Below are 57,671 nucleotides of genomic sequence, written 5' to 3' on the forward strand. Positions count from 1 at the left end.
TGCGCCACGCCCGCATAATTCGGGGCATTACACGATTGAGTCTTGCGATATGGATCAGTTTGAAGCTCATGTTAGAGGCATTGTTGGATGGCCACTAAAAGAGCCTAAGCTGCTTTCTGCAGCCGTAATGGTTAATGTTTTAGGCCAGCATGTTGCGCCTACTCGCGCTCTTATTGCGGAGCATCCAGAATGGCATGTTCACGATTACGGCAAGGCACAGGTTCGTAAGAATCGCAAAATGGGCCATATTACTGTTCTTTGCAATAATCCTGTTGAGGAAGCCAATGTGTTAGACTCTACAGGTTGTTGGGATGACGAGCTTGATTAAAAGTTTTTTGTGGTGAAAGGTTAAATAATGGTTGGTGAGCCAATACGCAGAAACACTAAGCAAAAGGAAACAGTTCTTGAGCATTTAAGAGCTTCGCGTAATTTTGTTTCTGCTCAAAATTTGCATCGCGCGCTTGTGGAAGATGGCGAAATCATTGGGCTTGCAACCGTTTATCGCCAGCTTAATACGCTTGCACAAAGCGGAGATGTTGATACTGTGCGTTTTAATGGTCAGCAGCTTTTTAGGATTTGTGACGAAAACACGCATCATCATCATCTTGTGTGCGAAAAGTGTGGCAAAACTGTAGACATAGAGCCTCCAGACGATGAAGGTTGGATTCATAAGATTGCTGAATCTCACGGATACACAGTTATAGACCACACTTTGGAAGTGTTTGGGCTGTGCAAAGATTGCAATAGTGAGAAACTAGAGCATTAAGTTAGAGCTCATAAAACATAGCGCATAAAACAAAAGAACGAGGAACAAATCCAACATTGGGATGTTCCTCGTTCTTGTAAGTCTACGCTTAAAGGTTCAACCTACTCAGTAACAGCCTTCTTAAGCAAAGAACCAGCAGAGATTCTAACACCGTAAGATGCAGGAATCTTAATGGTTTCGCCAGTACGTGGGTTGCGGCCAGTGCGCTCTGCGCGCTTTACGCGCTCTGCAGAGAACAGACCAGTGAGCTTCAATCCTTCGCCAGACTGCAAAGCCTCAACGAACACATCCTGGAATGCGTTGACAGCGGCCTCGGCCTGTGCCTTGGTAAGGTTGGACTTCTGAGCGATCTTCGAAACGAGATCAGACTTGTTGTATGCCATACAAGCATCCTTTGTGTTAGGGGCCTTCTCTTCCAAAGACCACTTTCACTCATAGATATTAGTACATTTTCCCTACAAATGCGCGGTTTTTCAGCGTTTTATTAAGATTTTTTTACGATTTTTTACTTTTTTTAGTAAATAAAGTACATAAAAACCGCAAAAATGCCTTATATAGGCGTATTTATGCGGTTTTTAACTAAATATATTCTTTTTTGATTTGTTAAATTTACACTAATTTGTTATTAGATTAATCCCTTATTGCTAAGACTTTTCATTGCAAAAGCGCCGATTGGTATTCGTAACCAATAGAACATAAGACGGTAAAGAAGAGTTGCAGATAATGCGATTGTTGGAGGAACACCAACTGAAGTGAATGCAAAAGTCAAAGATGCTTCAACAGCTCCCAATCCGCCAGGCGTTGGAACAGCAGATCCAGCAGTGTTTGCTACTAAGAACAGAAGAACTGTTTCCCAAGGGTTTGCGTAGTATCCAAATGCCAAAAGAGCAATCCAATATCCTAGTCCTGTTGCAAAAACAAGAATCAGACCGCCCAAAGTGCCGTTAAAAAGCTGTTTTGGTTTAGTTACAAGTTCTTTTATCTGTTTGCCATAATCGGAAAGAATAGGAAGATATTTTTTGCGTATAAATTTGCGAATAGGAGTAATCGCCATAAACGCGCATAGGATTATAGTAACAATTCCTATTACGGTAATAAGCATATGCGTAGGAATCATTCCAGATAGAAGGTTTTTACCAGTAAAAATTCCAACGCTAAATATAACAAGAGCGGTTACTAGCGATTGCAAAAGCCATACTGCGCTTGTAATCGCTGTTGCTTGAGATGTTGAACTACCATTTTTCTTTATAAGTTGCATGTTTACAAAAGCAGGCCCTACTCCAGCTGGCATAGACACGGCAGTAAAGCCCGAAGCTGCTTGAGATGTAAATAAAACACCAGCATTTGGCTTTGAATCATCCATAAAAGACCCGAGTGTAATAGAAGACCCAACCCAAGCAAGCATGCTGCACACAAAGCAAGCAAAGACCATTATGCTATTTGCTTTTTTAAGCGCAAAAATAAATTCTTGCGGATGCCATTGCGTAACAATAGCCGAAATTGCTGCAATAATAAGGATTAAGCTAACAAAGAATCTAATATTAAAGCGCGCTAAGCGTACAGTGTCGTAGTCTTCTTCGTTGTTAAGCGTGCAAACTTTTTTGCTAATCTCATTTTTAAGATCTTCAAAAAGCTTTTTGTTGCAAGAAGAAAGTGACCTTGTAGACGCTGGAACGGCCGCTTTTTGAATAAATGGAAGTATTTGCGCAACCTTATATTCGCCCCAAACGTTTATTGCTGACTCAACAGCAGTTTTTGCATCAATGCAAGACGCGATTATTGTTAAAAGTTGAACTTTATCTAAAGCAATATTAGTTGAATCACTAGCAACATCGCCATTTTGCCAACCTGCAATTAGGGGAGTCCCATCTTCTAGTCGCGCAAGCGATTCGGGTCCTATTCTTCTGTGTGTAATACCTCTAGAGTTTGCAATATCGAGATATTGCATAAGTCTTTGAGCGTCTTTAGATGTAAGTGTGTTTAGATTGCAAGGAACAAGAACATTACTAGTATGAAATACCATTATTGATGATTTTTCTAGGTCTGTTACTCCATACACGTTTGCTGTAGCAAGATGCAAGTTTCTAAGAGCAAGTAGCATAGAAAGATGGTGATGTATTGAGTGTCTTGCAGAACGGTCTCGTCTAACTGGAATGTCAATTAGCTTAACCCATTGCCATAGCTGATTTAGATACCCAGGCAAGTGCACTTGATTGTCTAATACAGATATAACGTATCTTGTTCCGTGAATATCAATCGCATCGTATAGCCTTGAATTTTCAATCAAATCGTCGTCAAGACTAGACTTAAGAACTCCACTATGGTCGGTTGTTAATGTTCTTCTATTAAGCTGAACAAGATGAGTAATGCCAATGCTTTCTAGTGCTTCAACAATATCTTTGCCCCATGCTCCTTTGCTTTGTGTTCCCTTAATAAACCGAATTAGTGTTCCAAAAGAACGTCCAATGCACCAAGATGTTAATGCGCCTGCTAGCGAATGCCAAGAAGTTACGATTAATATTGGAGACGCAATTAGCAGCGCTTGCCAAGAGAGTTTTACGATTTTGTTATCTCTTCTAGGTCCGCTAACAGTTAGAAAAGCAACCAAAACCGCGTACATGTCTGGCAATAATTCTGTGCCATGACTATTAGATATTGAATTAAGAGATGCGAATATCGAAGGATTGTTTAGCGTTGTAAGAATGTAGGAAATATACCATACAAGCGGATACGTTAAAAGCAAAGTTATTGTTGATATTGCTGTATTAATCCATTTTTTCGAATCGATCATTGATACGATTACGCCAGCAACAATTGCGATTGTAAGCGCTTGCTGAAAAAGAGAAGACGGCAGTCCTTTTACAATCCACTCAATAATCTTTCCAGCATTTTTTGCATCGTGCTCTACGCCTGCTGTTGTTCCCGAAAAACACGTTGCAAATAACACTACTGCTGTAGCTACGCCAGCAGATACGATTGAGTAAATCAAGTCTGCCCAATTGCGAACTAGCTTAGGCTCAACGTCGTTAATAACTAAATCATCTTTTACTTGCGATTGCATAGTACACCGTTTATTCATTAATAATTATTAATGTTCAATAACGTATTAAGCATTAATAATTATTGAATAAAATCCACCAACTGTGATGCAATTCCAGTATAAGATTCTGGAGTAAGATTTTTTAGCCTACTTGCAGTTTGAGCATCGAAGTTTCTAGAAGATATAAAATCTTCAACATCTTGTCTAGAAATACTATGACCGCGCATAAGCTCTTTAACTTGCTCGTACGGCTTTTCCATTCCTTCTACACCAGCAATTTCTTGAGCGCGCATAGCAGTTTGGATTGGCTCTCCAAGAACTTCCCAATTGCTATTAAGCTCTTCGCTCATCATTTGCGTGTTTGGATGAATTGACTTTAAGCCGCCAAGAAGATTGTTCAAAGCAAGAAGAGCGTAGCCGAATGCGGATCCAACGTTTCTTTGAGTAGTGGAATCTGTTAAATCGCGCTGCCAGCGGCTTTCGGTAAGCGTTGCACAAAGAGTGTCGAAAAGTGCGCAAGAAATCTCTAGATTTGCTTCCGCGTTTTCGAATCGAATAGGGTTCACTTTGTGAGGCATTGTGGAAGACCCAGTAGCGCCTTTAACAGGAACTTGCACAAAAACGCCGCGAGAAATGTACATCCACACGTCTACAGCAAGATTGTGAAGAATGTGATTAATGTGACTTACAGTGCTATAAAGTTCCGCTTGCCAATCGTGGCTTTCGATTTGCGTTGTAAGAGGATTAAAGCAAAGACCCATTCTGTTTTCTACAAATTCTTTAGAAACGTTAAGCCAATCAACATTAGGGAAAGCAGCAAGATGAGCGCCAAAAGTTCCAGTAGCGCCATTTATTTTTCCAAGATACTCTTGGCAGTCAAGGTGTTTTAGCTGGCGATTTAGCCTATAAACAAACACAGCAAGCTCTTTACCTAAAGTTGTAGGAGTGGCAGGCTGGCCGTGAGTTAGCGATAGCATTGGCATATCTCTATACTCTTGAGCTTTTTGAGTCAAGTAATAAACAATAGCTTGCAAATTTGGCCTATACACGTTTTCAACAGCGTTTTTTATGCAACGCGCTATAGAAAGATTGTTTATATCTTCGCTTGTGCAAGCAAAATGAACCAATGTTTTAAGATTGCTAAGCTGGGTTTTATGCCCTAATACTTGTTCTGCTTTGTCTAACTCATCGTCAATATAGTATTCAACAGCTTTAACGTCGTGATGCGTAACAGCTTCGTGAGATGCATGGCGTTTTATGCCTTCTGCTCCAAAGTTTTCTGGTATTGCGCGCAAATAATCGCATTCCTCATCTGTTAAAGGCTTTACGCCATCTACAATCGTCTTAAAATCGTTTACCTTATAACCGTTTGCTAGAAGAATCATCCATTCAACTTCTACACGTATGCGCTCGCGGTTTAATGCTGGTTCGCTTAAATATTCTACAAGGCTTGCAGTTTGGTTGTGGTATCTTCCATCTAGAGGAGTCAAAGCAATAGCAGGGCAAATATCAGTAAGCTTCATACTCTAAAGGTTACAGCATGGCATGAAACTACTAAGTTTTGAGCGTTGCTATTTTACTTTGCATTAGTGTTGCATAACACCTTGCCACAATGTTGTTTCTTCTAATTTTCCGCTTAATATCTTATTAAAATGTGATTCTTGAGTTCTAATTTCTTTAGACGCAAGTTGGTGAGCATCCGCATATGCTGCTTGATGATAGTTCAAATCGTGTGTGAGTGTTCCTTCTTCTGGCACATTTTTTACTAATATCCCGTCTTTTTCAAAGATATTTTTTGTGTTGCGATTTGTGTTGCCAATCTTATTACGATTTTGTTTAGAGACATTTTCCTCATCTTCTTCTTTTCTTTTAATTCGATTAGCGCTTTTACTTGCCACTGCTTTACTTGCAACTGCGTGAATCGTAACCCAATTATTTCTGCTCGGATTACTTGCTCCGTCTAATGTTGGAACAAGTTCATCTTCCATTTCTATGCTCGTAACCCAAGTTTTGCTTGGAATCGCGTGGTTTGCTATTGGAGACCCAGCAGTTACAACGTGTTTTATGTTGTATTGTTTTGAATAGTCGCTAGCTATTCCTGCAGCTACAATTCCGCCTTGAGAATGTCCAACAAGAACAACATTGTCGTTCGCTTTAATTCCGCTCTTTTTCATAGCTTCTACAACCATTCTTGTGCTGTCTGCGTTCATTCTTACGCTTCTAGAACTGCTCATAACCTCTGCGTTTTGAGGCCATCCAAAAGGAGATTTTGGCTTACCGTCTGTTCCAGGTATTGTAACAAGCCAAGACGTGCTACCGTCTTTTTGCCTAAAACGTTGAATTGCGATTGTTGCAGCATCTGGATTCGTTTTTGGCGGGTGCACAGAAAGATTGCCACTAGAAAGGTTGTTAAGATTTTCAAGCGCTTGACCAATATTATTTCCTTTATAGAGAAATATTTTAGATTGAGCGTTTTTAGGCAAAACTAATTTTGTTACTTTAAGATTGTTCCCTTGGTTCGCATCGTTGATTTTTGAGCTAAACATGCTTAATGCGCTTGCAAAAGTAGAAACTGGTGCTTTTGAATGTTTTACATCGTTCTTTTCTTGAATGCTAGAAAAAAGACGGATAGGGATTCCAGTTACGGGGTTTATTAGAAAATGTTTAGAAAAGCCTCTAATAAATCCTTGCTGAATAGGAGATGTTGCGTGGCTCCACTTAGAAAAGTTTTTCATGCCACTTTTCTGAGTCATGTCTAAAATCGCGCTGAATCCTACGCTTGCAAAGAATGGTACTGCAGTAATAGGGAAGATGGTAGTTCCAATCGAAACAAGGTTATCTAAGGTTTCTCTATTTTTGTATTCTGCTTGAGAATATAAGTTATTTGCTCTGACTATTAGAGTTGCTAATTCACTAAGATTGTTAGACATTGATTCGCATTGGCTTGACTTTATTCTGCATTCGTTAGAATCTGGTAAGTTTTGCAAAGCATGTTGATTAATGTTTTCGCTAAAACAGTTGTTTTGGTTTTGTACAAGAGCTGCTTTTTGGCTTTCGATTTGCATTGCAGTTTGCATCCAACAAGCACTTAGCGAATGAAAATCGTTTGATAGTTCGCTAAGTCGTGCAGCTTTTGTTCTATACGCGTTAGAATCAGCAACGCTAAGAGGTTCGCCGCCAGTTATTGTGGATTTTACTCTCCAAGGCATTATTTACCCCCAAAGTTTAGCATCGATCTAAAAGTAGAATTAGCGTTAATAAAATCACAGTCAACAAAACTAGTGTTAACGCAGCTTATTTGGCATGCTTGTCTAGCAGTTTTAGCCATCTCTTCGTTAAACGCGTTTGCGGCTCTTCCGTGCCAGTCTTTAAGAGTGTTGGAGTGTGCTTCGCTAAGCACGCTGTTAGAGCATTGTTCTGTTCTTTCTAACAGCCATTGGTAGTCGTTAAATATGTGCATACAAACATTACACACAATGTTTTTCAAATAGTCACGAAAATTCTTGCAATGTGGTTAAAGGCTATAGGCCTTGAAATATAAGGATTTTGTGTTTTTGATTTATTTTTTTTTTATTTTGATTTTATTTTTATCGCAATCTACCAAGGCTTATTACTGGAATCTTCTTTTTTAGAAGACTTAGTTTTTTCATTCTTGTTTGATTCGTCTTTAGTGGAATCATCGCTATTTTGATTTGATTGATTTTGCGAATTTTGGCTAGAATCGCTTTGATTATTTTGCTTTAGCAAGTCTTGAATCTTACTTTTTTGAGAATTGCTTAAGCTTGATTTATTAGATTTTTCTTGCGCTTTGTTAGGCATATTTTTGCGATTATTTTGGCTTGTTTGCGCATTAGAATCCGTATCTTTTTTATCTTGGTTAAGCTGGTTTTGCAAGCTTTTAGTAAGCTCTTTAGATATTATTGCGTTATGATTAATGCTTTTTAATAAGTGTGGCATTAAAATTGTGTAAGGCGATTTTGCTTCGTTAAATTGGTCATCAACCTGTTTTTGAGATACAACCAGCGTTTCTTTATCTGCATCAACTTTTTTCGATGCTTTTATGTTGTTTATAAGACTTTTTGTAGCAGCATTATACGTTGATTCTGCTTTAAGATTAGTTGCAATTAAATAGATTGATACCATGCATAGAAATATAACAATAGAAGATATTGCAATAATAGAAAATCTTAGGAACGACTTAGGTGTGATTTTGCTAATCATATAAGCTTCCTCGACTTTGTAATCCAGCATGCCAATTCCCAAAGAATTAATACACTTGCAAGAATAGCAAACGGCCAAACGATTGGCTCAGGCCTAAGCCTTGGTTTAACAGTGTTGTTTTGTCTCCATTGCTTAGAAAGAATCTTTTTTGCTTCTACGCCAATAGAATGGTCTTTACTAGAATCAATATATTTTCCGCTAAGCTCGTCTGCAATATTCTTAAGATTTCTTGAATCCATTTTAGATATTCCAGGCTTTTTTGTAGAAGGGTCAATAACCCATTTTTCAGACTGTTTTATAGAAGAATCAGTTACATTAATATCGTCTAAATTATCTAACTTAGTGCTTTTATTTGGTATTTTTCCGCCATTTTTAGAGCCAACACCAATTACGTAAGCATGATTTATGTAGCCGCGCAAAGATGAGAATGTTCTGCGCTTTCTGCTAGTGGTTTCTTCGCCATCGCTAATCAAATACAAAACAGTAACATCTTGCGGATGAGCGTCGTGAATCGCTTGAGCGGCAAGAAGAGTCTTATCTAGAGGAGCGTCTAAGCTCGTTCCGTTTGAAACTCCAACAGGCTCTGTGTTAATAGTGTTAACCCAATTTTCAATGGCATTTGCGTCTGGAGTTAGTGGAACGTCAACGCTAGAAGACGCTCCAAATCTTATTGCGCTAAAGCTTGCGTTTGCGTAATTATTCGTTACTTGCTTTATTATTTGTTTTGCACTGTTAAACCTAGTAGTGCGATTGTTATTTAAGTCTTTAGAATCATTAACGTTCATAGAGCCAGTAACGTCTAAAACAAATATTACGTTTGTAGCGTTAAGAGAGCGTTGAAAAGTGCTTTTCATAATGCATGGGCATAATGCGCAAATCGCAAGCAAAACGCATATTAAAACTCTGCGAATACGCATATAAACAGTTTCATCTGTGTTATAAGAGTTGCGTTTTAGTGGGAAAATCTCAAATAGTGCTAAAACGGCAAGAATTGCAATTAAGATTAACGAAATCCAACTAAAATATATTCTCATCGTTTTATCCTTCTTGCAAAAATAAGCCAAAGAGACACAAAAATAACCGCTAAAATTGTTGCAATACTAGGGTCATCGCTTAAAGCTGATTGAGATGAATCATTTGGAATACTCGTATGTTGCTGCTCGATTTTACGAACCAAAGCCATTACAGAATCAGCGTTATGTTGCGTTAAGAAAATACCTCCGTTTTGAGTAATTAGATCACGCATTTGCCTAGTGGTTGCCTCGTTTTCGCTTTGAGCAGACCCAGAATACAATCCATCAACTTGAATATTCGCTTGTTTTGTTAAATCCAAAGCTGCTTTAAGCGAATAAGACGGCTTTCCAGAAACAACATTGTCTGTTGCTAAAACAATAGAAGCACTGCGATTAAGGCGATTATGAGGCTTTTTAGAATTGTTAGAAGAGCCGTACACAACTCCTGGAATCATTGCAGCACAACTAACAAGACCATCTCCGATTAAAGATGTTGCTTCTTTTCGATTTTGAGTTCCATCAAGCCATGTAGAAATTTGCTGATATTGCTTTTGTTGCATATTGTCGATTTTGTCTTGCGTTTGAACTCCATCCAAGAGTTTAGAAGCGTATTGCAATTGCTTTTTAACAAGCGAATAATCGTCTGTTAGTGGAAAAACAGTTCTAGACGTTGAGTTAAAAATACTCAAGCCAATGCGCTCGCCTTGAAAATGCTCAACAAATTTTAAGTAAGCGTTAATAACTTCTAAATCGTAGGGAAGAGTGGATCCAGAAACGTCTAAGCAAAGCACAATATCTCTAGAACTCGATTGCTCGTTTGCGTCTAAAACTCTAGAAGGCCTAGAGCTTAGAATTAGCGTGCATAAAAGAGCAAGAGAAAGCATTAACGCGCATATTCTTCGCAAAATATTCCATAATCGCCATCTTCTTGAGCATATGCTTCCTTTAAGGTCTTCGTCTAAAGAAAAAGACGTTAAAAAGCTTGTTTCTAGTATTTTGGAAGATTCGATTTTGTAGTTTTTAGAATTACGTTTTTTAATCTCACTTATTGCAAACGCTGATATTGCAACGATTACGATTATTAAAACGCCAAAAACAAAGATTAGCGGCCATTTTAATCGCATTGAAAATAGTGTTGAAGCAAATATTTTGCTCATTTCTAAATTATGCATTGCAAAATTATGTATTGCAAAAGTGCATGTGCTTAAAGTGGAGAATGTCATCTTTTATTCTCCTTTGGCTTGTTTTCCTTTGTTTTCCAACTTTCAAGAAGAACAAGAACCCACCTTGCGCCTTGATCAACATCCGTATTTTTAGCTTGATTATTATATTTAGTATCTGCAAATTCAGTAGGGTATAGTGCTGCAATAGTTTGGCGCAATAAGTCTGCTCCATGCGTGTTCTTCCAAGAGTTTCTAAGCGAGCTTATGTCTGAAAGAGTATGTGATTTAATGTTTTCGCCACTGATTATCGAAACATATTGTCTTGCAATTTGAGCTAATTTTGCAAAAGCTTGATCTTTTTTAATCTTTTTTTGATTATAGTCGCTAACCACTTGCTCGATTTTTTTACGCCATTCTTGCTTATTTGCATTTAGAGTATGCGCAGCATTTTTTACATCTTTTTTAGTATCAACTTTAGGATTGATTTTGCATATAGCAAAGTAGAGCGTTGCGCTTGCTAAAAGTGCCACTATTATGCTTAAACCAATAAAAGCAAGTAGCATTGTTTCGTCGTTTAGAACCTTTTGAACATTAAGAATACTCACTGATTACACCAACCCAAACTAATCCAAAAGTAAATCTTGATTCTTCTTAACATTAAAAACGCTATTTTGCAAAGTTGCGTTGCAAATAAATTTAGCTAAAGAATGGAATATTTGGTTGCTGGACGATCCTCGTATAAGGCAAGCCTTATAAGCGTTTAAGCAATCATGCAAAGCGTTGTTTACAAATGCTCTATGTGCTTTTACCTCTTTAGCGCATGAATCATCTATTAAAAACGCTGGTATTTTGCGCATAGTTGTTCCATCAACTATTGGAATATTTTTAGACGCACTAAATGGATTCACGGGATTTATTGTTACAACTATTAAAGAATGTAAACTTGCGATTTTTTGTAAATCATTAAAATGTTTTTGCAAAATAGCGTATTCATCCGTAATTATTACGATTAAACTGTGTTTTTGAGTAATCGAATTAGCAAAATCAATAATTGCATTTGTGCTTCTAGGATTTTTACGTGCGTTGCATAACGAAATATCTAAGCTACGTTCAAAATCAGGAAGATTCCTGCAAGATGGGATTCTTAAAATACTATCTCCATCAAATAAAGTGCAATCAAGCGAGTCATTGCGTTTTAAGCTTAAAGACGCAAAAAAGCATGCTGTGTTAGAAGCAGTCTCATATAAGTACTCATTGCTTTTAGATGCGCAAGAGGCATTCATGTTTAAGCTAGAATCCACAAGAATCCAAGTTTTAGAAGAAGATTCGCGCTGTCTAGAAGAAACCATTGGCTCGCCAACTTTTGCGCTGGCTTTCCAATTAATCATTCTCGCTTCGTCTCCAGGCTGCCACGCGTGAACGTCTACTAAGTCGCCATTGCCAAATTTTTGACTAGAAGGATGTTCTCCTTCGAAAATGCTTAAAGATTTTTTTGCAAGTGGCAAATTTAGGCGATTGTCTAACACTTCGATTTTTCTTCTAACTTTTTTAGCCGAATCGGAGCATAGCAAACTTCTTTTAGCATTATTAGCAAAAAAAGTTGGATGAGAATAAGAGTTAAGCAGTTTTGCAAAAATCATGGTGCAGGAACCGTCTTCACTATTGCATCAATAACTTGATCGCTAGTAATCGAATCTGCTAAAGCTTCAAAAGTCAAAAGAATTCTGTGTCTAAGAACTTCGTGAGCAAACTTTTTAACATCTTCTGGAATAACGTAATCTCTTCCAGAAAGCAAAGCTTGAGCTTGACCAATGCGAATCAAAGCAATAGAAGCTCTAGGGCTTGCTCCCATTCTAACTAGCGAAGAAATAGTTTTAAGAGGATGACTTCCTTGGCCTCTAGAAGTTGCAACAATATCTACAGCATATTTCATAACAGCTTCCGAAACATGCACTCGCTTAGCAGCTGCGCGCAAAAAAGTAACGTCTTGCAAACTTATTTTTTGACTATTAAGCGTTTGAGGATTAAAAACGTCGCTTCCTCTGTTTGTTAGAAGCTCCAACATGCTTACTTCTTCGCTAGGTGAAGGATAAGTCATAACTGCCTTAAGCATAAAACGATCCATTTGAGCTTCTGGAAGATTAAAAGTGCCTTCTTCTTCAATAGGATTTTGCGTAGCAATAACCATAAAAGGCTGAGGCAGATTAATGCGTTCTCCGCCGATTGTTGTTGCGCCTTCGGCCATTGCTTCTAGCATAGCGGATTGTGTTTTTGCGTTAGAACGATTGATTTCGTCTAGAAGAATCACGTTTGCGTGAATAGGGCCGATTTGTGTGGTAAATCTTTGAGAAGCAAAGTCAAAAACTTGTGTTCCAACTAAGTCTGCTGGCATTAAATCAGGAGTGCATTGAATTCGCTTAAAACTTCCAGACATAGCTGTTGCAAGAGTCTGCGCAGCAGTTGTTTTTGCAAGTCCTGGAACTGATTCAATAAGAATGTGGCCCCCAGCAATAAGCGTCAAAATAAGTGATTCTCTAAGTGAATCTTGGCCTACAAGCGTTTGCGTGAATCTGGAGCGAAGAATGGCAGCTATTTGCTGTGCTTTTTTAATGCTTTCGTTAGACACGCCTGCAGATATTGGCTGATTTACTTCGTCTATTGTGCTAGAAGCAACACCATTAGAAGCAGGTATGCGCGGTTGAGGTGGAAGAGAGAAAACACCAGTATTTTCGCTATTATTTTGACTATTTGGTTGTGGAGGGAATAATGCCATGCGTTTTATTTTAACCGATATGCGCTACCTTAGATGTTTTTAGTTTCTATTTTTGGCAAGTCTTTACTCGTTTTTCTATAAACTCCAGCTTGCTATGTGCTTTAGATTTCTATAAACTCCAGTCAATTGGTGTTGCGCCTAGAGATATTAATGCTTGATTTGCTCTAGAAAATGGCTTTGATCCAAAAAATCCTCTTGAAGCAGAAAGTGGGCTTGGATGAGGGGATTGAATAATTATTGCATTTGTAAGAAGAGGTGCTAGGCTTTGAGCGTTTCTGCCCCAAAGAATAGCCACAAGTGGAAGTGGTTTGCCATTAGCATCTTTACGATTATTTAATGCTGTTATTGCAGCATCTGTGATTTGTTCCCAGCCTTTTCCTTGATGACTATTAGCTTTTCCAGCTTCTACGCTAAGGCATCTGTTCAAAAGCATTACGCCTTGCTTAGTCCAAGGTGTTAAATCGCCATTTTTAGGCATTGGAACGTTTAAGTCGCTAACTAATTCTTTGTAAATATTAGTCAGACTTTTAGGCAACGGTTTAACACGAGCATCTACACAAAAACTAAGACCAACGGGGTGGCCTGGAGTAGGGTATGGGTCTTGGCCAACAATAAGAACTTTTATTTGATTAAATGGAATAGTAAAAGCTCTAAGAATATTATGACTTTCTGGCAAAAATCGCCTTCCGCATGCCATCTCTTCGCGCAAGAAGTCTCCCATTTTGTGGATTTGCGGTTCAACTGGCTCAAGAGCATTTGCCCAATCTGGGTCTATTAGTTCGTGCAAAGATTTTCTATTCTTAATATTCATGATTATCAACTCTAAAACAAGGGCGATAAATCCAAAATCAAATATAAAAATAAATAAATTTTTTACGCTTTGTGCGCGGCATTCGCTAATATGGATTCATATTGTTTAGATAGTTTTTAGAAGGGATGCAATTATGGCGCATAAGCAGAACGTGTCGTTTACGCCAGATGCTTTTGATAATCCACCAGAAGGCCCTGTTGGTGTTCATCGCGGAAATCGCGCTTGGTATGCTGTATTGCTCCCATATGTAGTAGTCGTAGTTATAGCTGTTATTTTAGGCGTTTTTGCGTGGGCTATTATGTCTGGAGAAATCAACAATATTCGTTTGCCTTGGAGTGCAAATCAGTCAACAACTGCTAAGTCTTCTAACGTTAAGAGCGGTAAGATTGATGAGCACAAGAGCAAGTCTGATAATGCTAATGACGATTCAGACGAAGATAGAGATCCAGTAAAAGAAGATAAGTCAAACAAAACAGATAAAAATGATAATAGCTCTAAGGATTCTAAAGACAATAATGCAAGCGACTCAAATTCTTCTGAACAACCTATTAACAAGACTGTTCCAGTAAGAGTTGTTAACGCAACAAAGATTCAGGGTCATGCGGCTCAAGAAGCAGCAAAGCTTAAGCAAGCAGGCTATGCAAGCGTAGAAGCTGCAAATCCTTCTGGAAACGTTCCTGCTGATTCCGTTGTTTGGTATAAGGGAGACGAGAATCGATCTGCTGCTGAAGATATTGCTAAGACGCTTGGAATTAGCAATGTTGAGCCTGCAAATCAAATAGCAACCACTATTGTTGTTGTTTTGTGCAAGTAAATGTGCAATTAGATTGCATGTGTGCGATTGCATATGTGCGAGTGCATTAAATAAGTGACGCAACAAGTGATGTAATAAATTTGATTAATAAATAAATACTTAAATAGTCAATTGAAAAACTACAATAAGTGGCTTTTTGATTGGCTATTTTTGATTTTATACTATAGATTTTTTCTATAGATTTTTGATTATAGTTGGCACTCGGGCATGTAGAGTGCTAATCTTCATTTAGCACTCAGTTTAACGGTTTAGTCAACAGCTGACGGTTGATTAGCTAAAAGAAGCATGAGTGAGTGTCCATAGTTAATTTATGTGGAGGAATAATGGCAAAGATTATTGCCTATGAAGAGGATGCCCGCCAGGGTATGCTTGCTGGTCTTGATAAGCTTGCAAATACAGTAAAGGTCACTCTTGGACCAAAGGGTCGTAACGTAGTTCTAGATAAGTCTTACGGCGCTCCAACAATCACTAATGATGGCGTTTCAATCGCTAAAGAGATTGACCTTGAAGACCCATACGAGCGTATTGGTGCTGAATTAGTTAAGGAAGTTGCTAAGAAGACTGATGACGTTGCAGGCGATGGAACTACAACCGCTACCGTTTTGGCTCAGTCTTTAGTTCACGAAGGCTTAAAGAATGTTGTTGCAGGAAGCAATCCAATTGCTCTTCGCCGCGGCATTGAAAAAGCTTCCGAAGCAATTGTTAAGGAATTGCTTGCGTCTGCTAAAGATGTTGAAACAAAGGATCAAATCGCTGCTACTGCTACGATTTCTGCTGCCGACCCAGAAGTTGGCGAAAAGATTGCAGAAGCTCTAGATAAGGTTGGTCAAGACGGCGTTGTTACTGTTGAAGACAACAACAAGTTTGGTCTTGATTTGGACTTTACAGAAGGCATGCGCTTTGATAAGGGTTACATTTCTCCTTACTTTGTAACTAACGCAGAAGATCAGACTGCTGTTTTGGAAGATCCATACATTTTGCTCACTTCTGGCAAGGTTTCTAGCCAGCAAGACATTGTTCATGTTGCAGAACTTGTTATGAAGTCTGGTAAGCCATTGCTTATTATTGCGGAAGATGTTGATGGCGAAGCTTTGCCAACTCTTGTTCTTAACAAGATTCGTGGCACTTTCAACACTGTAGCTGTTAAGGCTCCAGGCTTTGGCGATCGTCGCAAGGCAATGTTGCAAGATATGGCAATTTTGACTGGCGCTCAGGTTGTTTCTGACGACCTTGGCTTAAAGCTTGATTCTATCGATGCATCTGTGTTTGGTCATGCATCTAAGGTGATTGTTTCTAAGGATGAAACAACTATTGTTTCTGGTGCTGGCTCTAAGGAAGACGTTGAGGCTCGTGTTGCTCAGATTCGCGGCGAAATCGAAAATACCGATTCCGATTACGATCGCGAAAAGCTTCAGGAGCGTCTTGCAAAGCTTGCTGGTGGAGTTGCCGTTATTAAGGTTGGCGCTGCTACAGAAGTAGAAGCCAAGGAGCGCAAGCATCGCATTGAAGATGCAGTGCGTAACGCTAAGGCTGCAATCGAAGAGGGCTTGCTCCCAGGTGGTGGCGTTGCTCTTGTTCAAGCTGCTGCAAAGGTTGAGAAGTCTGCCGAAGTCGCAAATCTTAAGGGCGAAGAAGCTACTGGCGCTGCAATCGTGTTCCGCGCTGTAGAAGCTCCAATCAAGCAGATTGCTCAAAATAGCGGTGTTTCTGGAGATGTTGTTCTTAACAAGGTTCGCGAGCTTCCAGAAGGCCAAGGCTTTAACGCTGCAACCAACGCTTACGAAGATTTGATGGCTGCTGGCGTTACCGACCCAGTTAAGGTAACTCGTTCTGCTCTACAGAATGCTGCTTCTATTGCTGGTTTGTTCTTAACAACCGAAGCTGTTGTTGCAAATAAGCCAGAAAAGCCAGCTGCAGCTCCTGCAGGCGGCGCAGAGATGGGCTACTAAATTAAATTAACTCTTTGATTGAGTCTGTTTAGTTATCAATACATGAGCGGTAAAGTTTTGACTTTGCCGCTCATGTTTGTTTTTGTTTTTGTTTTTGTGATTTGTGACTTTTGTTTAGTTCATTGCAAACAAGGAAGTTGCTTGTGCTTCTGTATCCATGTAAATGTTAGAAACATTTTGCATTGCTAATTGAATTGCCTCTAGAGATTGCTCCATTTGTTGGTGTGCTGCACGCCATTGCCCAGCGGTTGTTGCAAACTGAGTTGCAGCAGGGCCAGTCCACACGCTTTGTAATTGCTGTAGATTTGCGTACATTCCATTTGTTGCATCTCGAATCGCATTAATCGAAGATCCGACTGCTGCGGCAGATTGCTGAATTTGCTCTGAGTCTACTCTAAATTGTGACATTTTTTACTCCTTAATGTTTGTAAATGTATGCGTTTTTCTATGTTTTTTTTTTATTTCCGTGTTCTCTAATGCTTGTATAGAATGTGCTTGTACAGAAAGATGCGTCTAAAACTCAATTTTGCTATTGTTTCTTGTAATCTAAAAACACGGTATTATGAATATATGCCATTAAGCGATTATGACAAAGATTTTTTTACTAATGTGGTTAAAGGCTTATGCGCACTTATAGTTCTTGCGTTTTTAAGCCAAATTGCTTTATTTGCAAGCATTGCTTTTGCGGAAGATGAATCAAAAAATGGTGATCTAGCAAATAAAAGTTCTAATAATTATGGCATTGTTGCTACTGATTCAATTACAGATACGGAAAATCTTCTAGGGGATTCCGTTGCAAAAGTTTCCGATATGATTACTAGTACAAAAAAGCAAACTGGAGTGTCTGTGCGCCTTCTTTATTTAGCGAATTTTAGCGGTAGTAAAGACCCATCAAAGTGGGCTAGCGATTTATTGACAAGCACGAATCCAGCTCCAAACACTGTTCTTTTAGCAATTGCTACTCATGATGGAAGGCTTGTTGTTGCAGTTTCGCCTAATTCCGATGAATGGCTTAAAAGAAAAACAACGGTTGACTTATTGTCGGATGCAGCTTACAGGCCATTAGTTAACGCGCAAGGTGCTGACTGGGCTAAGTCTGCGATTTTGCTTATGAAGCAGATTTCTAGAGCTAAAAAAACAGCGGTTACGCCTTCAACAAGTATTATTGCAACTATTGTTATGATTGTTGTGATTGCAGCATTGTTTGTAATTGTTGCGATTGTACTTTATAGAAGAAATTATGTGCTAAAGCAAGTTAAACTAGGATTTAGAAAAGCTAAGCGTAGGCACGCATCGCATAAATAAAATTATTTTTTCCAGGAAACACTCAGGAAACATTCAGCTTTATAAGTGATGCTAAACAGTATGGGTAAGAATGTAGAAGCATCTATTGTTGTGGTCGATGACGAACCTTCAATTCGTGAACTTTTGGTTGCATCGTTGCACTTTGCTGGATTTGACGTAGAAACCGCTGCCTCTGGATCGGAAGCAATCGAGGTTATAGAGCGCGTTCATCCAGATCTTATTGTTATGGACGTTATGTTGCCAGATATAGACGGTTTTACCGTTACAAGGCGAATCCGCCAAAATGGTGTAGTAGTGCCAGTACTGTTTCTTACAGCTAGAGATGATACTCAAGATAAGATTATGGGTTTAACAGTTGGTGGAGATGACTACGTTACAAAACCTTTTAGCCTAGAAGAAGTAGTTGCTAGAATTCGTGCGATTTTGCGCAGAACTCAAGAGCCAGAAGAAGACACCCCTGTTGTGCGCGTTGCAGATTTAGAGATTAATGAGGACTCGCACGATGTTTCTAGAGCTGGAGTTCCAATCGAGCTAAGTCCTACGGAATACAAGCTTTTGCATTACTTAATGGATAACGAAGGCAGAGTGTTGTCTAAAAGTCAGATTCTTAATCACGTTTGGCAATACGATTGGGGTGGAGACGCAGCAATCGTTGAATCCTATATTTCTTATCTTAGAAAGAAAATCGACGGTATTGAGATTAAGAATGACGATGGCTCTATAGAGAAAGTTGTTCCACTTATTGAAACTAAGCGTGGAATTGGTTACATGATTCGCGTACCAAAGGCGGGTCAAGCCTGATTATGAATAGTGGCAAGTCTGCGGAAGTCGCTATTTATAATCCAGAAGTTGCTAATGCAAATGCGGATTATAAAAGCAAAAACAATAATCCTAATAAAAAGCATAAAGCAGCAAAATGGATACGTAAACATCTAGATGCAATACCGTTAAGCACTCGATTAGTGGCATGTACGCTTGTAGTTTTAACTATTGCAGCATTTTGCATATCATTGTCGATTAGGCAATTAGTTGGAAGCTATTTGCTAGATAAAACCGATGCTCAGTTGGCAGATCAAGCCCAGCTTATTTACGACAATATTGATTTGCTTAGAAAAAAGGATTCAAAAGATCCAACTGTTGGTCCAAATGACTATTTCTTGCAAATTCGAGACACTAATAACAAAATTATTACAACGCCTTTGGTTCCTCCGCTTAAAGGAGACGTTGTTTCTATGCCAACGCTGCCAGAAGATGGAGAAATCAACAGCATTGTTATAAAAAGAAAGCCGTTTACATCTCCTGCTGTTGTTCATGGCGACCTTAAAAGCGTTGATGAAGCAACTGCAAAGGTTGCTCAGTCGCCGTGGCGCGTACTAGTTCTTACATGGGGTAATCGCAGTGGTTACAACTCCGAAATGCGCGTTAGAGGTTACGTTTATATAGCGCTTTCTCTAAGCGACCAAATGGATACTCTAAATACTCTTACGCGCTATTGTTTAATGGTTAGTATAACTGTTATTTTGCTTGGTGCAGTTTTGTCTGCTTTGATTATTCAATCAACTCTTGTTCCGCTAAAAAGAATAGAAAAAACAGCTTCTAAAATTGCTTCTGGAGATTTAAGCAGACGAGTTCCATCTGCTCCAGAAAACACGGAAGTTGGGTCTTTGGCAGCAAGCTTAAATTCAATGCTTTCTAGAATTGAGCAAGGCTTTAACGATCAAGAAGCAATGACAGAAAAAATGAAACGTTTTGTTTCGGATGCAAGTCACGAGCTTAGAACGCCACTAGCTGCGATTCACGGTTATGCAGAATTGTATTACATGTGGAGAGGCGTTGCTGGTCAGCAAGATAAGGCAGATGATTCAATTGCTCACATTAAGGCTTCTAGCGAAAGAATGACGGAGCTTGTTGAAGATTTGCTTTCGCTAGCGCGATTTGATGAGGGGCGAGGAATCAATGTTTCTCAAACTGTTAATGTAACTCCAATTCTTAAAGATGCTGCTAATGATTTGCGCGCGCTTGATCAAGTTAGAGTTGTGCAGCAAGGAACATTGTATTTAGCAGACGACTTAAAGCTAATGGATTGCTCTAAGCCTACAAATTGTAATCTTGATAGAAAGTTTATTTTTACTCCGGGCTCGCTTCCTAACGTTACTATAAAAGGCGATGGAGCAAGGTTGCGTCAAGTTCTTACTAATATTGTTGGCAACATTCATCGTTATACTCCAAGTGATTCTCCTGTAGAAATCGGAATGGGAATTTTTAAAGCTTCGATTACTCCAGAAGCTTTGCAAAAAATGAGCTCTGTTTCTAAGTCTCTTAAGGACTTTTTGGAAGCTGCAGAAGTTAGCCAATCAACAGGTGCTGGCAGTTCTTATGTTGTTATAAGGGTTGTTGATCACGGCCCTGGAGTTCCAGAAGAATCGCTGCCTCATATTTTTGAGCGTTTCTATATTGCTGATCCTTCTAGAGCCAGGGAAAAGGGCGGTACAGGCTTGGGCATGTCTATTGCGCAATCTGTTGTTAAAGCTCATCGCGGTTTGATTTGCGCAACAACGTCTTGTGCGTATAGAACTAGCCAAGATGATTTTGCTACAGATATTTCTGCAGACATAACAATGAATGGAGATGAATCTTTGGATTCTAAGCCTCACGGTTTAACTCTTACAGTTGTGTTGCCAAAAGTTATTATTGACGATAATAGTGATAATAACGATAATAACGATAATAACGATAATGCGAGCAAAGAAAGTAATGTAGATAAATCGAATAAAATGCTTACAAGTGGCTCTATTAGTGATGTTGAAAACAAGAAGATTGCTTAGATTATTTAGGTTGTTCTAGATTCATGCGCTACAATTAAAAAAGTGTGAATCTGTAGAGTTATATGGATGTAGTAGAATTGATGATTCGCATAAAGTTTAGTGAATTTGAGTGAGGTGTGTTATGCCCAACGGGCGCGTTCGTTGGTATGATTCCCAAAAGGGATATGGCTTTATAGTGGATGAAGACGGTAAAGATGTATTTTTGCCTTCTTCTGCGTTGCCATCGTCAATAAAAGAATTGCGTAAAGGTACGCGTGTGGAATTTTCTGTTGTAGAAGGACGCAAAGGCCCGCAAGCAATGGGACTTACACTCGTAGCTTCTGCTCCTTCGCTTGTAAAGGCTACAAGGCCAAAAGCAGAAGATATGGCTGCAATCGTAGAAGACCTTATTAAGCTTTTGGACTCTGCTGGCAACGGCTTGCGTAGACGCCATTATCCATCTAATGCAGAATCTAAAAAGCTCGCGCACTTGTTGCGTGCTGTGGCAGATAATTTTGACGTACAAGATTAATAGTTAACAGGATTTTTTATGGAAGATGAAGTAATAAATCCGCAGGAGCTTGCTTATGAAGTTGCTGTGGAAACTTCGGAGCGCAAAAACGCTGTAGGCGATTTTGTAGGCAAAATGGATCTTGGTAGCAATGTTACTGATTTCCGTTTTGCTTGCACTATGCTTGGCTATGAAGGCTGGCAATGGTCGGTAACGCTGTATCATGATGAAGATGCTGGTCGTTGGACTGTTAATGAATCTAGTCTTGCTCCAACTGAAGATTCATTACTTCCTCCTCCTTGGGTTCCTTGGAAAGATAGACTTAGGCCTACGGATCTTTCGGTTATGGATTCAATCGGCACTGCAGAAGATGACTCCAGGCTTGAAGATGGAGTTAAGCTTGATGGTATTCAAGAAAATAATGCATCTGAAGATGGTTCGCAATGCGCTAAAGATAGTGAAAACACTAATAACGATGCAAATAGCGAAAATAGCGAAAATAGCGCGGATAGTTCAGATAGTTCGGATAGCAAAAGCGCATATAATACAGATAACGCAAGTGCAGAAGATGATGAAAATCTTGAAAATGGGGAGTCAAAAGAAGATTTTGAAGATGCTGTTGAAACTTTCCGCTTAACTCGAAAAAGAGTTATGACTGCTCAGGCTATAGCTCAAACTGCAAAAAGATGGTATGCGGGTCAACATGGGCCAAAGTCGCTTTCTACTAAGATTGCAGATGGAAAAGCTTGCTCGTCATGTGGATTTATGATTCCTCTTGCGGGAAGTCTTGGAAACATGTTTGGAGTTTGCGCAAATATGTGGAGCCCAGACGATGGGCGAGTAGTTGCGCTTGATCATGGATGCGGAGAACATTCCGAAATAGCGCCTCCTGAGCCATCGCAGCTTTGGGTTCAATCAGAGCCTGCTTATGACGATTATCACATTGAGATTGTTCCTCAAACGCCTAGAGAAGAACGTGCAGATGTTGAGCTTATAGAAGAAGCGATTGAAGATAGCAAAGAAAATCGCAAGTCAAGGCGTAAGCGCGTTTTGGATGAAAATAATCAAGATAGTAAAGAGCATGATGACGATGGTTTGCGCAATGAGGGTGAAGATATTGCAAATAATAATAGTGGTTTGCAATATGAAGATGTTGCAGAATCAAAAAGCAGTGCACAAATCGTAGATAATGCAGAATCTGAAGATAATTTTGACTCAAATAATAATCCGCAACCAAACGATTAGTCCCACGGATTCTATAGAGAGCATTGCTCTAGAGTCATGGCAACTCGTTACCATGGAACAAGGATAAAAACGGAAGGCAATTATGTTTGAACGGTTTACTGACCGCGCTCGGCGTGTTATTGTGCTAGCGCAAGAAGAAGCGCGCGCTCTTCAGCATAACTACATTGGTACGGAGCATATTCTTTTAGGCCTTATTAGAGAAGGCGAAGGAATAGCAGCGAAAGCTTTGAGCGCAAAAGGCGTAGATTTAGACGGTACTCGCAAACAAGTAAAAGAGATGATTGGCACGGGCACTGTTTCGCCTAATGGCCACATACCTTTTACTCCGCATGCTAAGCAGGTGCTTGAGCTTAGTTTGCGTGAAGCTTTGCAACTTGGTCATAGTTATATTGGTACTGAGCATATTCTTTTAGGCCTTATTAGAGAAGGCGAAGGCGTTGGAACGCAAGTGCTTATTAAAATGGAGGTTGATTTAGGAGATCTTCGTAGCACGGCAATGGATTTGATTCGTGGCAATTCTGGCATTCCAGCAGACAGTCAAGGTGCCGATCTTGCAAATGCTGGTGGAGTTCAAGATAAACGCAATCAGTCTGGTTCTGCTCTTTTAGATCAGTTTGGAAGAAATCTTACTAACGAAGCTCAACAAGGCAAGCTTGACCCTGTTATTGGACGCTCTAAAGAAATTGAGCGTGTTATGGTTGTGCTTTCTCGTAGAACAAAGAATAATCCTGTTCTTATTGGCGAGCCAGGCGTTGGTAAAACAGCTGTTGTAGAAGGTCTTGCACAAAAGATTGTTGCTGGAGATGTTCCAGAAACTTTAAAGGGTAAGCAAGTTTATTCTCTTGATCTTGGCTCAATGGTTGCAGGCTCTCGTTACCGTGGCGATTTTGAAGAGCGCTTAAAGAAGGTGCTTAAAGAGATTAAGACTCGCGGAGATATTGTTCTATTTATTGACGAGATTCACACTATTGTTGGCGCGGGTGCTGCTGATGGCGCTTTGGGCGCTTCAGATATGCTTAAGCCTATGCTTGCGCGCGGCGAGATGCAAACGATTGGCGCTACAACTACAGATGAATATAGAAAGTATATTGAAAAGGATGCGGCTTTGGAACGCAGATTCCAGCCAATTCAGGTTCAAGAGCCTTCTATTGCAGAGACAATTGAAATTCTAAAGGGCTTGCGCGCGCGTTACGAGAATCATCATCATGTAACCATTACGGATGGTGCTTTGCAATCTGCAGCAGAAATGTCTGCTCGATACATTCAAGATCGCAATTTGCCAGATAAGGCGATTGACTTGATTGACGAAGCTGGTGCTCGATTGCGAATTAAGCGCTTAACAGAGCCTTCAGAGCTTAAAGAACTTGATTCTAAGATTTCTAAGCTTTCCGATAAAAAAGACGAAGCTATTAAGAATCAAGATTTTGAAAAAGCTGCCGACTTGCGAGATGAGCAAGAGAAGCTTGAAGAAGACCGTAAGATTAAAGAGCAAGCTTGGCGCGAAGGCGAATCCAATGTGAATATGGTTGTAGACGAAGATGTGATTGCATCTGTTGTTTCTAATACAACTGGTATTCCTGTTGTTAAGCTCACGCAAGCAGAGTCTAAAAAGCTGCTTGGCATGGAAGCAGAACTGCATAAGCGCATTATTGGTCAAGATGAGGCTGTTTGTGCGCTTTCTCGCTCGATTCGTCGTGCTCGAGTGGGCTTGAAGGATCCAAAGCGTCCTGCTGGCTCGTTTATTTTTGCTGGCCCTACTGGTGTTGGTAAAACTGAGCTTGCTAAGACTTTGGCTCAGTTCTTGTTTGACGACGACGATGCGCTTATTCGCGTAGATATGTCGGAGTTTGCAGAAAAGTATGCAGCTTCGCGTCTTTTTGGTGCTCCTCCAGGCTATGTTGGCTACGAGGAAGGTGGCGAGCTTACGGAGAAGGTTCGTAGAAAGCCATTCTCTGTGGTTTTGTTCGACGAGATTGAGAAGGCGCATCCAGATATTTTCAACACGTTGTTGCAAGTTTTGGATGATGGCCACTTAACAGATGGTCAAGGCCGAAAAGTTGATTTTAAGAACACTATTATTATCTTGACTACGAATCTTGGTACTCGAGATATTGCTAAGGCAGCAAACACAGGATTTAGCCTTGGTAATAACGCGGATGCTTCTTATCAGCGTATGAAGGATCAAGTTAATTCCGAGCTTAAGCGTCAATTCCGCCCAGAGTTCCTTAACCGTTTAGACGATACTATTGTGTTCCGTCAGCTTACTGAGCCAGAGGTTCGTCAAATTGTTGACTTAGATGTTAAGCGTTTGAACGACCGCTTGTTTGAGCGTCATATGGCTTTGGAGCTTACAGATGAAGCTAAGAATCTTCTTGCGCAGAAGGGCTTTGACCCGCTTCTTGGAGCAAGGCCATTGCGTAGAGTTATTCAGCGAGACATCGAGGATGCTATTAGCGAGAAGATTCTGCTTGGCGATTTAACAGACGGCGAGTGCGTTGAGGTGGATGCCGAAGGCGAAGGGTTGCTTGGAGAATTTATTTTCCGCGGTAAGAAGTTTGATTCCGCATGCAGCGACTCTAAGTCGGCAGAATCCACTGATTCCAGCGATTCTTCTGAATCAACTGAGTCAGCTAAATTAGCTGACTCTGATTCCGCTTCTAAAGTCGAATCGGAGTCTTAGTTGTACAATTAAGATTTCTATTAAAATCTCTTAATAAACTTAATCTCCGTTAATATGCAAGCTACAGCACGCAAATTAACGGAGATTTTTTTGATTTGCGTCTTTCTTAAGTGTTTTTAGCATTTCTAAAATTTGCTTAGGATTAGTTTCTGGCAAATAGGAGCTTGTAACAGCTAGCGATATTTGCGCGAGCTTTGCAGAATCCAAATAGCATATGTACACAGGACTATTGGTTGGTTGGAACTTTTTCTTAAAGAAGTACAACGACTTAAATCCGTATGCTGGTTCCAAAATGTCGGACATCATCTCTAGAGCATGAACAATAATCTCGTTGGACTCATGGTGATTTACGTCATTTTGTGCATGTTCTACGCCATCATTATCATTATTTCCTATATCGTCCTTGTTATTAACAGTGTTCGCTTCATTTTGCAAAGAAGTTGAAGTACTAGAATCGTTTGAGTCGCAAATATCTGTTATTCCAGCAAGAGGAGCAGCAGAAAGACTCATAAATTCCACAGCAGATTCTGGATTCTCAAGTCCTTCATCTCTTAAGCGTTCCGCCATTCTTGCAATAAGCAATTCCATAATTCCATTAGGACTATCCGTACGGTGCCTCATAAAATCAAGAGTCCACCCTATTACGCGATTGTTGCTATAAGTAGGCATCCAGCTCGTAACGCCAAGAACCTTGCCGTTATTGTCAATTGCATACAAAATTTTTACTCGAGGATCGTGCAATTCTTCTAATCCGCCAAGAGTAAACTTCATCTCTGGAAGAGATTTAAGCTCTGCCCACTCTTCCGAAATCTCAATAATCTGTTGTTGAATTTCCCACGGAGCATCGTTGTATGTGCTAAGAACATCTGTTATTCCATCGCGTTTTGCTTTGTTTATAGCGGTACGAATATCTTGCCACTTTTTGCCACGAGTTTGCCACTCTTTAGGGTAAACAAGCATATCGCTTCCAACTTTAATAGACATAAAACCAAGAGATTCTAGGTTTTTGCGGTCTTCCTCATGCACAGCATAGAAAGCTGGAGACCAAGAGTTTTGCTCGCAAAGTTGAATAAACGCTTTCAAATCATTCTTATATTCTGTTTTATCTCCAAAAGGCCCTGTTAATGTTAAAGCAATTCCATACTTAAGCCTATATGCTATTGCGGAGCGTTCCGTGTTGGAGAACCAATAGTGATTGTCTGGCCAAGTAGTCATAAAGCTCATTGTGTCTCCGCCAAAATGAACTAATTGACTTGCTTTTTTACGATCTTCTTCGTTAATAGTAACTTTGTTCTTAAACCACATAAGGCAAACAACAAAAAGAACAATCCAAAGAAGAACTCCAACGCATTGAGTAATAGCAGAAGCAAGTGGAGTTAATGGCATAAGCATTGCGTTAGATCTTGTTCCAAATCCCATAGGCATCCAACGTCCTGGAAGGTCACGGAGTAAATGATGCAAGTCTGCTGCAGGCTTAAACTCATTTGGAGCAATTAATCCAAAGCAAACATATCCTATTCCAGTAGAAAATAGTGCAAGAACAATTGCAACTAAGCCAATTCTGCGTTCAAACTTATCGCTATGATTTGGAAAATGCTTTATGTTTATAAACAATAGTATTGCGATTAATAGTGGAGGCAGAGCAGTGAGCATAAACGCTATAGAAGTTGCATTATTCTTGTGGAAAATCATAGCTTGCTTAGCTGCGATTAATGGCAAAATCGCAAAATACATAGTTGCATAAACTGCAGTAAGTCCATTAATTGTTATAGCTGCATAAGCTGCAAGCCTTCTTCCGCGTAAAAGCCCCCAAGCTATAATCATTAAAGTAACAATAGGCAAAAGAATACGAATCCAAAGACCGCCAATTGTTGCGTGTTGCAATCCAGAATGAAGCAAACAGCTGCTAGAACTATAATTCGATATGCATCTTGCAAGCCAAGGTTTTGTGCCCATTTGTGGAGACATAAACAAGCCAAGAGTTGTTAGTATTCCAGCGTGAGATCTTGAAGACAATGCAAGAACAGGGCCTAACGCCATAATAAGTTGCGCTATTGAAAAAAGACGCCTAATTTCGTAGTCTGTTCCATGCCACCAGCTTGCGCTTTTAGCAGTATTAGTTTTGTTGTTCTTGTTCATTGCATTGCCAATAATATGGCCACAAATCGCTGCAAAAATCGTGCAATAATCCCCAGGATTTCCACTATAAAGAAGCATTGCAGACGTTATTGAATAGCCTAAAACAAGCATTCGTCTACGCCACAAGATTGATTCGCATGTTGCTGCAGACATAAACGCGCCAACAAAAAGAGTAAAAGGCGAAAGTCTAATTGGTATTCTAGTAATCCAATGCATATTGCGAATAATCGCAGAAAGATTGCCAACTAGTGTTAGTCCTAGCAAAGTTCCAATAAGCGTGCTAGATACAGAAACAAAAAGCAAACGCATTTTTCCAATTCTTGTTTCTGCTAATCCGATTAAAACCAAAGAAAGAATAGCGTTAACAGCTAAAGACGGAAAACTGTTTACAAGGAAAAGCGAGTGGAACAGTTTAAGCAAAAGTTGAGGAACGTTTCTATGACCAAAAAGGAATGGGGAGCCAATTTTTGGCTTATGGTACGAGAAAAACTGTGCAAGAGTAGCGTTTGTACCGTAAGTGTAAATGTGCATTACGGTACGGAAAATCCAATGTAAAAGGTTTATAAGCAAAAATACAAGAGTGATTTTTACTGCAAGAACTCGCTGAGACAGCCAGATTCTAACATCATTACTTAGTATAGATAAATGATGTTTTGCTGTTGACTTGTGATTTTTTGATAAAAAGTTTGGCATGTTTATCGCCTCACCTTCTGATTAACAACCACTTGAATATTACTATAAGAGCTTAAATCTGGATTATGCTTTGCTATTCCAGCGTCTTTACAAAGATGATCAATAGCAACCTTTAATCCGCTTTGAACCGTATGCCAATCGTGGCCTGAGCCTTTAGAAATCATTGTTATAACGCTTATTCCAGCTTTGTGTGCTGCCACAGCAATAGTGGATTGGTTTATTTGTGATTTTGGATCCCATGCTCCTGCTATTGAATAATAATTTTGATTTAATGGAGCGTTTTTTCTCATTATGTTTGCTGGAATATGTTTTTCGTATTCCTTGCGATTCCCGTTAAAATAGCGGTTTATTGTTTCGTTTTTATTCTTGTAAGTTGGCTCTAATTCTCCGCCAGCAGAATACATGTTTCCAAATAACTTTGGATATGCTGGAACTATTTGAGTTGCGCAAGTTCCACCTTGAGAAAATCCTCCCATAAGCCAAAGTGCTGGATTTGTGCTTGCAGGAAGATTTTTGCGAATCCAGCTAACAACATCTTTAGTTAGGTACGTTTGAGCATTCCCATAAACCTTTGTGTTTGCGCAAAGTGAATTGTGCGTTGAAGTGCCATTTTGGTCTGGGGAAACAACAATCGGAGCTAAACCATTGTGTTTTTTAGCGTAAGCATCTAAAGTGTTCACTATTTCGCTTGCAGCAAATAGTCTATTAGGGCTTCCTGGCTGTCCAGAAAGAAGAACCATTACAGGAAGTTTTGGAGCAAATTTTGTTAGCGCAGCTGGAGGAAGATACACATTTGCGATTCTAGCGCGGAAGTTTGATTGCGTTGCAGGAATTCTAACAGAGCGGCTAATGCCTTTGGATGGCATTTTAGGCAGTTTTTTCTGATCTGCTAGTAAGTTCCAATCTTTAATCTCCATAATGGCATTGTGTTTATCATGCTCTTCTAGCTTTGGGTAATTTCCTAATCCAAAAACAGATCCAATAGTCGTGTATTCTCCGTAAATCATATTTACGCGAATCATTGTTGCTAAAACAAATAAGATAATCGAAAAAATAGCGAAAGCTCTTCTGCATCCTTTAGAAATTATTGCAGCACTTAGAGCAAAGCCTACGGCAGCAAATCCCCCTGCAATCGAACAAATCACAAGCCATCCAAGACTTACGCCAAACACAAGAAAAACGTCGGATATTAGCCAAGTTATGAATCCAAAAATAATGGCAAATAAAAATGCTGAGCCTAATTGAGTTAAGAGTTTTGAAAAATACTTAGACTTTTTAGGTTTTGTAATTAAAAGAACAGCTAAGCATAATCCAGATATTGCAAATATGCTTATAGGTAGAATGCCGTGCATTAAGTTAATTGTGGCAATAAATTGCTTCATTCTTACTGTTCCTTAAAACCTCGCTAGATTGAAGATAACAAACACAACCATTGCAAATATAGTATATAATCCTTAAAATTTTCTATATTTTGTCATCTATTATAATGATAAATGCTATAGAACATATTACAATACATCAAAAGTATGAATATGCATAGTTTTATACGGTTGTTTTGTATGACGATAGCGATACTTAAGATATATGTGTAAATGGATGCGTACACATACATGCGTTAAGAACGTAATAAACGTAATATGCATTAAACATTAGGCGTAAATCAGAAGGGTGCAAAATTGCCATTAAGCAATTCTCTTACAATTTTTAAGCAATTTGAGCGTTTTAAGATTAGGTTTGCTCGTTGGACGTACTCCGTTATGTTTGTTGCTTTTTGCGCAATAATGGTTATGATTGTGCAGTTTTCTGTACAGCGTTCTGGCCGAGTAGAAATGACTTCATCACTTTCGGCAAGTGCTTGGAACATAATCTCAAAAATGTGGCTTAAGCTTAATTTTGTTTTTGTGCTTAATCTTCTTATTCTTGCGTTAATTTACGGTATTTTGCTAATAATCATAAATCGTTTTTGGATTACGTCTGCTATTTTGATTAGCGCATCTATAATTGTTTCTGTTATTGAATATATGAAAGTGAATGTTCGATACGAAACTATTCTTCCAGCTGACTTAAACTTTTTAAAAAGTAATACTGGAAATATCGCATCTTTTCTTCCAGACAACGCAAATGCTGTTATTTTTAGCTCTATTGTTGCTGTTCTAATAACTTGGGTTATTGCGCTTTTATTGCATGTTCTAGATGTTAATCATGGAAAAATTGTTATTATTTCAAATTTAAGAACTTCGATTTTGGTTCGTGTTGTAACTTTAATAGCATTATTAGCGACTTTTGGATGGTATATTTGCACAGTTGGAACTGTTGATTCTAGCGCAAACAATTTTGCTAAGTTTATGGGAGACACGCCATCAATGTGGGACTCCGTTTACGACGCTCAAAGAAACGGCGCATTAGTGGCATTTTTAAGGCAAGTAAACCCAAAGGTTATGGATAAGCCTGCGGATTACAATGAGCGAACTATGAGCGCTTTGCTAGAAAAATACAATAATGAAGCAAAGAAAATAAACGCTTCTAGAAAGTCAAAAATCTCCGATAATACTGTTGTTTATGTGCTTTCGGAATCATTCTCTAATCCAATAAGAGTTCCTGGATTGCAACTAAATAAGAATCCAATGCCATTTATAAGCTCTTTGAAAGAGAAAACGGATAGTGGATTAATGCTTTCTTCTGGCTACGGCGGAGGAACTGCAAACCTTGAATACATGTCTCTTACGGGATTGAGCATGGTGAACTTTAACTCATCTCTTACAAGCCCGTATCAGCAACTTGTTCCAAATTCTTCTTGGACTCCTACGATTAACAGGTATTGGGGGAGTGAATCTAATTCCATAGCATTCCACCCGTATGAGCCGAGTATGTACTTGCGCTCAACAAACTATAAGAAGTTTGGTTTTAGTAAGTTCTACTCGCTAGAAGCTCCTAATGTTATTGCGCACAAAAATATGCTTGATAAATCGCCTTATGTTTGCGACGAGTCTGCGTATAAAAGTGCGTTTGAAAAAATCGCCTCTAGTAAAAATAATCAATTTGTGCAAATAGTCACAATGCAAAATCATATGCCATTTAGGAATTGGTATAAGAACAATGATTTTAAGGCTAGTTCAAAGCCTGGCTCGCCAAAGCTTGGAAGCTCGGAAATATCTTCGATTGAAACATATGCTAAGGGAGTGAGTTACACAGATAAAGCAACTCAATCATTCTTAAATGACTTGGATTCTATAGATAAGCCAGTTACTGTTGTATTCTATGGAGATCATCTTCCTGGAATATATAGTACTGCCAGCGATGATGAGAATAATTCTCTTGATTTACATCTAACTGATTACTTTATTTGGTCAAATAAAAAAGCTAGAGAAAATAATAAAGCTCCAAACAAAATTAGGGACTATTATTCTTCTCCAAACTTCTTTATATCGCAAGTGGCGTCTCACACAAATTCTAAAGTTTCGCCATATCTTGCATTCCTTACAAGATTGCACGAAAAGATTAGTGCAATGGAGCCTCCTGTAGTAAATAAGATTCAGGGGTGGGATAGAATTCCGCAAGGCCAGCCAATTTACTTGAATCCAAGCGGAAAGCCAATGATTGCTAGTAGTATGAACAAAGAAACTAAACAATTATTGAATGATTACCGTTTGATTCAATACGATATTACAGCTGGAAAGCATTATCTTAAAAACACAAACTTTCTTGGTTTTTAATTTTTCAATGCTTTAAGTGCTTTAGTTGCAATGTCGTGCCTATAAAACATGTTAGAAAGATTAAGATTGTCTAATATGCTATAGGCCTTTGATTGAGCATCTTTAACATCTTTGCCATTTACTTGCAAAAGTGCCACTCTTCCAGAAGACGTTACAAGATTATTGTTTTCGTCTAATTTAACACCAGAATAGTAAACATTTTGATCTGCGCTATTAAGAGTGATTTGTGGCAGAGGTGTTCCTGTAACAAGCTTTCCAGGGTATCCTTTGCTTGCTAACACAACGCCAAGAGTTACGCCATTTTTAGCCCAAGTAAATGTTGGTTCTTTGCCATGCAAAATGTTAAAAATAGCTTCGCCAAAGTCGCTAGTAAGTCTTGGAAGAACAACCTCTGTTTCTGGGTCTCCAAAGCGAGCGTTAAATTCTATTACTTTTGCGCCTTGCTCTGTGTTAATCAATCCAGCGTACAAAACTCCTGTAAAAGGCATGCCTTCGCTTGCAAGAGCTTGCAAAGTTGGGCGTACGATTTTATCAATCGCTTGTTTTACAACTCCATCGCTAATTTGTGGAACAGGGCTATAAGCTCCCATGCCGCCAGTGTTTGGGCCAGTATCGCCATCATGAGCGCGCTTGTGATCTTGAGAAATTGGCATAACCCAAAAATCTGTTCCGTTAGCAAAGCTCATTAATGAGAATTCTTCGCCTTCTAAAAACTCTTCTATAACTACTTTTGCTCCAGCTTTGCCAAAACGATGGTCTACAAAAATATCGTCTAAAGCTGCGAGCGCCTCATCAACGCTAGTGGCAACTGTTACGCCTTTTCCAGCAGCCAAGCCGTCTGCTTTAATAACAATAGGAGCGCCTTGATTTTTAACGTACTCAATCGCTGGTTCTAGCTCGCTAAATGTTTGGTAGGCGGCTGTTGGAATATTATGCCTTTGCATAAGTTGCTTTGCAAAATCCTTAGATCCTTCAATTTGAGCAGCCGCTTTGTTTGGGCCAAATGCTGGGATTCCATTAGCTTCAAAATCGTCAACAATGCCATTCATAAGAGGCACTTCGGGGCCAATAAAAGCAAAGTCGTAGTTGTTGTTCTTAACAAATTCGATTAAAGCGTTGTGATCCGATTCGCTAATGTTTTCAATTTTGATTCCGCTTTTAATCATGCCTGGGTTTCCAGGAGCAACTGTGACTTCGCTAACGCTTTTACTTGCTAAAAATGCAACTGCGATTGCGTGTTCTCGTGCGCCTGAGCCTACAACTAAAACTTTCATCTTTAATCCTTTATTACTTTAAGATTTTGTGAATTATAACAACTCAACTGCAACGTTTTCGCGTTTAATCATTTTGCCAATAACATACGCTTGTTCATTATTGTTTTTAAGGATTTGCATAGCTTCATCGGCTTTATTTGCATCAATTGCTAATACCATTCCGATTCCCATGTTAAAAACATTGAACATTTCTGAGTGGTCTACTTTACCCGACTTTTCAATAAGGTTGAAAATTGCAGGAACTTGCCACTTTTTTGTGTCGATTTGTGCTGCAAGATTATTTGCAAACATTCTTGGAATGTTTTCTATAAATCCGCCGCCTGTAATATGAGCTACGCCTTTAATAAGATGATTAGCAAAAAGCGGTTTTAATGCTTTAACGTAGATTTTTGTAGGCTCTAAAAGAACTTCTCCAATAGATTTGCCGCACAATTCTTCTGGCTTACTATTTACGTTGTAATTAGCTATGTCAAAAAGCGCTTTTCTAACAAGTGAGAATCCGTTTGAGTGCACTCCCGAAGATGCAATACCTATAAGAACGTCTCCAGGCGTGATTTTAGAGCCGTCAACAATGTTTTCTCTTTCTGCAACTCCTACAGCAAATCCCGCAAGATCGTACTCGTCTTCGTTGTACATTCCAGGCATTTCTGCAGTCTCTCCGCCAATTAAGCCAGATTCTGCCTGAATGCATCCGTCTGCAACGCCAGAAACCACTTGCTCGAGTATTTCTGGATTGTTTTTTCCGCAAGCAATGTAATCAAGGAAGAACAGAGGCTGTGCGCCTTGAGCTGCAATATCATTTACGCACATAGCAACACAATCAATGCCAATCGTATTATGCTTTTGCATCATTTGCGCAATCATAAGCTTTGTGCCAACTCCATCTGTTCCAGAAATTAGCACTGGGTCTTTGTATCCAAGGCTTGCTAAATCAAATAGGCCGCCAAAACCGCCAATTCCGCCCATAACGCCTGGTCTTTTTGTGCGATTTACGTGGGATTTTATTCTTCGCACAACCTCGTAGCCAGCTTCTACGCTAACGCCAGCTTGTTCATATGCGTTTGGCATTTAAGAATCCTTTCGTGTTTGTTTTAAGTGTTTAGTCGAAGTTTAGTCGTAGTTTAATCGCAGTTTTTAGTCGCAAAATTGTATTTACTATTCTTTTTAATATTCTCTAAAACTTCCTTGTCTTCTTTAGAAAGCGAAGCTAAGAATTCATCTCGATAGTCATCTAAAGCAGTAGGGTAGTCGCCATTAAAATACGCTACGCATAATCCTCCGTACGGAGCAGGCTTATTTAACCCAATAGACTCAACAAGACCGTCTAAAGATAAGAATGCTAAAGAGTCAGCGCCAATATATTCGCGAATTTGCTCAACAGAATGTTTAGCTGCAATAAGCTCTTTAGTAGTTTGAATATCGATTCCGTAGAAGCACGGGTATTTAAGAGGAGGCGAAGAGATTCGCATATGAACCTCTTTAGCGCCCGCTTCTCTAAGAAGACGAACAATCCTCTTAGACGTGGTTCCGCGAACGATTGAATCGTCAATAACAATTACGCGCTTTCCCTTAACAACACCTCTAACGGCCGAAAGCTTCATGCGAACGCCTTGTTCTCTAAGCTCTTGCGTTGGCTGAATAAAAGTGCGCGCAACGTATTGATTTTTAATCAAACCCATCTCGTTAGGGATTCCGCTTGTTTCGGCATATCCTGCAGCTGCAGAAAGCGAAGAATTAGGCACACCAATCACCATATCTGCGTCTACAGGAGACTCTTTAGCTAAGCGTGCTCCCATGCGCTTTCGCGCAGAATGAACATTAATTCCGTAAATATTAGAATCCGGGCGAGCAAAATAGATAAACTCCATTGAGCAAACAGCGTGCTGAATATTTTTTGCATAACGCTCAATCTTGTATCCATCGTTATTAATAACGATTATTTCGCCAGGCTCAATGTCTCTAATAAACTCCGCGCTAACAATATCTAAAGCGCAAGTTTCCGATGCAAGAACGTAAGCACCATTACTCATTCTTCCTAGACTAAGCGGCCTAAAACCATTAGGATCCGTTGCTCCAATAAGCGCGTCTTCTGTAAGAAGCAAGTATGCAAATCCGCCATGAACGGTTCGCAAAGCATCTTTAAGCTTATCCATAAACGAAGTTTTGTTTGACCTTCTAATAAGATGCATCAAAACTTCTGTATCGGAGTTAGAGTGGAAAATAGCTCCGCAATCCTCTAGCTTATTTCTAAGAGTCGTGCAATTAGTAAGATTGCCATTATGCCCTAAAGCAACATCTCCATCATGGAAAGAAAACAGAAAAGGTTGAATGTTCTCAACACTTCCAGATCCAGCAGTAGCGTAACGAACGTGTCCAATCGCGCTGTTTCCAGTAAGATGCTTCATAATGTCTTCGTTTGCAAAAACTTTAGTTAAAAGACCTAAGTTTCTGTATCCTTTAAGATGACCATTATCGTTGGCAACTATTCCAGCACCTTCTTGTCCTCTATGTTGCAATGCGTGCAAGCCAAAGTAGGTAAGTCTTGCGGCATCGGAATGACCCCACACTCCAAAAACGCCACATTCTTCGTGAACTCCTTCAAGCTCAGCAGACATTCGCACCCCCTATATTTTCAAAATCGCAATAAATATTTTGATTAGAATAATTAAACACACAATCCCAAATCATGACGTAAAGTATTCAACTCCAGCGCTAAAAATGTTTTGTGTTCTAAAATCAGGAATATTTACGTACAAACCGTTACCGCTGCGCTCGCAATGACCCATTTTTCCGAATACTCTTCCATCTGGGCTAGTGATTCCTTCTACAGCCATAAGCGAACCGTTTGGATTTACTTTAAGGTTCATGCTTGGAACGCCATTGCTATCAACATATTGCGTTGCAATTTGGCCGTTTTGTATAAGAGTATCCATAACTTTTGGTAATGCTACGAATCGTCCCTCGCCATGAGATATTGCAACACTATGAACATCGCCAACTTTGCAATTTGAAAGCCAAGGAGAAAGATTAGATGCAACGCGAGTTCTAACAATCTTGCTTTGATGCCTTCCAAGAGTGTTAAACGTTAAAGTTGGGCATTCTGCATCAATTGGAACAATATCTCCAAATGGAACAAGACCTAGCTTAATAAGAGCCTGGAAGCCGTTGCAAATACCAAGCATTAAGCCATCGCGATTGTTTAGTAAATCGCGAACAGAGTCGCTAACGGCAGGGTTTCTAAAGAATGCCGTTATAAACTTGGCAGAACCGTCTGGCTCATCGCCTCCAGAGAAGCCGCCAGGAATCATAACAATTTGGCTTTTATTAATCTCTTTAACAAGCTCTTTTGCGGATTCTACAACATCATCAGCGCTTAAATTATTGATTATAAGCGTTTTGCATTCTGCTCCAGCTTTTTCAAACGCTGCTTGAGTGTCGTATTCGCAATTGTTTCCAGGGAAAACTGGAATGATTACGCGTGGCTTACTCAATGGCGTTCTTCTATTAGATTTCATATGATTTCTAACAGGCTTGCGATTAGTGGAATTTATTTCGCGAACTGCGCTTCCTTTACCTCGATATGGGAAAATGCCCTCTAGTGGACTTTCCCAATCTTCCTGTAAGTCATCTAAACTAATGATTTCGTTGCAAGCATAAAGCTTAAATTCATTGCACGTTTGTCCAATAACTTCAACGTTTACAAGATCCTCGCTAAACTTGCTTGAAAAATCGTCAACGTTAAAATCTTCTTCCACTTCTACAAAGAAAGTTCCGTATCTAGACTTAAACAAGTCGTCTGTTTTAACAGAGTCGTTAAGCTTTAATCCAATATGGTTGCCCAAAGTCATCTTAAACAAGCTTTCTGCACTAGCTCCAAAACCTGGAGTGCTAATCGCTAGCGCGCGCTTGTTTGAAGTAAGATTTTCAACAATCCTAATCGCTTCTAAGAAGCTTTGAGCGTTAGGCGTAATGCCGTCTTCTTTATACGTAGGTAGTATTCTTAGGATTTTGCTATTGGTTTTTTTGAATTCTGGAGAAACAACATTTCGCGCGTCTCCTGTAGTAACAGCAAACGATATAAGAGTTGGAGGAACGTCAAGATTTTCAAAGCTTCCGCTCATAGAGTCTTTACCGCCGATCGCGCCAACGCCAAAATCAATTTGCGCGCTTAAAGCGCCAAGAACTGCTGCAGTAGGCTTTCCCCATCTTTCAGGCACATTTTGCGGTTTGCCAAAATATTCTTGAAGGCTTAAATAAGCGTTTTCGATTGTAAAACCGCTTGCTACAAGCTTTGCTAAAGATTCTACAACCGATATGTACGCTCCCGTAAATTGGTTCTTTTCCATAATGTATGGGTTAAATCCCCAAGACATTGCAGAAGCGGTGTTTGTTTCACCAAATACTGGGAATTTTGCGACCATTGCTTGTGCTGGAGTGAGCTGACGGCGGCCACCAAATGGCATAAGAACTGTTGCGGCTCCAATAGTGGAGTCAAACATTTCGCTAAGGCCTTTGTTTGAGCAAACGTTTATGTTAGAAACAAGATTTTTAATGCGTTCAGCTAAAGACTTGCCAGAGTAAACTCCACTTTCGTCTTGCCATTTTGTAGCATATTTTTTGCCATTTTCAACGTGAATATCTTGCGTTTTTGGAGCTCCATTAGAAGCTAGGAATTCGCGGCTTAGATCAACAATTGTTTTTCCTCGCCAAGTCATTTTCATTCGAGCTTCTTTTGTAACAGTAGCTACAATTTGCGCTTCCAGATTTTCTTGACGCGCGTAGCTCAAAAATTCGTCGGCATCGCTTGCAGCAACATCAACTGCCATTCGCTCTTGTGATTCAGAAATCGCAAGTTCCGTGCCATCAAGGCCTTCGTATTTTTTAGACACCTTGTCTAAGTTAATAATCAAGCCATCTGCGATTTCTCCAGTTGCAACGCTTACGCCACCAGCGCCAAAATCGTTGCAACGCTTAATAAGACGGCATGCGTCTTTGCGTCTAAAAAGTCTTTGCAACTTGCGTTCAATAGGTGCATTTCCTTTTTGAACTTCTGCTCCGCACTCTTCAATGCTGTCTGCGTCTTGCGCTTTAGAAGCACCAGTTGCTCCGCCAATTCCGTCTCTTCCAGTTCTGCCGCCTAGAAGAATAATCACATCTCCTGGCTCAGGTGTTTCTCTTCTAACGTGGTCTGCTGGGGTAGCTGCTACAACCGCGCCAACTTCCATTCGTTTTGCAACATATCCTGGGTGGTAAATCTCGTGTACTTCGCCTGTTGCTAATCCAATTTGATTTCCGTAAGACGAGTAGCCTGCAGCTGCAGAAGTTACGATTTTTCGTTGAGATAGTTTTCCTTCTAAAGTTTCGCTAATAGGTGTTCTAGGGTCGGCTGCTCCAGTTACGCGCATTGCTTGATATACGTAGGAGCGTCCCGAAAGAGGATCTCGAATGCATCCGCCAATGCAAGTTGCAGCACCGCCAAAAGGTTCTATTTCTGTAGGATGATTATGCGTTTCGTTTTTGAACAAAAACAGCCAGTCTTCATCGTGCCCATTAACGTCAACTTTTACTTTTACTGTGCACGCGTTAATTTCTTCGGATTCGTCTAAGTTTTTAAGCTTTCCTGTATGCTTCAAATATTTTGCGCCAATAGTGACCATGTCCATAAGACAAATCGGCTTATTTGTTCGCTTAAGCTCTTCTCGTAGTTTAAGATAACGATTAAATGCATCTTTTACTTGCTCGTCATCTATTTGAACGTTTTCAAAATGCGTTCCAAAAGTAGTATGGCGGCAATGGTCGGACCAATACGTGTCTATTACTTTTATTTCTGTAATAGTTGGATTGCGATTTTCGCTTCTAAAATAGTCTTGGCAGAATTTAGCATCAGCCAAGTCCATTGCTAGTGCGCGATCTTCAATGAATTTTTGCAAGCCGTTGGAATCTAAATCGTTAAAACCATCTAATACTTCTACGTTTGCTGGAACAATTGCCTCACTTTTAAGCGTATCAACACTATCTAGCGATGCTTCGCGAGCTTCTACTGGATTAATAACGTAGTGTTTAATTGAGTCAAGTTCTTCTTTAGACAAATTGCCGTTAAAAGCAAGAATTTGAGCAGTTCTAACTTTGGGGCATTCTCCCTGGCTAATCATTTGTACGCATTCGCTTGCGGATTGCGCGCGCTGATCAAACTGGCCAGGAAGGAACTCTATAGCAAAAACATGTTCATTTGTGCTAATAGGCAAGTAGTCGTAAGTGTTGTCTACTGTAGGCTCGCTAAAAACCGTTTTAACAGCAGTGTTAAAAAGATCTTTAGATATTCCTTCTACATCATACCTGTTTATTATGCGCGTTGATTTTAGAGAATCAATACCAAGAATCTCTTTAAGCTCGTGATTAAGATGTTGGGCTTTTATATCGAAACCAGATCGTTTTTCAACATAAACGCGAAATACCACGGTGAACCTGCCTTGCAATTGTAGTTTTGGCTATTTGTGTTTGGCTATCTTTTATTTGTTTTATTTTATTTGTTTAAGAACGCGCGTGGCTCGCACCTAAAAGATGCGAGCCACATTAAAATCATTGTTCAGCACAATCGTTTGGATTAACTTCGTCGAAGTTTACTCCTTCGCTTTGCGCAAGAGATTTAAGCCTCGAGAATATTTCTTCGTAGGCTGGAATTATGTCTCCTAAATCGCGTCTGAACAAGTCTTTATCTAAATGACTTACTTCGGAGCTTGTATTGCGCTTATCCCAAAGTCGGCACGTATCTGGCGTTATCTCGTCTGCAAGAAGAATATTTCCTTGCGCATCAACGCCTTCTTCAATCTTAAAGTCAACGAGTTGAACGTCGATTTTGTTGAAAATATCCAAAAGTGCATTGTTTACAGCGTGAGCTTGCTTTGTAATTTCTGCCATTTCGCTTTCACTAGCAAGACCTAAAGCCACAACGCCTTCTGGATTAATAAAAGGATCACCAAGATCGTCTGATTTCACGCAAAACTCCAAAAGAGGCTTTTTTAGGGCAGTTCCTTCTTTAACGGCATATCGTTTTGCAAAAGAACCAGCAGCCGTGTTTCGCATTATTATTTCTAGAGGAAACATCTTCATGCGCTTTACAAGTTGCTCGGTATTCGAGATTCTGCCAAGAAAATGGCTTTTAACTCCACGAGCTTTAAGAAGATTAAACAGTAGAGAAGTGATTTGATTATTTAAGCTGCCTTTTCCAGCAATTTGAGCCTTTTTAAGGCCATTGCCAGCTGTAGCTTGATTCATGTATTGAACCCACAGAACATTATCGTTACTTGTGGCATACAATTTCTTTGCTTTGCCTTCATACAACTTGTCAAGTTTTTCCATTGACGTGCCTCTCTCGTTGTATCCATGGCTGAGTGTTGCAAACCATCATTATTTGAAGGTTTATTCAACCGCCAGCAAGATTAGACTAACAATTGTTACCTACATTTTGTTTGGATTATTTTTTGATTTTTTGTCTAATAAAAGTAGTAAAAACCTTGACTTTTCAGCGTTCTACGATGGCAGTTCTACTGTGTGTAATTTGCTTGCAATGCGTGTCGCACAAGATTTTGCGTCATTTACGCTGTTCGATACTGTCAAAATAACACCCATTCGTCTTGAGCCGTGAACTTCTGGTTTTCCAAAAATTCGTATATCGCATCTTGTGCAATCTTCTTCATCTAATGCTTGCGCAAGATTTGTAAATCCTACAGCACCGTTTCCTTGCACAACAAGTGCGTGGCTTAATGCAACTTCGTTATCTTTTAAGCAAAGAGCAGTATGCTTTTGTGTGATTGGAACACCTAAAATGGCTAAAACATGCAAAGCAAACTCGCTATAATATTGCGAAATCATTGTTACCATGCCAGTATCGTGCGGTCTAGGGGATAGTTCGTTAAAAAGCAAATCTCCATTCTTAAGAACAAAGAGTTCAACTCCATAAATGCCCCAGCCTGTTTCGCCGTTCTCTTTTGCTATTTTGCTTAAACCTTCTACGGCTTGTTTTGCAATATTTTGAGCTGATTTTCTAACATTTTCTGGTATGTTTGCTGGTTGCCATGATTGCCTGTAGTCGCCGTTTTCTTGGCATTGTGCAATAGGTTCGCATGTTGTTATTCCAGCGCTTGAGCACACTGTTAAAACCGTTAATTCGTAGTCTAAAGGAGCAAGTGCTTCTACGATTACGCGAGATATATCTTCATTATTTTCATTATCTTCACTCTGCAAGTTTTGCGTTTTATGCTTAGATCTTCTTCCATTTTGTGCTTCTATCCAAGCATCTTCAAGATTTTTAGGATCTTTTACAATAGATTGACCATGACCAGAAGAACTCATAATTGGTTTCACTACGCATGGATACCCTACGATTTTTGCTCCTTCTTCTAATTCTTTGTAGCTTGAAGCAAAACAATATGGTGTAGTAGGCAAACCAATTTTTTCGTGGGCGATTTTTCGCAAAGCTTCGCGATCCATTGCAATCGAAGTGATACTAGAGCTTGGAACAACTTGAATTTTTTTGTTTTTAACAACGTCTTTTAATACTTCGGTTGATATTGCTTCAACTTCTGGGATTATTATGTTTGGGTTTATGTTGTTTATTAGTTCTTGCAATTTTTTAGAATCGCTCATGTCTAAAACGCGATTTTCTTGCGCAACTTGCATTGCTGGAGCATTTGCATAGCTATCTGCAGCACATACTTTAATACCAAGTCTTATAAGCTCTATAGCGATTTCTTTTCCAAGCTCTCCAGATCCTAAAAGAAGTGCTGTAGTTGTGTGTGATGTTGAATTTAGAATTCCAAAAGTGCGATTGTTTTCAACGCTTTTCCAATGTTCTGCTTGCTCATTGAGCATGCTAGTTGCATTTGATTTTTGCAAAAAACTCATAGTCTTATTGTGTCATTAAGTAACGTCGTATTTTGTGCGACGCGCCGAAAATCGCAAGGGTAGCGCAAATTAGAAAAATCGTGTATAGTATTCCTCTGTTGTGCGATTCCCGAAGGGTTTCGCGCTGTAATGGTGGCTATAGCTCAGTCGGTAGAGCATCTGATTGTGGTTCAGAAGGTCGCGCGTTCAAGCCGCGTTAGCCACCCCACTTAATCGGCTGTTTTTCGGCCGATTTTTTTACTCTGTATGGCTTTCTGTTTCGTCTTGTTTTTGTGTTCAAACACGTTTATTTTGTTAGCATGCTTTGGAGTAGAATAAGTAAAGCTATTAATTTGATAATATTGATTGGATAATTTTAAATAATTCGGTTGGTGTTTGTACTTAATGTGAATGATTGCTGGCGATTAGCTTGCTAGTTGTTAGCGGTTTTTGTACGCGCATTTTATGGAGGAGCGATTTATATGCCAAACAATGGTGGTAAGCAGTCTAAAACGCAGACTAATGAGCCATTTTGGGAGTCTGCTCTGCTTTTTGTTCCGCGTGTTATTGGCAAAGCAGTTCGCTCGCTTTTTGGAGTTGGGCAATACGATGAGGCATACCGTAGAGATGGATTGTGCTTTGTAATACTTATTCTTGCTGTTCTTTTTTGCGCATCTGAATGGTTTAGAGTTAGCGGATTCTTAGGTGTTGCGTTGCACTCTTTATCTTCCGCGGTTTTTGGAATTATGAGCGTTGTTTTGCCAGTGTGGCTTAGTGCGGTTGCTATTAGGCTTATGCGAAATAGTGGTGCTAAATCTGGAAATCCTCGTGTTATAGGTGGTTTTGTTCTTCTTCTATGGTCAATTTGCTCAATTTTAGACATTTTGATTGCAAGCAAAAATCAAGAATTTAATATAGATGATTTGCAAAAATCTGGCGGATTATTAGGATTCTTCTTAGGTTCTCCTTTGGCCTGGGGATTATCTAGGATTTTTGCTCTTACAATTTTTGTTATTATTGCAATTTTTGCTATTTTAATGATTCTTAAATTACATGTTGAAGATGTGACTCAATTTGTTTCATCTATTTTCTCTAAAAAGTCAAAGAATAATCAAGACTTAGAGAATACAGATGATGAAAATTCGAGTAATAGCAGCGATAATCTTGAGTTCGTAGAAGGCGTTCCAACTCATGATTCTAGTGAATCGGAAAAATCGCGTAAAGATTTGCACAATTCAATAATCTCTAAGATTTTTAATTCTATGTTCGGCTCTAAAAAGAAGGATAGCAATAGCGAACTTTTAGATGCGTATGCTGGAGATGATGCTTTTTTTAGCGCTTCTTCTAAGCCAAGTCAAGATGGCTACTCTATTGAAGGCTATGGCTCTAAATCGGACCCGCAAGAAGATCAGAATCAAAGTAATCATCCGCGTGTTGTTGGTTCTAATGGTGTTTCTAATGGCACTCATGGCGCTAATTCTTTGCCGTCTTCTGGTCAAATGTATATTGACGAATTTCCAAAAGCGCCAATTAGTGGCGAATCGCAATATAGCAATGATCCATGGAGTAAAATGCCTGGTCAACAGTTGGATCAATATAGGTCATCGCAAGAAAATGATGAAAATAGTGCGAGCAACGCCAATAATGAAAACGATTCTAACGATTCTTCAAGTGAGTACAGCGAAGAGCCGTACAGATTGCCAGATTTGAACATTCTTGTTCACGGAAAACCGCACGCAACTAGAACTCCTGCAAATGATCGCGTAATTCGTGCGCTAACTTCTACGTTTGAACAGTTTGAAGTGGATGCAAAAGTTATTGGCTTTTTGAGGGGTCCTTCTGTTACTCAATACGAAGTTGAGTTGGGGCCTGGAGTAAAAGTTGAAAAAGTCACAAATCTTCAAAAAAATATTGCATACGCTGTAGCAAGCACAGATGTGCGTATTTTGTCTCCAATTCCAGGCAAGTCTGCGATTGGTATAGAGATTCCAAACGTAGATCGAGAGATTGTAAACCTTGGAGATGTTTTAAGGTCAGATAAAGCTCGCCAGGATTCAAATCCTATGCTCACTGGAGTTGGTAAAGACGTTGAGGGTCATTTTGTAACTGCTGCTCTAGATAAAATGCCGCATCTTCTTGTTGCTGGTGCTACTGGCTCTGGAAAGTCAAGCTTTATAAACTCTATGCTAACTTCGATTATTATGCGTTCTACTCCAGAGCAGGTTCGCATGATTTTGGTAGATCCAAAGCGAGTAGAGCTTTCTGCATATGCTGGGATTCCGCATTTGCTAACTCCGATTATTACAGACCCTAAGAAGGCAGCTCAAGCTCTTGAATGGGTTGTTAAAGAGATGGACTCGCGCTATGACGACTTGCAATTCTTTGGTTTCCGTCATGTTAAAGACTTTAACAAGGCCGTGCGCGAAGGCAAGGTTCATGCGCCAAAAGGCTCTGAGCGAAAAGTTGCTCCATACCCGTATTTGCTTGTTGTTGTAGACGAGATGGCTGATTTGATGATGGTTGCAAAAAACGACGTTGAAAGTTCTATTCAGCGCATTACTCAGCTTGCTCGTGCTGCAGGTGTGCATTTGGTTCTTGCAACTCAGCGCCCGTCTGTTGATGTTGTAACTGGTTTAATTAAGGCGAATATTCCATCTCGTTTGGCTTTTGCTACGTCTTCTGCTACGGATTCGCGCGTTATTTTAGACACTGTTGGCGCGGAAACTTTGATTGGTCAAGGAGATGCGTTGTTCCTTCCAATGGGTGCTGCTAAGCCTCAGCGAGTTCAGGGCTCTTGGGTTAGCGAATCGGAAATTCGCAAAGCTGTAGAATATGTTAGAACTCAGCGAAAGCCAAAATACAGGGAAGACATTGAGCAAATGGCTGTAAAAGCAGACGAACAGGCTCAAATTCAAGCTAAAACAACAGATATTGGCGACGATATGGATGAGCTTCTTCAAGCTGCCGAGCTTGTTGTTGGTGCGCAATTTGGATCTACGTCTATGCTTCAACGAAAACTTCGTGTTGGTTTTTCTAAGGCAGGCAGACTTATGGATTTGCTTGAATCGCGTGGCGTTGTTGGGCCTTCGGAAGGCTCTAAAGCGCGTGAGGTTCTTGTTCAACCGCAAGATTTGCCTAAAGTATTAGCTTTTATTAAAGGCGAGTCTGATTCTTTGAATTAAGCATAATTAAGCATAATTAAGCACTTTGAATTAAGTATTGTTAAAGCATTGCTAAAGGATTGTTGTTAAATTAAGTTTTGCGTTTGCTATACCATATTTGTGTAGCGGTTATGGAGGTATTAACGATGTTGCAAAATGGTAAGTCTAAGTTGCTAGAAGGTTGGAATTGTGCTCCAAACATTGTGACTTACATAAGAATAGCTCTTTCTGTTGTATTCATCGTTTTGTATCTTATCTCTGGGCCTTGGGGCTATGCTTCTACTTCGGTTCGCTGGGCTGCGTTTGCAATGTTTATAATCGCAGCTTCAACAGATAAATTAGACGGTTGGATGGCTAGAAAATATAATCAAGTTACAGAGCTTGGAAAACTCTTAGATCCTATTGCTGATAAGCTTTTAATACTTTCTGCTCTTATTATTGCTTCTGCTTTTGGCGAGCTTTATTGGTGGATTACTCTACTGTTTATTCTTAGAGAAATAGGCATTACTGTTTTGCGTTTTTACGTTATAGATAAAGGCGGAAAAGTTATTGCAGCATCTTGGGCAGGAAAGTATAAGACACTTTCTCAATCTGTTGGAATTTCAATGTTGCTTGCGCCTATTGTTCCAATATTTTGCGCTTATAATGTTTCTGTTTGGGTTGTGTGCTATTACTCGCTTTGCTACGGATTTATAGGCATCGCTCTTGGTTTTGCGCTTTATTCTGGATTCCTTTACGTGCGCGGTGCGTTTAAGCGATAGTAAAATGTGCGACTATTTGGCAAGTGCTTCTACGGATTCTTCTACGGATGCTTTCGCAAGTAAGATTCTCGATTTTTGTGTGAATAATTCTTTGCATATTTCTTGTGCAGAATCTTTAACAGGAGGACTTCTTGCGGATTCGTTTGTAAATATTCCTGGAGCTTCAAAGGTTTTTCTTGGTTCTGCTGTTACTTATGATATTCGCGAAAAATCTAAGATTCTTGGCGTGGATTGCGATTTGCTTAAAACTTGCGGTGCTGTAGAGCCTAGTGTTGCAAAGCAAATGGCGTTTGGTTGCGCAAGATTGTATAGCGGCGCAAAGTGGCAATACGATTGCATGGATTCTAGTAAAGATGTTGATAGCGCAGATTTTCCTGTTATTGGATTGTCTACTACTGGCGTTGCAGGTCCTGGCTCCGATGGCTTAAAGCCACAAGGATTGGCTTACGTTGGAATTTTTATTCCAAATGTTGCTTCAAAGCGCTGTTCTTCGCTCGATTTTGATTTAGTTTCGCTAAAAATTAACAATATTAAAGATCGTGTTTTTGAGTGTAAATGTGGCAAAATAAGCAATCTTTCTTTAAGTAGATGTTCTACTTATTCAGTTGACCACGGTTTTACGCTTTGCGCTCAACTAAATATTTCTGGAGACAGAAAAGACGTTCGTATTGGTGTTGTTAGCGCGCTAATTAGGATTTTCTATGCTCTTATTTTTGAAGATTGGATTTTTTATGCGCGAACGTGAATTTTGGGAGCTTCTTGAAGAAGTTTTCGGTAGAGAATTTGGTAGGAGTATTGCTAAAGACCAAGAGTTGCAAAAGCTTGATGGTATGAGCGCGCGCGAGGCGATTGATGCTGGCGTGGAGCCTAGAATTGTTTGGAATGTTTTATGTGATCATATGAATATTCCAGATAATAAAAGGTGGGGCAAAGATCATAATGCTCCGCCGCTTCCTGCAAAATAAGGTTATTTTATTTTTTAATTTGATTGCGTGTATGCGTTTTTGTTGGAATTTCAAGCCAACACGCATATCGAACAAATGTTCGTTTATGGTGTATAATATTTAATTGTTGGTCTTCTTGCAGCGTGTAAGTGCCTATTGGTTATTGGAAAATAGCCTTTAACCACATTGCTCTAAAACGCTTGCACGGGCATCATGTATTGAGTATGGTCATCAATACATCGGCATGCGAAAGGAGTAATAATATGGCACAACAAACAAAAAAGGGTGCTGTGGATCGTCTTATTGATGCCGACAAGGCAGATCCACGTAGAAAAGCAGCGCTAGAGATGGCTCTTGCAAATGTTGAAAAACAATATGGCAAGGGTTCTGCAATGCGATTAGGAGATAAGCCACTGCAAGATGTTGAGGTTATTCCTACTGGTTCTTTAGCTCTAGACATGGCTTTGGGAATTGGTGGTGTTCCTCGTGGGCGTATTGTAGAGGTTTATGGTCCAGAATCTTCTGGTAAAACAACGTTAGCTTTGCACATTGTTGCTAATGCTCAAAAGAATGGCGGAGTTGCAGCGTTTATTGATGCTGAGCATGCGTTAGATCCAGTTTATGCGCGTAAATTAGGTGTAGATACGGATTCTCTTATTGTTTCTCAGCCAGATAATGGTGAGCAAGCTTTAGAGATTGCAGATATGCTTATTCGATCTGGTGCTTTAGATGTTATAGTTGTTGATTCTGTAGCAGCGCTTGTTCCAAAAGCCGAAATTGACGGAGATATGGGAGATAGCCATGTTGGTTTGCAAGCTCGCTTAATGAGTCAGGCTTTAAGAAAGATGACAGGAGCTTTGTCTCAAGCTGGAACAACCGCAATCTTTATTAATCAGCTTAGAGAAAAAATTGGTGTGTTCTTTGGTAATCCAGAAACAACTACAGGTGGTAAAGCTCTTAAATTCTATTCGTCTGTTCGAATGGATATTAGGCGTGTTTCTACTATTAAAAACGGAGAAGAAGCTGTTGGCAATCGAACTAAAGTAAAGATTGTTAAGAATAAAATGGCTCCTCCTTTCAAAACAGCTGAATTTGATGTTCTTTATGGAGAGGGAATATCTACTGAAGGCTCTGTAATTGATATGGCTGTACAGTGTGACGTTATTAAAAAGTCTGGTTCTTGGTTTACGTATGAGGGTGAACAGCTTGGTCAAGGTAGAGAAAACGTGCGTCAATTCCTTAAGGATAATCCTGCTATTACGGAAGAAATTAGCGATAAAGTAAAAGTTGCTTTTGGGCTAATGAAGCCAGAAGATCAATTTGTTGAAGTAGAAGATGAAGACGATAGCGAAAAAGCAAAGTCGAATTCTAATGCAGAAAATAACTCAGATGCTTCTAGTAAAGATTCCAAGAATAAATAGTGATAGATGAGAAGACTGATAGATGATTAGTGTTGAGAGTTTTCTTCGCAATCATAAACCCGTAGATGCTTCTGTTTTTAACAAAAATGATGTTAAGAACAAGAATGTGTGTGCACAAGATGATTGTAGTTTAGAAGTTGTTAATTCGCATTATTTAGAGAGTAGTGTTGAAATAGGTGATTGCGAAGAAAACTCATGCCATTCGTCTTATAGATTGCAAAAGTATAACTCTTTTAATAATAAAGCTGTTAAAAAAGTAGACTCTAAAAAAGCATGCGACTTTGATAGTTGCAAAGAGTGTGCTTTAAGAATGTTAGATTATGCTGCAAGGTCTTCAAACGACTTAAAAAATAGGCTTATAGATAAGGGTTATAGAGAGAATATTGTTGAATCTGTAATAATTCGTTTAGAAGATTTGCACTTGATTGACGATGAACAATATGCTCAATCTGTTATACGCTCATGCTCAAGTAGAACATTAGGAGAACGTGCAACTCGCATGGAGTTGCAAAAAAAGGGAGTTGCTTCTGCAATAATAACCTCATCTTTGCAAGATGCTAGAGAAAACGGTGTTTTTGAGCAAAGTGCATGGGATTTGGGCAAAAAGGTAGCACAGCGAACAAGAAATCTAGAACCAGATGTTAGAAGGCGAAGATTCTTCTCTGCAGGAGCTAGAAAAGGTCACGATTTAAGCACGTTAAACGAAGTATATTATGCTCTGTTTAAGTCTTAAACTATTAGGACTTAGCAGATTTCGTTAGCACACTTAAGAACGTAATCTGGCATATCTTCAACGTTAATAACATCGTTGAATCTAGCTGTTTTATTCTTAAGTTCGCTAAGCATTTTAGGAGCGTTTGTAGAAGTTTTTCTTTCCAGCAAATCCATGCAAGCAAAATCATCTAATCCTTCAACATTTAAGCCTAAAGATTCGCAAACAACTCTAGGGAACTTATACGGGCTTGCAGTGCTTAAAAGAACGCGAGGAACACTAGAATCATGAGGAATATGGCTCATAACAAAGTATCCGCAAGCAGTATGTGGGTCAATAACATAATTATGCTTATTCCAGCATTCTTTTATGGAATCGCGAATTTGATCCTCGTTTGCCCATCCGCATCCAAAAAGTTCTCGAATTTTAGAAAGCACGTCTTCTGGTACTTCAAAAGCGCCCCATTGTTGCAAATCATTCATAAGCATTTGCAAAAGTCGCGTATCTTTATTGCACATGTAGTAAAGCATGCGTTCCAAATTAGAAGAAACAAGAATATCCATAGAAGGCGCAACTGTTTGATGGAAAGGTCGAATCTTGTTATATGTTCCGCTAACCAAAAAGTCAAACAAAACATTATTGCTATTGCTTGCAACAATCAAGTGCTTTACAGGAAGACCAAGCATTTTTGCATAATATCCAGCAAGAATATTGCCAAAATTGCCACTTGGAACGCAAAATTCCACTTCGTCTCCAAGCTTTATAGATCCGCGTTCAACAAGCTTAGAATAAGCGTAAAAGTAGTAAACAACTTGAGGAATAAGTCTGCCTATATTAATCGAATTAGCAGAAGAAAGCAAAGCATTATTGTTGTTCTTAATCGATTCATTAATTGAGCCGTTAGTAAAGATTTGCTTAACGCTGCTTTGAGTGTCGTCAAAATTACCTCTAACAGCGCAAACTTTTACGTTGCTTCCGATTTGAGTTGTCATTTGCAATTCTTGAACTTTACTTACTTTACCTTCTGGGTAAAAAGTAACCATAGAAGTGCCTTCAACGTTTGCAAAGCCAGCTAGAGCAGCTTTGCCTGTATCTCCCGAAGTAGCTGTAAGAATCATAACGTTTTGGCTAGAGTCAGAAGCATTTTTTGAGCAACGAATAAATTGTGGCAAAATTTGCAAAGCAACATCTTTAAAAGCGCAAGTAGGGCCGTGGAAAAGCTCTAAAACAAAATCATTGTTAGTGCCAAGCTGCTTTAATGGAGTAATTTCGCAATCTTCCCATTGATCTCCATAAGCATTTTCAACGCACTCATCAAGCTCGCTAGAAGTAAAATCTGGAAGGAGGATTTGAAGAACATCTTTAGCGATTTGCTTATAAGATTTTCCAACAATATTAGAAATATTGTAGCGAGTCTCACCAAGGCAATCCGTAACAAACAGGCCGCCGTCTTCGGCTATGCCCCTACGAATAGCTTGCTTCGAAGTGTAGGTTTTAGAGTTAGACCTAGTGCTATGAAACATAACTGCATTCGTAGTGTTTTCTGCCATGATTCCTCCATTTGTGTCAATTGTTATACATAATACCCGAAGCGTTGGAGCCTAAGCACTGCTATTGCTAATATGTTCAATATGATTAATCTCAATACAAAGTTTGACGAAACGCATAATAGTGAGCAAGTCAATAGTTCTAAAGAGCATGGGGACTCTACAGATTCTATTGTTTTTTCTAGAGCAGATGATGCGCGAATCGCACAAAGAGAATTTGCTAAAGCTAATGCCACTTTTAAGAACAATCTTTTAAATGCTATTGCTGATTCTCTTGAAAATAACGCAGAATTTATTGAAAAAGCAAATAAGCAAGACTTAGAAAAAGCCCAAAAAAATGGTATGGATGCTGGAAAACTAGACAGACTTGTGTTTAACAAAGAAAGAATAGTTAAATCAGCTCAAAGTGTTAGAAAAATAGCGCAATTACAAGATCCTGTTGGCCAAATTGTTAGAGGATACACGCTGGAAAATGGTATTAGACTTTCTCAAGTAAGAGTGCCAATTGGCGTAATGGGAATGATTTACGAAGCTAGACCAAATGTAACTGTTGACGTTGCATCTTTGTGCGTAAAATCTTCAAACGCTGTAATTTTAAGAGGCGGAAGCGCAGCCGAATGCACAAATCATGCAACTGTTAGCGTGTTAAAGCAAGTCTTAAAAGATTTTGGTGTAAGTGAAAATCTTATAGAATCTGTTGATGATCTTGGCAGAAGCGGTGCAACATCAATGATGCACGCACATGGTCATATTGATGTTCTTGTTCCTAGAGGAAGCGCAAATCTGATTGCTGCAGTTGTTAAAGAATCAACAGTTCCAGTCATAGAAACTGGCGCTGGAAACGTTCACGTTTATGTAGATAAAACAGCAAACTTTAGTCAAGCAATTCCGATTATTATAAACGCAAAAACTCAACGAGTCGGAGTTTGTAATGCTGCAGAAAAATTACTTGTAGATCGAAGCGTTGCTAAAGATTTTCTTCCAAAAGTCGCAAGCGAATTAGCGAATCGTAATGTTTTAATTCATGCTGATGAAGAATCATACAATATCTTATCATCCGCAAATATAAGTGGTATTAAACTAGAGCATGCAAATAATGAAGATTGGTCTACAGAATACTTGTCTTTGCAAATCGGAGTAAAAGTTGTAGATGGTGTTAAAGATGCCATTAATCATATTTCAAAATATTCAACTGGTCACACGGAAACGATTATTTGTGAGGATTACTTAACGATTAACGAGTTTGTTTCGTCAATAGACAGTGCGGTTGTTATGGTAAATGCTTCAACAAGGTTTACAGACGGCGGCGAATTTGGTTTTGGAGCCGAGCTTGGAATTTCCACTCAAAAGCTGCATGCAAGAGGGCCAATGGGCTTAGTAGAGATGACAACTACAAAGTGGATTGGCTACGGTCAAGGACAAATAAGGGCTTAAGAGTAAGGTTAAGAATATGCCTGATACATCACAATCACAATCGTCTAAAATTGCTAAAAATCAATCAAACGAAAATCTAAGCCTATCTATAAGCCTATCTAATGGTGTAAGTGCTTCTAATGTGCTTGATGCTTTAGATGTTGCAGCAGAAAGATTGTCTATTGTTCGTTACGTGTTTTTAGTTCAAATAGAAGATGGGATTGCGTCTGCAAGTCAAAGGTCTTCTCTTGAATATGCTGACGCTGTTTTAATGGGTTGGCCAGATAGAGATAATCGAGATGTTGTTACGCCAGAAAACAGCGAAATAATAGATGAAGTTAATAAGAATTTGCAAAAAATGGAAAGCAATATAGCTGAATTTAGTAAGCTTGAGCGCGCTAGCCTTGTAGACAATATGAGTGAAGTTCTTGTAGAGATTACGGAGTGCGTTGCAAACATTCGAGGCGTTTTCCAACCCGATTTTGCTCTTCCAACGTTTGAAGAAATTAAGCGCGTTGTTCAAGATGAGTGGAATGAAGAAATGGGAAACATTAATCCAGACAAAGCAAATGTTGCTTCCAGCGTAATTGATGAAGCGAAAGCAGATGATGCTGCAGATGCGTCTAATGCAAATAACGCGCACAATGTACGCAATGCATCTAGGATGAATTAAATGAGTGATTCATCTACAGAACGCAGAATGTCGGATTTGTTCCAAGGTTCTTTTGACCAAAGTCAAGCTAGCGTGCCAGTTTCGGCAAATTCTTCTAGGCTTAAGCATTCTGCAAGAGGAAATGTTCATCAACACCCGCGCATAGGGATTATGGGTGGCACTTTTGATCCGATTCACAATGGCCACTTGGTAGCAGCTTCCGAAGTTGCGTGGGTTTATGATTTAGACGAAGTTATTTTTGTTCCTACTGGAAAGCCTGTTTTTAAGCTAGACAAAAAAGTCACAAATGCAGAAGACAGATATTTGATGACTGTAATCGCAACGGCTTCAAACCCAAAATTTACAGTTTCTAGAGTAGATATTGATAGGCCTGGTGTTACTTACACAATCGACACGCTTCGTGATATTCGCGCGCAACACCCAGACGCGGAGCTTTTCTTTATTACTGGAGCAGACGCTATTGCAGAGATTATGCAATGGAAAAATGCTAGAGAATTATGGAGTTTAGCTAGATTTGTTGCTGTAACGCGTCCAGGCTATGCAAGTCCAGAAAAGTTTACACAAATTGAAGCTCGTTCCGCGTCTTACGATTCGTGTGACGATATGGTTAATTGCCATAGTCATCGTTTTCCAGTTGACATATTGGAGATTCCAGCGTTGGCAATTTCTTCAACAGATGTTCGCAAGCGTGCAGAGCATGGGGAGCCAGTTTGGTATTTGGTTCCAGACGGCGTTGTTCAATACATAGTTAAACACGGTTTATATATACGCGATTTGTAATGATTTGTAATGTTTTTGTAAGGATTTGCAACTGTTTGCAAGCATTTGTTATGTATGAAACGGCTTAATGGTTATAGTCTGCGCAAATAGATAGTATTGAACTCAGTCCGATTTTTGTGGACTGTTAGCGAACTAGCGTTTGGAGATATGGTGAGCATCGTCCTTGAAGGAAAGCCAGATAAAAACCTTGTTCTCGTAACTGGTCGCGCGCATCCTAAGCTTGCTAAAGATGTTGCGAATCAGCTTGGTATAGATGTATTGGAAACAACAGCATACGATTTTGCTAATGGCGAGATGTATGTTCGTTACACTCAGTCTGTGCGAGGAACAGACGTGTTTGTGTTGCAAAGTCATAGTGACCCTGTTAATAAGTCCATTATGGAACAGTTGATTATGATCGATGCATTAAAGCGCGCGTCTGCTCGTTCTATTACCGCTGTGTGCCCGTTGCTTGGATATTCTAGACAAGATAAAAAGCATCGCGGTCGTGAGCCTATTTCTTGCCGTTTGATGTTTGATTTACTTAAAACTGCAGGCGCAGATCGCATTATGAGCGTTGATTTGCATGCTGCGCAATCGCAAGGATTCTTTGATGGTCCTGTAGATCATTTGATTGCTATGCCAGTTTTGGTGGACTATGTAAGGGATCGCTTTAGCGAAGATTTAGGCAATGTTACCGTTGTTTCGCCAGATGCAGGACGAATCCGTGTTGCGGAGCAGTGGGCGCAAAGATTGGGCGGAGGTCCATTGGCTTTTGTTCATAAGACTAGAGATATTACGCGTCCAAATCAAGCTGTTGCAAACCGTGTAGTTGGTGATGTTGCTGGTCGCGATTGCGTTATGGTAGACGATTTAATCGATACTGCTGGAACAATCGCAGGTGCTTGCAATGTTCTTAAAGACGCTGGAGCAAAGTCTGTAACTGTTGTTGCAACGCACGGCGTTCTTTCTGGTCCTGCAGTTGAGCGTTTGAAGAATTGTGGCGCTAGAGAAGTTGTGTTAACAGATACTGTTCCAATCCCACAAGAAAAGCGTTGGGATGGGTTGACGGTTCTTTCGATTGCTCCACTTTTGGCAAGCGCGATTAAAGCTGTGTTTGAAGATGGGTCTGTTGCAAAGCTGTTTGACACGTACCCAGAACATCACGGAAAAGGGTTTTTGTTTGCATAAATTTGCATAAATCCTATTTCGCCACGCCAAGCTTGACGATTTTGATTGTTGTGGCATAATAGTGACTTGGCGGTTTTTTCCGCCGTTCCCTCATGGTGTAATGGCAGCACACGGGTCTTTGGAACCCTTTGTCTTGGTTCGAATCCAGGTGAGGGAGCTAGAATTAGCGCCGCTTAGTTTTAAGCGGCGTTTTTGTTAACGCGGTGATGAGTTTAGAAGTGATTTGTGTTTGAATACTCGTGTTTGAGTGCTGTGTTTGAATACTCGTGTTTGAATCAAAGAAAGGCTTAATATGTTGGAATCTTTAAGAAGTGGATTCAAACGTGTTATTTTGCCAATTGCAAAGCTTCTTGTTAAATTTGGATGTAGTGCTAACAGTGTTACGATTTTTGGCACCATTGCGCTTGTTGCAACTTCTGTTTTTATTTCTATAAGCGGTCAGCTTTTGATTGGCACTATTTTGCTTACGATTTTTGTTCTTGCAGACGCTTTGGATGGTTCTGTTGCTGCTTTAACAAACAAGAATGGTGGCACTAAATTTGGCGCATTTTTAGATTCAACTCTAGATAGAATTGCGGATTGGTCGCTTTTTGCGTGTGTTTGCATTTGTTTATATCGCGCAAATAATCTAAACATTTGCTTATATTTGCCATTTTGTGTGAATAATTTTTTGCGATATTGCGGATTAGTGTGCTCGCTAGTATCTATGATGTTTGCTTTTGTAACATCGTATGCTAGAGCAAGAGGCGAGTCTGTTGGAGTAGATGCTAAAAAAGGGTTGATTACTCGCGCAGACAGAGTGGCCATAATTCTAGTTTCAATGGGACTAAGCGGATTAACAGGTTGGCTATTGTGGCTTTGCTTAGCAATGATTATTCTTTGCGTTGGTGGAGCTATAACTGTTTTTCAACGCATTTTTGAAGTTAAAAATTTGCTTAAATAAACTTGTTTTGGCAATTTGTCGCTAAAGCGCATTAAAATCATCACGTTTACGTAACCGTACACTTTTTAGGAGTATCATGTCAGGTCATTCCAAGTGGGCGACCACAAAGCACAAGAAGGCCGCTATCGACGCAAAGCGCGGCAAGCTTTTCGCCAAGCTTATTAAGAATATTGAAATCGCAGCTCGTCTTGGTGGTGGAGACCCAGATGGTAACCCAACTTTGTACGATGCAATCGTTAAAGCTAAGAAAGCTTCTATGCCAGCAGACAACATTAAGCGCGCTGTTAAGCGTGGATCTGGCGAAGAAGCAGGCGGCGCAAACTACGAAGAGATTGTTTACGAAGGTTATGCACCAGCAGGCGTTGGCTTGATTATTGAGTGCCTTACCGATAATCGCAATCGCGCTGCAGCAGATGTTCGCTCCACTCTTACAAAGGGCAATGGTTCTTTGGCCACAAGCGGTTCTGTGAGCTTTAATTTTGAGCGCAAGGGATTGATTGAAGTTCCTAGCGAAGGCGTTGACTATAGCAAGCTCTTTGATATTGCTGCAGAAGCAGGCGCTGAAGACGTTGCAGACGATGGAGATGTGTATTCCGTATACACGGATTCTAGCGATTTGGTAACTGTTCGTAAGGCTTTGCAAGATGCTGGTTTTGACTACGATTCTGCAGAAATCGTTATGCATCCAAACAACGAGGTTGAGTTGAGCTTTGAAGATGCTCAAAAGGTGTCTCGCTTGATTGACAATCTTGATGATTTGGACGATGTTCAAAATATTTATAGCAACTGGACTGCTTCGGATGAAGTTATGGCTCAGCTTGAGGAAGCAGAATAGTTTCCAATGATGATTTTGGGCGTTGACCCCGGGCTTACTCGCTGCGGGGTCGGCGTGATTGAAGCCGGCGTTTCTCGTCGGCTTTCTTTTATTCACGTCGATGTTTTAAGAAGCAATCCAAAAACTTCTCAAGATTTAAGATTGCTAGAAATTTACAATGGTCTTGTGGAGAAAATCGAGAGGTTTTCGCCAGATGTTGTTTCGATTGAGCGCGTGTTTGCTCAAGAAAATCGAAATACGGTGCTTGGAACTGCTCAAGTTGCAGGAATCGCTATGCTTGTTGCAGCTCAAAGGGGTATTCCTGTTGCTTTGCACACTCCTACGGAGGTTAAACTTGCTGTTGCAGGCAGTGGTAGTGCTGGCAAAGAGCAAGTAGAGCGCATGGTTGCGCGTCTTTTGAATCTTAATATATTGCCAACTCCTGCAGATGCTGCCGATGCTTTAGCTCAAGCTATTTGCCATGCTCTTAGACCTGCAGGCGCGTTGCAAGGCGGAGAGCGAGAGCAGCATTTAACGGATGCTCAAAGAAAGTGGGCCGAGTCTTTGCGTGCGGCGCGCGGATCAAGTTCTGTCGGGCGAGGTATGTAGGATGTTTATAGAACAGATGTTCTATAGGCTGTAGGGATTTATTTTGAAAGGTGAGCGCTGATGATCGGTATGCTTAATGGCGTAGTGGAATCTATCGATTCGCGTTGTGCGCTTGTCTGTGTTTGTGGCGTTGGCTACGAGGTATATATGCCTTCGTCAGATTTGTCATCTTTGCGAGAAGGTCAAGAAGTTAGAGTTTATACGTCTTTGCAAGTTAGTCAAGATGCTATTACGCTTTATGGTTTTACAAGTATAGCTGCAAAGCGTATTTTTCTTCAAATTCAACAAAAAGTTAGTGGAGTGGGTCCTAAAGTAGCTCTTTCTTTGCTTTCAACATTAAGCGTAGATCGTTTGATTAAGGCTATTGCGGATTCAGATGTTTCCGCGCTTTCTTCCGCTCCTGGGCTGGGAAAAAAGGGTGCACAAAAAATTATCCTCGAGCTTAAAGGCTCTATTGACGTGTCTTTATTAGAACAAGATAGCGCGGATAAAAATGTAAACAAGAATATAAGCGATTTTATTGATTCTTCTATGCAAAAAGTTGTTGTTGGATTGATGTCTTTAGGCTGGAAGCAGTTTGATGCTCAAAAAGCAGTGGAAAGCGTTTGTAAACAAGAGCATATTTCTTTGCCAATTAGAGATGAAGATATGCCAACAGTTTTGCGCATGGCTTTGTCTTCGCTGGATAGAGGCAGGTGAGGATTATGAGTTTTGGCGAGAAAATCAACAGCGAGAAGATAAACAGCGTTCAATCTGTTAATACTGGCGTATCAGAAGATTCATTAAGAATAGTATCTTCTAGCCCTATAGAAAACGAGCAAATTAGTGATGAGGAGTTACGTCCTCATGTTCTGGATGGTTTTATTGGTCAGCCTTTATTAAAAGCGCAGTTGCAACTTTTTTTGGATGCTGCAAGATTGCGTAAT

General features: G+C 39.7%; 48 protein-coding genes and 2 tRNA genes (2 of these 50 cut by a window edge). 28 read left to right on the top strand and 22 right to left on the bottom strand.

Annotation, left to right across the window (positions count from 1 at the left end; genetic code table 11):
* Positions 1-328 carry the final stretch of a 5-(carboxyamino)imidazole ribonucleotide synthase gene (gene purK, locus MAF46_RS01745; RefSeq protein WP_060786006.1) on the top strand. 845 nt of this gene lie to the left of the window's left edge, so 328 of the gene's 1,173 nt are visible here — the last part of the coding sequence; its start codon lies off the left edge, out of view; it ends in the stop codon at positions 326-328.
* A 27-nt stretch (positions 329-355) separates the two neighbouring features.
* Positions 356-766 (top strand): Fur family transcriptional regulator, encoded by a 411-nt coding sequence (locus MAF46_RS01750; RefSeq protein WP_004130708.1) that lies wholly within the window; start codon positions 356-358, stop codon positions 764-766.
* A 101-nt stretch (positions 767-867) separates the two neighbouring features.
* Here the strand turns inward: MAF46_RS01750 and MAF46_RS01755 are convergent, their stop codons facing one another.
* The 12 genes from MAF46_RS01755 to MAF46_RS01810 form a co-directional block, all read right to left on the bottom strand.
* Positions 868-1,149 (bottom strand): HU family DNA-binding protein, encoded by a 282-nt coding sequence (locus MAF46_RS01755; protein WP_004112617.1) that lies wholly within the window; start codon positions 1,147-1,149, stop codon positions 868-870.
* A gap of 242 nt (positions 1,150-1,391) precedes the next feature.
* The gene (locus MAF46_RS01760) at positions 1,392-3,827 is read right to left on the bottom strand and encodes a lysylphosphatidylglycerol synthase transmembrane domain-containing protein (RefSeq protein ID WP_016840230.1); all 2,436 of its coding nucleotides are present in this window, start codon (positions 3,825-3,827) and stop codon (positions 1,392-1,394) included.
* 59 nt (positions 3,828-3,886) lie between these two features.
* On the bottom strand, positions 3,887-5,329 hold the full coding sequence (purB, locus tag MAF46_RS01765; RefSeq protein WP_020757675.1) for an adenylosuccinate lyase: 1,443 nt from the start codon (positions 5,327-5,329) through the stop codon (positions 3,887-3,889).
* A 63-nt stretch (positions 5,330-5,392) separates the two neighbouring features.
* The gene (locus MAF46_RS01770; protein WP_060786005.1) at positions 5,393-7,015 is read right to left on the bottom strand and encodes an esterase/lipase family protein; all 1,623 of its coding nucleotides are present in this window, start codon (positions 7,013-7,015) and stop codon (positions 5,393-5,395) included.
* A complete protein-coding gene (locus MAF46_RS01775; RefSeq protein WP_060786004.1) occupies positions 7,015-7,266 on the bottom strand; it encodes a hypothetical protein in 252 nt (83 codons plus the stop codon). The genes MAF46_RS01770 and MAF46_RS01775 overlap by 1 nt, the downstream gene beginning before the upstream one ends.
* A gap of 137 nt (positions 7,267-7,403) precedes the next feature.
* On the bottom strand, positions 7,404-8,027 hold the full coding sequence (locus MAF46_RS01780; RefSeq protein WP_004130717.1) for a DUF6466 family protein: 624 nt from the start codon (positions 8,025-8,027) through the stop codon (positions 7,404-7,406).
* The gene (locus MAF46_RS01785) at positions 8,024-9,061 is read right to left on the bottom strand and encodes a vWA domain-containing protein (RefSeq protein ID WP_018639166.1); all 1,038 of its coding nucleotides are present in this window, start codon (positions 9,059-9,061) and stop codon (positions 8,024-8,026) included. Before MAF46_RS01785 ends, MAF46_RS01780 begins: the two co-directional genes overlap by 4 nt.
* Positions 9,058-10,263: a vWA domain-containing protein gene (locus MAF46_RS01790; protein ID WP_060786003.1), complete on the bottom strand. Its 1,206-nt coding sequence runs from the start codon at positions 10,261-10,263 to the stop codon at positions 9,058-9,060. The genes MAF46_RS01785 and MAF46_RS01790 overlap by 4 nt, the downstream gene beginning before the upstream one ends.
* Entirely contained in the window at positions 10,260-10,808 is a 549-nt protein-coding gene (locus MAF46_RS01795) for a hypothetical protein (RefSeq protein ID WP_018639170.1), read from the bottom strand. Before MAF46_RS01795 ends, MAF46_RS01790 begins: the two co-directional genes overlap by 4 nt.
* An 18-nt stretch (positions 10,809-10,826) precedes the next feature.
* Entirely contained in the window at positions 10,827-11,843 is a 1,017-nt protein-coding gene (locus MAF46_RS01800) for a DUF58 domain-containing protein (protein WP_018639171.1), read from the bottom strand.
* Positions 11,840-12,976 carry an AAA family ATPase gene (locus tag MAF46_RS01805; protein WP_004130726.1) on the bottom strand — a complete coding sequence of 379 codons (1,137 nt, stop codon included), beginning with the start codon at positions 12,974-12,976 and terminating at the stop codon, positions 11,840-11,842. The genes MAF46_RS01800 and MAF46_RS01805 overlap by 4 nt, the downstream gene beginning before the upstream one ends.
* A 109-nt stretch (positions 12,977-13,085) precedes the next feature.
* Positions 13,086-13,787, bottom strand: a complete 702-nt coding sequence (locus MAF46_RS01810) for a uracil-DNA glycosylase (RefSeq protein ID WP_004130727.1) — start codon at positions 13,785-13,787, stop codon at positions 13,086-13,088.
* Positions 13,788-13,920: 133 nt separating this feature from the next.
* Between MAF46_RS01810 and MAF46_RS01815 the strand changes: the two genes are divergently transcribed.
* Together MAF46_RS01815 and groL are read left to right on the top strand one after the other, a co-directional pair.
* On the top strand, positions 13,921-14,601 hold the full coding sequence (locus MAF46_RS01815; protein ID WP_004130728.1) for a LytR C-terminal domain-containing protein: 681 nt from the start codon (positions 13,921-13,923) through the stop codon (positions 14,599-14,601).
* Positions 14,602-14,924: 323 nt separating this feature from the next.
* Positions 14,925-16,550 carry a chaperonin GroEL gene (gene groL, locus MAF46_RS01820; RefSeq protein ID WP_004133211.1) on the top strand — a complete coding sequence of 542 codons (1,626 nt, stop codon included), beginning with the start codon at positions 14,925-14,927 and terminating at the stop codon, positions 16,548-16,550.
* A 114-nt stretch (positions 16,551-16,664) separates the two neighbouring features.
* Here groL and MAF46_RS01825 read toward each other — a convergent pair whose 3' ends face one another.
* The gene (locus MAF46_RS01825; RefSeq protein ID WP_004130730.1) at positions 16,665-16,958 is read right to left on the bottom strand and encodes a WXG100 family type VII secretion target; all 294 of its coding nucleotides are present in this window, start codon (positions 16,956-16,958) and stop codon (positions 16,665-16,667) included.
* 162 nt (positions 16,959-17,120) lie between these two features.
* On the opposite strand from MAF46_RS01825, the gene MAF46_RS01830 reads away from it, so the two are divergent.
* The 6 genes from MAF46_RS01830 to MAF46_RS01855 all read left to right on the top strand — a co-directional run bounded on the left by MAF46_RS01830 (position 17,121) and on the right by MAF46_RS01855 (position 25,095).
* On the top strand, positions 17,121-17,855 hold the full coding sequence (locus MAF46_RS01830; RefSeq protein ID WP_060786002.1) for a hypothetical protein: 735 nt from the start codon (positions 17,121-17,123) through the stop codon (positions 17,853-17,855).
* Positions 17,856-17,915: 60 nt separating this feature from the next.
* Entirely contained in the window at positions 17,916-18,656 is a 741-nt protein-coding gene (locus tag MAF46_RS01835) for a response regulator transcription factor (protein ID WP_004130734.1), read from the top strand.
* 2 nt (positions 18,657-18,658) lie between these two features.
* Positions 18,659-20,680, top strand: a complete 2,022-nt coding sequence (locus tag MAF46_RS01840; protein WP_060786001.1) for a sensor histidine kinase — start codon at positions 18,659-18,661, stop codon at positions 20,678-20,680.
* Positions 20,681-20,801: 121 nt separating this feature from the next.
* Positions 20,802-21,191, top strand: a complete 390-nt coding sequence (locus tag MAF46_RS01845; RefSeq protein WP_004130738.1) for a cold-shock protein — start codon at positions 20,802-20,804, stop codon at positions 21,189-21,191.
* A gap of 18 nt (positions 21,192-21,209) precedes the next feature.
* Complete coding sequence (locus MAF46_RS01850) at positions 21,210-22,415, top strand: DUF3027 domain-containing protein (RefSeq protein ID WP_004130740.1); 1,206 nt, start codon at positions 21,210-21,212, stop codon at positions 22,413-22,415.
* A gap of 82 nt (positions 22,416-22,497) precedes the next feature.
* Positions 22,498-25,095, top strand: a complete 2,598-nt coding sequence (locus tag MAF46_RS01855; protein WP_004130742.1) for an ATP-dependent Clp protease ATP-binding subunit — start codon at positions 22,498-22,500, stop codon at positions 25,093-25,095.
* Positions 25,096-25,170: 75 nt separating this feature from the next.
* Here the strand turns inward: MAF46_RS01855 and MAF46_RS01860 are convergent, their stop codons facing one another.
* Positions 25,171-27,927, bottom strand: coding sequence for a bifunctional lysylphosphatidylglycerol flippase/synthetase MprF (locus MAF46_RS01860; protein ID WP_060786000.1), 2,757 nt, complete (start codon positions 27,925-27,927; stop codon positions 25,171-25,173).
* A gap of 2 nt (positions 27,928-27,929) precedes the next feature.
* Positions 27,930-29,309: an alpha/beta hydrolase-fold protein gene (locus tag MAF46_RS01865; protein ID WP_060785999.1), complete on the bottom strand. Its 1,380-nt coding sequence runs from the start codon at positions 29,307-29,309 to the stop codon at positions 27,930-27,932.
* A 294-nt stretch (positions 29,310-29,603) separates the two neighbouring features.
* Here MAF46_RS01865 and MAF46_RS01870 point away from each other — a divergent pair, with 294 nt between their 5' ends.
* The gene (locus MAF46_RS01870) at positions 29,604-31,640 is read left to right on the top strand and encodes an LTA synthase family protein (RefSeq protein ID WP_004130749.1); all 2,037 of its coding nucleotides are present in this window, start codon (positions 29,604-29,606) and stop codon (positions 31,638-31,640) included.
* On the opposite strand, the gene purD is transcribed toward MAF46_RS01870, so the two are convergent.
* The 6 genes from purD to purT form a co-directional block, all read right to left on the bottom strand.
* Positions 31,637-32,914: a phosphoribosylamine--glycine ligase gene (gene purD, locus MAF46_RS01875; RefSeq protein ID WP_004130750.1), complete on the bottom strand. Its 1,278-nt coding sequence runs from the start codon at positions 32,912-32,914 to the stop codon at positions 31,637-31,639. The two genes, MAF46_RS01870 and purD, sit on opposite strands and share 4 nt — an antisense overlap.
* A gap of 33 nt (positions 32,915-32,947) precedes the next feature.
* Complete coding sequence (purM, locus tag MAF46_RS01880) at positions 32,948-33,982, bottom strand: phosphoribosylformylglycinamidine cyclo-ligase (protein ID WP_060785998.1); 1,035 nt, start codon at positions 33,980-33,982, stop codon at positions 32,948-32,950.
* A 53-nt stretch (positions 33,983-34,035) separates the two neighbouring features.
* On the bottom strand, positions 34,036-35,529 hold the full coding sequence (purF, locus tag MAF46_RS01885) for an amidophosphoribosyltransferase (protein WP_004130754.1): 1,494 nt from the start codon (positions 35,527-35,529) through the stop codon (positions 34,036-34,038).
* Positions 35,530-35,598: 69 nt separating this feature from the next.
* Positions 35,599-39,372 (bottom strand): phosphoribosylformylglycinamidine synthase, encoded by a 3,774-nt coding sequence (locus tag MAF46_RS01890; protein WP_060785997.1) that lies wholly within the window; start codon positions 39,370-39,372, stop codon positions 35,599-35,601.
* A 121-nt stretch (positions 39,373-39,493) separates the two neighbouring features.
* Positions 39,494-40,273: a phosphoribosylaminoimidazolesuccinocarboxamide synthase gene (gene purC, locus MAF46_RS01895; RefSeq protein WP_004130757.1), complete on the bottom strand. Its 780-nt coding sequence runs from the start codon at positions 40,271-40,273 to the stop codon at positions 39,494-39,496.
* Between the two features lie 171 nt (positions 40,274-40,444).
* Positions 40,445-41,818, bottom strand: a complete 1,374-nt coding sequence (gene purT / locus MAF46_RS01900; protein ID WP_004130759.1) for a formate-dependent phosphoribosylglycinamide formyltransferase — start codon at positions 41,816-41,818, stop codon at positions 40,445-40,447.
* 132 nt (positions 41,819-41,950) lie between these two features.
* Between purT and MAF46_RS01905 the strand changes: the two genes are divergently transcribed.
* From MAF46_RS01905 to MAF46_RS01935, 7 genes are all read left to right on the top strand, one after another.
* Positions 41,951-42,026 (top strand) — tRNA-His (locus MAF46_RS01905).
* 253 nt (positions 42,027-42,279) lie between these two features.
* Positions 42,280-44,979 (top strand): DNA translocase FtsK, encoded by a 2,700-nt coding sequence (locus MAF46_RS01910; protein ID WP_060785996.1) that lies wholly within the window; start codon positions 42,280-42,282, stop codon positions 44,977-44,979.
* A gap of 125 nt (positions 44,980-45,104) precedes the next feature.
* Positions 45,105-45,719 (top strand): CDP-diacylglycerol--glycerol-3-phosphate 3-phosphatidyltransferase, encoded by a 615-nt coding sequence (gene pgsA, locus MAF46_RS01915; RefSeq protein WP_032815680.1) that lies wholly within the window; start codon positions 45,105-45,107, stop codon positions 45,717-45,719.
* A gap of 4 nt (positions 45,720-45,723) precedes the next feature.
* Positions 45,724-46,464, top strand: a complete 741-nt coding sequence (locus MAF46_RS01920) for a CinA family protein (protein WP_060785995.1) — start codon at positions 45,724-45,726, stop codon at positions 46,462-46,464.
* Complete coding sequence (locus MAF46_RS01925; RefSeq protein ID WP_004130765.1) at positions 46,451-46,684, top strand: DUF3046 domain-containing protein; 234 nt, start codon at positions 46,451-46,453, stop codon at positions 46,682-46,684. Before MAF46_RS01920 ends, MAF46_RS01925 begins: the two co-directional genes overlap by 14 nt.
* A 242-nt stretch (positions 46,685-46,926) precedes the next feature.
* Positions 46,927-48,084 (top strand): recombinase RecA, encoded by a 1,158-nt coding sequence (gene recA / locus MAF46_RS01930; protein ID WP_018639211.1) that lies wholly within the window; start codon positions 46,927-46,929, stop codon positions 48,082-48,084.
* Positions 48,085-48,106: 22 nt separating this feature from the next.
* Positions 48,107-48,817, top strand: a complete 711-nt coding sequence (locus MAF46_RS01935; RefSeq protein WP_020757656.1) for a regulatory protein RecX — start codon at positions 48,107-48,109, stop codon at positions 48,815-48,817.
* Positions 48,818-48,828: 11 nt separating this feature from the next.
* Here MAF46_RS01935 and thrC read toward each other — a convergent pair whose 3' ends face one another.
* Positions 48,829-50,346: a threonine synthase gene (thrC, locus tag MAF46_RS01940; RefSeq protein ID WP_060785994.1), complete on the bottom strand. Its 1,518-nt coding sequence runs from the start codon at positions 50,344-50,346 to the stop codon at positions 48,829-48,831.
* A 72-nt stretch (positions 50,347-50,418) separates the two neighbouring features.
* Between thrC and MAF46_RS01945 the strand changes: the two genes are divergently transcribed.
* The 10 genes from MAF46_RS01945 to ruvB form a co-directional block, all read left to right on the top strand.
* On the top strand, positions 50,419-51,777 hold the full coding sequence (locus MAF46_RS01945) for a glutamate-5-semialdehyde dehydrogenase (RefSeq protein WP_081090850.1): 1,359 nt from the start codon (positions 50,419-50,421) through the stop codon (positions 51,775-51,777).
* Positions 51,778-51,793: 16 nt separating this feature from the next.
* Positions 51,794-52,429, top strand: coding sequence for a hypothetical protein (locus MAF46_RS01950; protein ID WP_060785992.1), 636 nt, complete (start codon positions 51,794-51,796; stop codon positions 52,427-52,429).
* Positions 52,430-53,209, top strand: a complete 780-nt coding sequence (gene nadD / locus MAF46_RS01955; protein WP_004130778.1) for a nicotinate-nucleotide adenylyltransferase — start codon at positions 52,430-52,432, stop codon at positions 53,207-53,209. It begins immediately after the preceding gene.
* Positions 53,210-53,356: 147 nt separating this feature from the next.
* Entirely contained in the window at positions 53,357-54,379 is a 1,023-nt protein-coding gene (locus tag MAF46_RS01960; RefSeq protein ID WP_018639222.1) for a ribose-phosphate diphosphokinase, read from the top strand.
* An 86-nt stretch (positions 54,380-54,465) separates the two neighbouring features.
* Positions 54,466-54,536 (top strand) — tRNA-Gln (locus MAF46_RS01965).
* Between the two features lie 135 nt (positions 54,537-54,671).
* Positions 54,672-55,322: a CDP-alcohol phosphatidyltransferase family protein gene (locus tag MAF46_RS01970; protein WP_004130782.1), complete on the top strand. Its 651-nt coding sequence runs from the start codon at positions 54,672-54,674 to the stop codon at positions 55,320-55,322.
* A 76-nt stretch (positions 55,323-55,398) separates the two neighbouring features.
* Entirely contained in the window at positions 55,399-56,157 is a 759-nt protein-coding gene (locus tag MAF46_RS01975) for a YebC/PmpR family DNA-binding transcriptional regulator (protein ID WP_004113651.1), read from the top strand.
* Between the two features lie 6 nt (positions 56,158-56,163).
* Entirely contained in the window at positions 56,164-56,745 is a 582-nt protein-coding gene (gene ruvC, locus MAF46_RS01980; protein ID WP_004130785.1) for a crossover junction endodeoxyribonuclease RuvC, read from the top strand.
* Between the two features lie 60 nt (positions 56,746-56,805).
* Complete coding sequence (gene ruvA / locus MAF46_RS01985; protein ID WP_060785991.1) at positions 56,806-57,444, top strand: Holliday junction branch migration protein RuvA; 639 nt, start codon at positions 56,806-56,808, stop codon at positions 57,442-57,444.
* 5 nt (positions 57,445-57,449) lie between these two features.
* Positions 57,450-57,671, top strand: the 5' end (the start) of a protein-coding gene (gene ruvB, locus MAF46_RS01990) for a Holliday junction branch migration DNA helicase RuvB (RefSeq protein ID WP_060785990.1). 858 nt of this gene lie beyond the right edge of the window; 222 of the gene's 1,080 nt are visible here — the first part of the coding sequence; the start codon lies at positions 57,450-57,452; its stop codon lies off the right edge, out of view.

The sequence above is a fragment of the Gardnerella pickettii genome (genome assembly GCF_029226345.1).
Taxonomy (GTDB): domain Bacteria; phylum Actinomycetota; class Actinomycetes; order Actinomycetales; family Bifidobacteriaceae; genus Bifidobacterium; species Bifidobacterium piotii.

Coding starts and splice junctions, on each gene's coding strand:
- MAF46_RS01970 (WP_004130782.1), top strand. CDS start 54,672: ATGTTGGAATCTTTAAGAAGTGGATTCAAACGTGTTATTTTGCCAATT.
- MAF46_RS01850 (WP_004130740.1), top strand. CDS start 21,210: ATGGAAGATGAAGTAATAAATCCGCAGGAGCTTGCTTATGAAGTTGCT.
- MAF46_RS01860 (WP_060786000.1), bottom strand. CDS start 27,927: ATGCCAAACTTTTTATCAAAAAATCACAAGTCAACAGCAAAACATCAT.
- MAF46_RS01825 (WP_004130730.1), bottom strand. CDS start 16,958: ATGTCACAATTTAGAGTAGACTCAGAGCAAATTCAGCAATCTGCCGCA.
- ruvC (WP_004130785.1), top strand. CDS start 56,164: ATGATGATTTTGGGCGTTGACCCCGGGCTTACTCGCTGCGGGGTCGGC.
- MAF46_RS01945 (WP_081090850.1), top strand. CDS start 50,419: ATGTTCAATATGATTAATCTCAATACAAAGTTTGACGAAACGCATAAT.
- purD (WP_004130750.1), bottom strand. CDS start 32,914: ATGAAAGTTTTAGTTGTAGGCTCAGGCGCACGAGAACACGCAATCGCA.
- MAF46_RS01805 (WP_004130726.1), bottom strand. CDS start 12,976: ATGGCATTATTCCCTCCACAACCAAATAGTCAAAATAATAGCGAAAAT.
- MAF46_RS01800 (WP_018639171.1), bottom strand. CDS start 11,843: ATGATTTTTGCAAAACTGCTTAACTCTTATTCTCATCCAACTTTTTTT.
- MAF46_RS01920 (WP_060785995.1), top strand. CDS start 45,724: ATGTGCGACTATTTGGCAAGTGCTTCTACGGATTCTTCTACGGATGCT.
- MAF46_RS01810 (WP_004130727.1), bottom strand. CDS start 13,787: ATGAATATTAAGAATAGAAAATCTTTGCACGAACTAATAGACCCAGAT.
- MAF46_RS01935 (WP_020757656.1), top strand. CDS start 48,107: ATGATTAGTGTTGAGAGTTTTCTTCGCAATCATAAACCCGTAGATGCT.
- ruvA (WP_060785991.1), top strand. CDS start 56,806: ATGATCGGTATGCTTAATGGCGTAGTGGAATCTATCGATTCGCGTTGT.
- MAF46_RS01845 (WP_004130738.1), top strand. CDS start 20,802: ATGCCCAACGGGCGCGTTCGTTGGTATGATTCCCAAAAGGGATATGGC.
- MAF46_RS01960 (WP_018639222.1), top strand. CDS start 53,357: ATGGTGAGCATCGTCCTTGAAGGAAAGCCAGATAAAAACCTTGTTCTC.
- MAF46_RS01755 (WP_004112617.1), bottom strand. CDS start 1,149: ATGGCATACAACAAGTCTGATCTCGTTTCGAAGATCGCTCAGAAGTCC.
- MAF46_RS01815 (WP_004130728.1), top strand. CDS start 13,921: ATGGCGCATAAGCAGAACGTGTCGTTTACGCCAGATGCTTTTGATAAT.
- MAF46_RS01790 (WP_060786003.1), bottom strand. CDS start 10,263: ATGACATTCTCCACTTTAAGCACATGCACTTTTGCAATACATAATTTT.
- MAF46_RS01770 (WP_060786005.1), bottom strand. CDS start 7,015: ATGCCTTGGAGAGTAAAATCCACAATAACTGGCGGCGAACCTCTTAGC.
- nadD (WP_004130778.1), top strand. CDS start 52,430: ATGAGTGATTCATCTACAGAACGCAGAATGTCGGATTTGTTCCAAGGT.
- MAF46_RS01840 (WP_060786001.1), top strand. CDS start 18,659: ATGAATAGTGGCAAGTCTGCGGAAGTCGCTATTTATAATCCAGAAGTT.
- MAF46_RS01785 (WP_018639166.1), bottom strand. CDS start 9,061: ATGAGAATATATTTTAGTTGGATTTCGTTAATCTTAATTGCAATTCTT.
- purM (WP_060785998.1), bottom strand. CDS start 33,982: ATGCCAAACGCATATGAACAAGCTGGCGTTAGCGTAGAAGCTGGCTAC.
- thrC (WP_060785994.1), bottom strand. CDS start 50,346: ATGGCAGAAAACACTACGAATGCAGTTATGTTTCATAGCACTAGGTCT.
- MAF46_RS01975 (WP_004113651.1), top strand. CDS start 55,399: ATGTCAGGTCATTCCAAGTGGGCGACCACAAAGCACAAGAAGGCCGCT.
- MAF46_RS01775 (WP_060786004.1), bottom strand. CDS start 7,266: ATGCACATATTTAACGACTACCAATGGCTGTTAGAAAGAACAGAACAA.
- MAF46_RS01750 (WP_004130708.1), top strand. CDS start 356: ATGGTTGGTGAGCCAATACGCAGAAACACTAAGCAAAAGGAAACAGTT.
- MAF46_RS01855 (WP_004130742.1), top strand. CDS start 22,498: ATGTTTGAACGGTTTACTGACCGCGCTCGGCGTGTTATTGTGCTAGCG.
- purF (WP_004130754.1), bottom strand. CDS start 35,529: ATGTCTGCTGAGCTTGAAGGAGTTCACGAAGAATGTGGCGTTTTTGGA.
- MAF46_RS01865 (WP_060785999.1), bottom strand. CDS start 29,309: ATGAAGCAATTTATTGCCACAATTAACTTAATGCACGGCATTCTACCT.
- MAF46_RS01910 (WP_060785996.1), top strand. CDS start 42,280: ATGCCAAACAATGGTGGTAAGCAGTCTAAAACGCAGACTAATGAGCCA.
- MAF46_RS01950 (WP_060785992.1), top strand. CDS start 51,794: ATGCCTGATACATCACAATCACAATCGTCTAAAATTGCTAAAAATCAA.
- MAF46_RS01780 (WP_004130717.1), bottom strand. CDS start 8,027: ATGATTAGCAAAATCACACCTAAGTCGTTCCTAAGATTTTCTATTATT.
- purT (WP_004130759.1), bottom strand. CDS start 41,818: ATGAGTTTTTTGCAAAAATCAAATGCAACTAGCATGCTCAATGAGCAA.
- recA (WP_018639211.1), top strand. CDS start 46,927: ATGGCACAACAAACAAAAAAGGGTGCTGTGGATCGTCTTATTGATGCC.
- MAF46_RS01760 (WP_016840230.1), bottom strand. CDS start 3,827: ATGCAATCGCAAGTAAAAGATGATTTAGTTATTAACGACGTTGAGCCT.
- groL (WP_004133211.1), top strand. CDS start 14,925: ATGGCAAAGATTATTGCCTATGAAGAGGATGCCCGCCAGGGTATGCTT.
- purB (WP_020757675.1), bottom strand. CDS start 5,329: ATGAAGCTTACTGATATTTGCCCTGCTATTGCTTTGACTCCTCTAGAT.
- purC (WP_004130757.1), bottom strand. CDS start 40,273: ATGGAAAAACTTGACAAGTTGTATGAAGGCAAAGCAAAGAAATTGTAT.
- MAF46_RS01835 (WP_004130734.1), top strand. CDS start 17,916: ATGGGTAAGAATGTAGAAGCATCTATTGTTGTGGTCGATGACGAACCT.
- MAF46_RS01830 (WP_060786002.1), top strand. CDS start 17,121: ATGCCATTAAGCGATTATGACAAAGATTTTTTTACTAATGTGGTTAAA.
- MAF46_RS01925 (WP_004130765.1), top strand. CDS start 46,451: ATGCGCGAACGTGAATTTTGGGAGCTTCTTGAAGAAGTTTTCGGTAGA.
- pgsA (WP_032815680.1), top strand. CDS start 45,105: ATGTTGCAAAATGGTAAGTCTAAGTTGCTAGAAGGTTGGAATTGTGCT.